Below are 57,671 nucleotides of genomic sequence, written 5' to 3' on the forward strand. Positions count from 1 at the left end.
AACGCGCAGCTAAAGCCCGAGACAGCCATCAGCTACGAGCTGGGAACGCTATACCAAAACGGCGGTTTCGAAGCGGGCGTCACACTCTTCCAGACAGAAATCGATGACATGATTGTCAGCGACCGGTGGCGTGCGGGATACCGCCCAACCCTGATGACCTACAGCAATATAAGCACGGCGCGTGTGCGCGGTTATGAGCTTTTAGGCCGGTATGCTTTCGACGAAACACTCGGCCTGCGTGCCAACTACACCTATTCAGATGCCGAGGATCGCGAGGCAGATGCCCCGCTAAACAATACCCCGCAGCACATAGCTAACGTCGGGCTCGATTGGCGAGCTGTACCGGCGCTCGCGCTAAACCTGGATTACCAGTATGTCGGGAGCCAATGGCTGTCTACGCCAGCCGGCGGAGCCCAGGAAAGCGGGGCATTCCATGTGTTGAATCTTGGTAGTCGCTACCAGGCTACTCCTCAACTCGCACTCAACGCCGGAATGAACAACCTGACCAACGAGAAGCGCGACGATGTCGCCCAGTCAGTCGATAACATCCTCATGGGCCGTACTGTTTTCGTTGGCTTCAGCTACGACATCTGATACCCGCCATTACCCGGCAGCCTAGCTGCCGGGTTTCAGGAGCTTGCTCGAGACCAATGACACGAATTGATTCGACCTTCCCCGGCTACCAGCAAGCGGTCCTCATCACTGGCGGCGCGCTTCTGCTGGGCTTGCTGGCGCTCTCGATGAGCACCGGCGCCGGTGTCTACGGCGCGGTCGAAGTGCTGCACTATCTTCTCGGAAACCAACTCGCCGTGGCGGATGAAAAACTGGTCATGGTGGTAGAGACACTGCGTTTGCCTCGTACGCTGGCAGCGCTCGTTGTTGGCGGAAGTCTTGCCATCGCCGCCTCGCTGCTGCAAAGCGCAACACGTAATCCGCTGGCCGAACCCGGCTTGCTCGGCGTCAATGCCGGCGCAGTGCTGGGGCTGGTCATCGGTCTCATTTTCTACGGCGTCGAATCGACACGGGGCTATCTGCTCTGGTCCGGTGCCGGCGCCCTGCTGGGCAACCTCGTGGTGCTCGGCATCGGCTTGATGCTGGGCCAGGCCAGCCCGCTGAAACTCATCCTCGCCGGCGTCGCGCTGGCTGCAATATTCGGCGGTCTGTCGAATTTCATGTTGCTGTCGACACGTGTGGCCTTGGAGCAATTTCGGTTCTGGAACCTGGGCTCCCTCTCGGCCACCCGGCTCGACGCGGTGGGCACCGTCACGCCCGTCGCGCTGCTGGGCCTGGCGCTCGCCGGGCTGCTGTGTCGGCAACTGACCCTGATGCAAATGGGTGACAGCCAGGCGCGGGCGCTGGGCATCCATACCACCTGGGTGCGACTGGGCGTCCTGGTCGCCTCGACATTGCTGACGGCCTGCGCCATCTCCCTGGCCGGGCCCGTCGGTTTCGTGGGCTTTCTGGCAGCCTACTGTGCTCGATTGATCGAACCGGTGGCACTGCTCCGACAGCTGCTGTTCTCGACGCTGTTCGGCATGTTGTTCCTGCTGGCGGCTGACGTGCTGGCGCGCTGGCTGTTGCAACCCTTCGAGCTGCCGGTCGGCACCTTGCTGGCCGCACTCGGCGCGCCGGCGCTGATCGCTATCGTCTTGCGCGGTGGCTTTCGATCTCTGCTGGCGGTGAGGTAAGCATGGCATCCACCACTCCCAGCGGCCTGTGGACGCTGCGCATGGGCAGCCTGAGCCTGCTGCTGCATCGGCGCAACTGGCTGATGTGCGGCCTGCTCACGCTGCTGCTTGCCGTATTGGCCACACTGGCAATCAGCTTGGGGTCCGGCCAGATGGGCATGCGAGACGTGCTCGCCGCCCTGCTCGGCAATGGCAGCAAGCTGCATGAAATCATGGTCTTTAAAATCCGCATGCCGCGGGTCGCTGCGGCCATTGTTGCCGGCTTCGCCATGGGCATGGCCGGCTGCCTGATCCAGACGCTGGTGCGCAACCGCCTGGCGACGCCAGACATGATCGGCGTGAACGAAGGCGCCTCGCTGGCGGTTGTCGGTTTTTCCCTTTACCTGACGTTGGGTAGCTGGCCCTGGTGGGCCTCTCCCCTGGGCGCGATATTGGCCGCGGTAGCGCTGTTCACCCTGTGCCGCCGCCCCGGAGAGCAAGGCTATCTGTTCATCGTCATCGGTATTGCGCTGTCGGAGCTGCTCGGCGCGATCGGCGACTTCGCCATGTCGACGCAGCCGCTGGTGCACCTGGGCAGTCTCTATCTCTGGACCATGGGTCACTTCGCTGGGGTCAGCTACCAGACTGTCAATCCGATCGCCCTGGTCCTGCTGGCGCTGTGTCCGCTGATGGCCTTGGTCAACCGCCCCCTGGCCTTGTTGCGCTTTGGCGATGCCACTGCGCAGAACCTGGGCATCCGCGTACCGCTGGTACAGCTCGGCGTGCTGGGCCTGGCCATTCTGGTGGCCTCGTTGGGCACGGCGATTGGCGGGCCGGTCGTATTCATCGCCATGGCCGCACCGATCCTGGCGTCCTGGCTGGCGCGCGATAACCTTGCCCCGATTTGGCTATCGGCTCTTTGCGGAGCGGTCCTGCTGTTGGGCAGCGACACGCTGGTGCGGGTGCTGGCGCAGCCGGAAGAGATCCCCACCGGCATCATGACACGGCTACTCGGCGGCATTCTGCTGCTGGCATTGCTACTCAAGGACAGACGAGGGGCTGACTGATGACGGTACTGAGCGTCGAACACCTTCATTTCGCCTATCAGGACAAGGTGGTCCTGGACGACCTCACTTTCTCGCTGCCCAAAGGCCGGCTGATTGGCATCGTCGGCCCCAACGGCAGCGGTAAATCGACCTTGCTCAAGCTATTGGCGCGTCAGCTGCCCTTGCAACGTGGCGAAATTCACGTCCACGGGCAGTCGCTGCCTCGTTACTCGATGAAAAGTCTGGCCCGTCAGCTGGCGTTTCTCCCCCAGCGCCCGGTGATGGCCGAAGGAATACTCGTCGAACAGCTGGTGCAATACGGTCGGCATCCGCATCAGGGGTGGTTCAATCAGTGGAGCGACGAGGATGCGCGCCAGGTCTCCCGCGCTCGCGCGGCCATGCAGCTTGACGCTATCTGGCATCGCCAGGCCTCTTCGCTCTCTGGCGGGCAGGCGCAGCGAGCGTGGCTGGCCATGATCCTGGCGCAGAACACCGATCTGATCCTGCTCGACGAGCCCACCAGCGCGCTGGATATCGGCCATCAGGCCGAAGTCATGGAAGCGGTGCACCGGATCGCAGCCGAAGGCCGCACGGTGCTGATCGTCATCCATGACCTGGGCATCGCCGCGCGCTATTGCGACGAACTGATCGCCCTCGCCGATGGGCAGATTCAAGCCATGGGGCCTGCGCGCGAAGTAATGACCAAAGCGCTGGTTGACCGCCTTTACCAGACCGAGGTGGACATCCTGCCGGCGCCCGGTGACGGCGCTCCGGTAATCGTGCCGCGTCGCCGTTCGCTCGTAGCGTCTGTGCTTCCCGCCTCTGCGCCATCAGCCACCCGCACCCCAGCGGTGCCCGAACCCGCTCAAAAGGACACGACCCAATGATCAAACGAACTCCCTGGCACCTCACCATCGCACTTATAGCGGGGCTGATGACACTCAGTGCGCACGCCGCCACCCGTCAGGTGGAAGATGCGTTCGGCAACACCGTCACCGTTCCGGCCACGCCTGAGCGCGTTGTCACGCTAAACGAGATCGATCTGGATACGGCGCTGACACTGGGCGTAACACCGATCGGCACCGTCAACGGTCGCGGCCAAGCTGCACCGCCGCGTTACCTGGAAGGCAAGGTGCCGTCAGGCATCAAGGTCGTTGGCGATCTGGACAACCCCAACCTGGAAACACTGCTTGAGCTGGAACCGGATCTGATCCTCACCGGCCCGGTAAAGCCAGAGCAGTTGGCGATACTCAACGAGATCGCGCCTACGGTCGTGACCTTCAAGTGGGCCGAACCTTGGCAGTCCAGCATGCAGCGAACGGCGCATGTCCTGAACAAGGATGCTGAAGCCAAGGCTTTTATGGACCGCTACGAAGCGCGTGCAGCCGAGGCGCGTGAGCGTCTGAAAGACCATCAAGGCGAGACGTTCAGTATCGTTCGCTGGAACCCGAAGGGCCCGTCCTACATGTTCAAGGACGCGTTCTCCAGCACTGTGGTGGAAGACGTCGGCCTGGTCCGCCCGGCTCACCAGCAGGACCCAGGCCACACTCATTCCATGGCGCTGAGCCTTGAATCCCTTGAACTGCTGGATGCGGACTGGCTGGTGATCGGGACTCTGGCCACCAGCGGCGAAGCCGTCGAGGCGCTTAGCCAGGCTGAAGAAACACCGGCGTTCCGCCAGCTCTCGGCTATCCAGGCCAAGCGTTTCGCCGCCGTCGATGGATCGCTGTGGACCTCGCTGGGTGGGCCGATGGCTGCCCTGCAAGTGATCGAAGATGTGGAATCCATCGTCAGCAAAACAGACGCTGAGCCGGTCGCGAAAAACTAGCTTAGATATGTCCCGTGGCCGCCCTGGCCACGGGCTAGCGCACTCGATCAGACCGGCTCTGGCAGCCGCTTGCGGTCGATCTTGCCACTCGGTGTCTTCGGCAGCGAGTCCAGCAGCACGATACGACTCGGAACCATATAGTGCGGCAGGCTCAGATGCAGTGCTCGGCGGATCTGAACCCGACCGGGCGCAGCTTCTCCTCCTGTCTCCACATAACCGACCAGGCAGGCCTCGTCGCCTTCACCCAGCAACCGCACCGCAGCATCCTGCACCCCTTCGATGCGCCGCAGGTTGGCTTCGATTTCGCCCAGTTCGATTCGAAAACCGCGCAACTTGATCTGATCGTCACGGCGTCCAAGGTATTGGAATTCGTCGTCGCCGATGCGGCGAACCCGATCCCCGGTGCGGTACAGACGCCGCCCTTGCCAGCTGATGAAGGCTTGCTCGCTCAGATCGCTGCGTTGCCAGTAACCCTGTGCCAGCGATACCCCTTCGATGCACAGTTCGCCCTCGCCGCCCGGCCCGATGTCATTACCGTTATCGTCGAGAACCCAATGTTGGTAGCCGTCGAGTGACTGCTTGAGCCGCACACCTTGGTCCGCCAACGGCTGCCCGACCTGCGCCATCATCGACCAGACGGTTGCCTCAGTGGGGCCATAGCAGTTCCAAAGTTGCCCTACCGACTCGCTGAGCCGTGCCGCCAGCGTAGCGTCCAGAGCTTCACCACCACAGAGCGCGGTCAGACCTTCACGCCCTTGCCATCCCGCTTTGAGCAGCATTCGCCAGAATGCAGGCGTGGCCTGCAGGGTGTTCAGGTCCGGCCGGCTGTCGAGCAACTGCAGCAGCGCCACCGGGTCTTTGTGAGCCGGCGCGCAGACCACTTCGACATAGCCGCCTACCCACAGTGGCCCGAGCATCTCCAGCAGGGAGATGTCGAAGGCCGGCGTTGTGGTGAACAGCCAACGTGTGTCCGACCCGATCCCGACACGCCGGGCCGCGGCGTCGAGGAAGTTGCTTAAGGCAGCCCGGCCAATCACGACGCCCTTGGGTTTTCCGGTAGAGCCGGACGTAAACATCATGTACGCAGGCAGCTGGTCATCGAGCACCAGCGGCTTGGGCATCGCTGCAAGACCGGGTCTCAAGCGCAGCGAAGGTGCCAGCGAGCGCGACGGCTGCTCATCCTGAATGATGCGGTGCAGGCATGCGTCGTCGGCGATGCCCTGCAGCCGGTCAAGCGGAAACTCCGGCTCCAGTGGTACGAAACAAAGCCCTTCATGCAGGCAAGCGAGCAGCGCCGCGATCAGGTCCGGTCCACGGGAGAGATGCAGCCCGACGCGATCACCTGCAGTCAATCCGTCTGCGCGCAGTTGCAACACGATGGCCGCGACGCGTGCTTGCAACTCGGCGTAGCTGAAACTGGCGCCGAGGCACCCTAGCGCTGAGCGCTCGGCGTGACGGGCGAAAACCTGGGCGAGCTGTAGGTTCAGTGACGTCATTGCAGCTCTCCGCCAAGTGCAGCCAGGGTTTGCAAATTAGTTCGCAACGACTGCAAAAAGCGGGCACCGAAGTCCGAGCGCAGGCTGCCGATCTGCCGCAAGGTCAGCAGGCCGCCAAACACGCCTCCATGCAGGCTGATCAGTTCTGCAGACAGGTTTCCAGCACCGCTCGGGTTGCCCGGCGGCAACGGCAATGGCTGCCAGTCCCCTGCTCCGCTCTGGTAATTGCCGAGGTAATTCAGCGCGACGGCGGGCAGCGGAAGACTGTCACGATGCGCCGGATTGCTGCGCAGCGGCAGATAGCCAATGCCCTTGTCCGGCACCTGGCGCAACTGCTCGGCAGCGTGCTGAACCAGCGTCGGCCAGTCCGCCTGGTTATGCACCCTGACCGGGAACATGCTGGTGAACCAGCCAACCGTGCGGCTGACATCCAACCCGGCATCAATCGGTTCGCGGCCGTGACCTTCCAGCATGATCAACTGCTGCTCGCCGAGCCCCAGCTCCACCAGCGACCGGGTCAGCGCAGCCAACAGCAATTCGCGGACGTCGACCTGCAATCGTCTGGTCGTCATCTGAATCAGTTGCCGAGTGGTGACTTCATCCAGCTGCAACAGTTGCGGCTCGGATCGCTCGCTGGATGACCATTCTTGGGGAACGGTTTGATTGGTAAATGCCTGGCCCATCGCACCGACCTGCTCACGCCAGTACGGCAGCTGCGCTTCAGCACGCTGCGCATAGGCAGCGAGACCCTCGCCCCAATGGCGATAGCTGCTGGTCTTGTCCAGCAACCCATCGCCGCGGGCCAGTCGCTGCAGGTCTTCAACCAGAATGCGCCACGACACCGCGTCGATGACCAGATGGTGAAACGCAATAAACAGCCCTCGCCGGCCGTTCGGCAAGTTCTCGATGACGGCCCAGGCGAGCGTTCGAGCGCTGGCCGGATCGAGGTGGGATTGCAGCTCGGTTAGCGCATGCTGTAACCCCGACTCGCCCAGCTCCGCGGCATCCAGTTGGGCGGGCTCGGGTAACGGCAGGAAATCCCTATAACACTGGCCAGAGGGAATGACGATCAGCCGCAGCGCATCGTGCTGCGCCAACAATTGGCGCATGTAATCCATCAGTTGGAGCTGACTCACCTCGGCGGGCAACCCCAGCACAACACCCTGGTTCCAATGCTGGGGTTGAGCGAACGGCTGCTCAAAGAACCATTGCTGGATGGGCTGCAGAGGGAAATCGCCAGCCAGCAGACCTTGCTCGGCGCGGATCGCCTGGTTCTCGCGTGGTCCTTCGAGCACGCGGCACAGTCGGCGCACGGTCTTTGCCTCGAACACCTCCTTGACGCTACAGGGGTAGCCGGCATCGCGCAGACGTGTCGCCAGCTGGATGCTCAGAATCGAATCGCCGCCCAACCGGAAGAAATCGCTTTCTACGCCCAGCGGCTGCTCCAGCACAGCCTGCCAGATCTCCAGCACGTGTCGCTCCAGATCGCCAGCGGGCGACACTAGCTGTTCAGCTTCGGCCAGCTCAACCTTGGGCAACTGCCGCTGATCCAGCTTGCCGTTGGCCGTAAGCGGCATCTTGTCGAGGATGATCAGACGCTGGGGCACCATGTATTCAGGCAGTCGATGGGCTGCGGCCTGCAATACTGCGTCTGGCTCGGGTGTCGCTTCGCCAGCGGTTTCCGTGGCGTAGGCCACCAGCGCCTGACGTGTGCCCTGAGTGACGACCAAGACCTTTATTTCCTGCAGGCTTGCGCAGCTGGCGTGCAGTTGAGCTTCGATCTCCCCCGGTTCGATGCGGTAGCCGCGCAGTTTTATCTGCGCATCCAGACGGCCCAGGTACTCGTATTCACCGTTGGCCAGCAGCCGTGCGCGGTCCCCGGTGTGATACATCCGTACCTTCACCCCGGCGAAATCATGCTTACGAAAGGCCTCAGCGGTGCGCTCCGGCTGGTTGAGATAACCGCGGGCCAATCCTAGCCCCGCCAGACAGAGCTCACCCGGAACACCGACTGGGCACACCGCGCCGTGCCGATCCAGGATCACCGCCTGCATGCCCTCGATAGGTTGGCCGATGGTCAGGCGGGTGCCTGCCGCGAGCGTCTTGGTCAGCGCCGTAACGGTGGCTTCGGTCGGACCATACATATCAATCAGACGGAACTGGGATGCCCAACGCTGTGGGATCGTAGGCGGGCAGGCTTCGCCGCCGAAGCCCACCGCTTTCATCGCGGGCAACGGTCGCTCCGGCAGTGTCGCCAGCAGCGCTGTGGCAAAAATCATGTGCGTGGTTTCGGTGCGCTCGATCTCATCCAGCAAACCCTCACCGGGATCGGCCCAAAGCAGACAAGCACCGTGAACCAATGGCACCAGCGCACACATGTTGCCGGCATCGAACGACAAGGACATGCAGTCCAACATTCGATCACCCGGCGCGACATCGAGCCGGCGACCGTGATCAAGTAGCAGGTTGACCAGTGATCCCTGTTCGATCATCACGCCCTTCGGCAATCCGGTCGATCCGGAGGTGTAGATCACCTGAGCGAGTCGTTGCGGGTCATGCTTGAGTGGCGGCGCGCATGGCGACTGGGCATCCAGCTGCGCCTGGATTTCATGGTTAACTAGATCGACCCAACGCTGGGCCGGCTCCAGCTCGAATGGCGCTGCGCCCTGCCCGATGACCAGCTGCAAATTGGCGTCCTGCATGATGTGGCTGAGGCGCTGCTGGGGATAGTTCGGGTCCAGCGGGACATAGGCCGCGCCGACTTTCCAGCAGGCGAGCAACGCGACCGCAAAGGCGTTTTCCCGCCGCGCAAGAACACCGATCAGCTCGCCTGGCGCGCAGCCCTGAGCCTGCAACCAATTGGCAAGCCGGCTGGCACGGGCGTCTAGCTCCGCATAGCTGACGTAGCCTCCCCCCTGCCGCAGAGCGGGTCGATTCGGATGTAACCGAACCATGTCGCTGAACAGCGAAAGCGCGGTCAGTCCGTCGGGATAGATCGCGGGCAACACTGACAAGCGCTCAGCGGTCTGGTCCAGCAACGAAGGATCGTGCATGGGCAACTGCCAGATGTCCTGCTCTGGCGCATCGACCACGGCCGTCAACATGTTCAGCAGTCGGCTCGCATAGCCTTCGATACTGCTGCGTTCGAACAGCGCCGTGGCGTAAAGCCAATCGACCCGTACCGAATCCATCAGCTCGGTGACCTTGACCGAAATGTCGGTCTTGGCAGGCAATACCGGAGAGGTCTCCTCCACCGCGTCACAGCCGGGGATCAGGTCGTTGAAATCGACCCGCGCCTGGTAGACCAGCATGATCTGAAAGATCGGATTGATCGCGGTATGGCGGTCCATGCCCAGCGCTTCGCTCAGGGCCTCGAACCGATAGAGCTGGTGATCGAACGCCTGAAGATCGTCAGCACGGCACTGTCGCAAATACTCGACAAATCTCTGCTGTTCGGGAAGCTGCGTGCGCAACACCAGCGTGTTGACGAAAAAACCTACCAAAGGCTCGACATCCGCCCGCTCGCGGTAGGCCAAGGGGGTGCCAACGACAATGTCGCGCTCACCGGAATGGCGTGCCAGCAGCAGCGCGAACAGCGCATGCAGACCGATGAAGGGGGAAGTGTTGTGTTGCTGGCACAGCCCTTTGAAGCGATCCCAGAGCACATTGTCGATAGTCGAGAACACCACTTCGCCGCCGCTGGCCGGTTGGGCAGGCCGTGGCTTGTCCAGCGGCAGGCTGTGCACCTCAGGAATACCCGCCAGGCGTTCGACCCAGAAGGGTTTGAACTGCTCGTGATAGTCCCGGAATAAGCGCGAGTTGAACCAGCATGCGTAGTCGATGTAGGTCAGGGTGGGCTCGTCCCAAATCAGGGACTCACGATTCTGGTAAGCGAGAAACGCAGTCTTCAGGTCGGCGAACATGTTCTTCACCGACCAGCCATCCGAGATGATGTGGTGCTGGTTGATCATCAGCACGTGCTCGCGCTCGCCCAGCTTTAGCAAGGTGACGCGCGTCAGCTGCCCGCTGGTGATATCGAATGGACGTTCGATCTCTTCGCGCACCCGCTGCGCAACCAGATTCTCACGTGCCTGCTGTTCGAGATGGCTGAGATTTTCCCGCGCCAGATGAAACCCGGTGTGCGGCAATATCTCCTGCTCGCCCCGGCCCTCGGCGCTACGCTGGAAGCGCGTGCGCAAACTGGCGTGACGGGCGACCAGCGCATCGAAGGCGAACTCCAGCGCAGCCACATCTAGCTCCCCAGTCAGGCGGAAGAAGACGGGCATGTTGTACAGGTGCGATTCCTGTTCGTACTGCTCGATGAACCAAAGCCCGCTCTGCGATGACGACAGCGGACCGACGCTGAGCTGTTGTGGCGCGATCGGCGCATCGAATGCGCGTTGAGCCCTCAGGCATTCGATGATGGCGTCGCGATTGTCGCGTATCTGCTGCCCGAGCGCGGGGGTTACAGCCTCTTTGCTCGACAGCGAAACCAGCTGCTGCTGATCGTTGAGAGCAAGCTGCACGCCCTGCTGAGTCAAGTGCTTCAGCAGGCCGATTATATTTTTTTGCATCTGCTACCTCTCGGAGTCTCAGGCCGCCAGGGTGGCGCCGCCGTCGACGACGATGTCCTGCAGGGTGATGTGGCTCGCCAGGTCCGATGCGAGGAACAGCACGGTACGGGCGACCTCTTCTGGCGTGGCGATCTTGCGCAGCGGAATGCCCAGCTTGTACTGCTCAGGGAAGCCAGCGATGGTCCGTTCCCGCGCGTCCTCGCCGTGCCACATGCCACGCTGCATGGCGGTATCGGTTGAGCCCGGCGATACCAGATTGCAGCGCACGCCGTGCTCAGCCAGCTCCAAACCCGCTGTTTGGATCAGGCTGGTAAGCGCAGCTTTGGATGCGCTATACGCGGCCATTTGCATGCGTGGAACGTGGGTCGCATTGCTGCTCACCGCCACTACCGCTCCGCTGCCCTGCGCTTTGAAACGCGGGATCAGTTCGCGCAGCAGATAAAAGGCACCGGACACGTTGACCCGTATCGAATCATCCCAGTCAGCCGAACTCAGATCCTCAATAGCTCCGAGCCGCAAGATGCCGGCAACATTGGCGAAGACATCAACCCGCTGTTGTCCACTCAGCAGCTCACTGCACGCATGGCGCACCGCGGCCGCGTCACCGACATCAAGCAGGTAGGTCGTGAAGCCGTAGTTACCTTCGGAAAAGGCGCGGTCGAAACCGATGACCTGCGCGCCCAGCCGTGCGAAGCCTTCGGCCACGGCGCGGCCGATTCCCTGCCCGGCGCCGGTCACCCAAACGCTCTGCCCGCTGAAACTCATCTGATCGTTCATTCGCCTGCCCCTTCACCAAACCATTTCTACGAGTTCTTCTCGCTGTTGCAGTCGGCTGTCCAAAAAACTGCAGAAGTCCGCCAGTTGCGTGTGATCGAAGACATCCGAAACCTTCACGGCGGTGCCGAACTCGGCGCCAAGGCGATTGACGATCTGGATGGTCTGCAGCGACTGCCCACCGAGCTCGAAGAAGTTGTCCTCCGGCTGAATGCCACTGACACCGAGGATCTGCTGCCAGATAGCGCTGACGCGTCGCTGCGTCTCGTCGTTTAGCACGCGTTCGGTCGAGCCTTGCAGATAGGCCTGCTGCAGGCGCTTACGGTCGATTTTGTTGCTACCGGTACGGGGCAAGACGGCGAAATGACGGCAATCGGTAGGCACCATCGCTGCTGGCAGCACGGCGCTCAGCTCGCGTTTGATCGCTCGGACGTCGTCCCGCGGGCCTGCGAAAAACGCCACCAGCCGGCGCACTCCGGCATTGAGCTCCAGGCCTAGCACGCAGGCCTCGTCGATACCCGGCAGTGCCAGCATCCGTGCTTCGACCTCTCCCGGCTGGATGCGATAGCCGCTGATCTTGAACTCGTTGTCCAGACGACCGAGGTACACCAGCTGACCATCGACCAGCCGCACCCGGTCACCGGTGCGATAGATCCGAATCGTCTCCTCGCCAATGCGTAGATGGGCAAAGGCCGGCGAGTCGCTGTTGAGGTAACCGTTGGCGAGCTGTGGACCAAACAGCACCAGCTCACCTTCCGATCCGGGCCGATTTCCTCGCTCCAGTACCAGCGCTTCGACACCTGCCAGTGGTTGACCGATAGGCAGCCGTTCGCGATTGAGTTCGAGGCTTTGCAGATCGCAGCTCGTCGCTACAACCGTGGTCTCGGTCGGGCCGTAGGTGTTGATCAAACGAACATCGTGCCGCCCGACGCCTTGCCAGGCCTGCAGCTGCTCGGGGTACACCGCTTCGCCACCGATGATCACCGTCTTCAAGGATGGCGGGATCTGCACCTGACCGCTGCGTAGCGCAACGACCCACTCGTTCCAGAATGCGGTGGGCAGGTCGACCACGCTGATTGCCAGTTGCTCCAAGCCTTCCACAAACGCGGCCATCGACTGCAACATCGCGTCGGTCCGCAGCACCAATGTCGCCCCCACCGACAAGCTGACAAAGACCTCCTCGATGCTCGCATCGAAGTTGAACGGCGCAAATTGCAGGACGCGATCGGCTGAACCAATGTCGTAGCGCTGCCGAGCCGCGTGAGCGAAATGCGCCAATGCACGATGGCTGACTTCGACGCCCTTCGGCGCACCTGTCGAACCGGAGGTGAACATCAGATAACAGCCTGCATCGTTACTGCGCGGGCTATACGTCCGGTTAGCCGAGGTCAGCAACCCGATTAACTGGATCGCGCCTGAATGGATGTCCGCCAACCGATGCCGGTAGGCCGCCTCCGTGATGACCAGCGCCAGCTCGGCCGTCTCGCAGATCAGCCGTTGCCTGTCGGCGGGCTGCTCTGGGTCCAGCGGTACGTAGACCGCACCAGCGAGCAGCACCCCCAACTGGGCAAGGATTGCTTGTGGCGAACGGCTCAGCATCACACCGACGCGCTGGCCCGGCTCAATCCCCTGTTCGACAAGCGCGGCAGCAACCATCTCGGCACGCGCCTGCAGCTCGCCGCAACTTATCGCCTGCTCATGCTGAACCAGCGCGATGTGCTCAGGCCTGTTCTGTGCCTGTAGGCGTATCGCCTCCAGCACATTGCTCGGTTGCACGTGGGAGGCGCGACCAGGGGTCTTGAGGACTTGCCAGGCTCGGCGAACTGCAAACAGCTCTTCGAGCAGCACGGCACGCGGCTGCTGCGGCTCGGCCAGCCAGCATTCGAGCAGATCGAACAGTTCTTCTTGGAGGCTGCGCACCTGGTCGAGGCTGTAGCAGGCCGGGTTGGCGTCGTAGTCGAGTACCGGCATGCCATCGGCGCCAATCTGCACTTCCAGCGTCAGATCCTCCACCGGCCCGGCGCTCAGGTTCAGCGTTCTCGCCGGGCAGTTGCCGTAAGTCAGCGGACGGTCGAACGGCATGATATTGATCAGCGGGCCGAACAGACGCTGTTCTCCGCCAACACGCCCCAGGTCCCGGCGCAGGGATTCGTAGCGGTAGTGCTGATGCTTGCGGCTGCTACGACGCAGCTTGCCGATGGCCTTGGCGCAGGCGATCAGATCGGCATCGTCCGGCAGATCCAGGCACAAAGGCGCGATGTTCATCTGCATGCACGGCACGTTGAACGAGGCCGAGCCGATGCGATTCATCACCATCAAACCCAGCACCTGGGAGCGGACACCGCTTACCTGCCGGAGATGAGCCGAGACACCAGCCAGCAGCAGGTCCGGCCAGCCGAGGCCATGCGCTTCGGCAACCTGATTCAGTGCCTGCCACAGGGGCTCTGTGAACGGAGCGCCGTGACGGATGAACGTGGCCGATATCGGCGCACTGCGTTCACTGAAGCTGGCAGGCTCCGGCATGCGTGACAATGTTTCCAGCCAGTAACCGCGCGCAGCGGCGGTACGGCCCTGAGCGTCCCGCTCGGCGTCTTCCTTGAGCACATCCTCATATCGGCCAAACTCACTGGCTGGCACCGAGTCACCGCTCATCGCAGCGCCGTAGAGCTCGGCGATTCGCTGGTACAGCAGGTTGGTGCCATAGCCATCGAGGGCGATGTGATGCACACAGCTATAGAGAAAGTCGCGCCCCTCGGCCTGCAGCAACACGAAACGGCACGGCAACTCGCGTTGGAGTTCAATCGCGATGCGAATGTCGTGCATGGCCCAGTCACGGACCCAACCTTCTGCATCCGCCCCTGCCGGAACCTGCACCTGTTGAACGACCACTGGCAGTTCGCAGGGTGTGAAGAACACCGCGTCTTCATCGGCCACGAACACTCCGGATAGCGCCTCGCACTCCCGCACCGCCTGTTGCACCGAGGCGATCATCGTCGCCGCGTGAATCTTGCCGGCGAAGGCGATGCATTCTGCGGTATTGAACATGGCGCGGTCTTCGTTGAGCAGGTAGCCGGACCAGAGCCCTTGCTGGGCAGTCCCGAGGGGCCTCATCGGACACCTCCGTGCTCGTTGAGCAGAGCCCACCAACCGTTCAACGTCGGGGTCTTGGCCAGATCGGTGAAGCTCAGTTCCAGCCCCTGCTCCCGCCATTCGCTCAGCAGGGTCATGATCTGAATCGAATCCAGGCCGTAGTCGAGGAGGTTCTCGTCGGGGTCGAAGGGCTCATCCATCTCGTCGAGCATCGACAGCAACCGCGCTTCAAGCTCTTCCCGACTCGGCAATGACCGGTTGGCGGCGCCCAGTTCGAGCACTTCGCGGCATGTCACGACCTTGCCGCACCGCGTCGCCACGTAGTTCAACGCCATCTCGTGCTCGGTCACGCCGAAATCTGCGATGCCGTCGGCCAGCACGAAGGGCTGGATGTCCCGCATGAAGGCATCGCACGCCGTCATCAGGCAGCCGATATGACCGTAGATGCCACCAATGATCAGCTGGTCGCGACCGAGCTCGTTCATCATGTGTTCCAGCGGTGAACGCTGGAAAGCGCTGTAGCGCCATTTCACCAGAACCGTGTCGTTGTCAGCAGGCGCCAGGCCCGGGACGATCCCTTGGCGCTCGGGATATCGCGTGATTCCCGGTCCCCACATGTCGGTCAGCAGCGCCCTGTCCGCATCCGCTTGCTCACCCGGCTGGGCTGTGTAGATGACAGGAATCCCCAGTGCTTTGCAGCGCTGACGAACCTGTGCCAGACGCGAGACCAGTTCATCGATAAAGGCGCTGTCCTTGCCCCAGAAATCACAAAAGTACGCTTGCATGTCGTGAATCAGCAGGACCGCTCGATCCGGTTCGAGCGACCACTGCACTTTGTTCGCGCTCCATTCGCTGGGCAGGCGGTATGGCGTCAGGGTGGGAATTGCCATGAAACGAATCCTTATTCGGTAACGGTCAGTTGTTCAGCGACGCGACGGCGCAGGCGGTTCTTGTCCACCTTGCCGACCGCGGTCACCGGCAGCGCGTCGATGTGTACGAATCGGTCGGGAAGCTTGTAGTCGGCCAAGCCGAGCCCGCGCAGAAACTTGCGCAGCACGATCCCCTTGAGCGAGGGGTCGGCGCTGACGATGTAGGCGCAACTCTTCTCGCCCATGGCTTCATCGGGCACTGAAACCAGCGCCGCCTGCGCTACGGCGGGATGCGCCATCAGCAGGTTTTCCACCTCTTCGGCGGCGATCTTCTCGCCGCCACGATTGATCTGATCCTTTATCCGGCCGACGACGACGAGGTAGCCATCGTCTCGCTGGCGGACCAGGTCACCGGAGCGGTAAAAACCCTCGGCATCGAATGCGGCGGCGTTGTGCTCGGGGCTCTGGAAGTAGCCGCGGATCGTGTACGGCCCGCGCGTCATCAGTGCCCCGATTTCGCCAGCGGCCACTGGATGACCCTCGCGGTCGACGACCTTGATCTCGTCATCGGGGCTCATCGGCTGGCCCTGGGTCAGGTAGACATGCTCGTCGCTATCATCCAGCCGGGTGTAGTTGACCAATCCTTCAGCCATGCCGAAGACCTGTTGCAACCTGCATCCCAACACCTGAGGGACACGCCTGGCCTGGGCCTCAGGCAGCTTGGCGCCACCAACCTGAATCAACTGCAGCGAATCGAGCTCACCATGGCAGCTAGGTGCGGCCTGCAGCCACATGGCCAAGGCCGACGGCACCAGCGCGGTAACGTTGACCTGCTGCTGTGCAATCAAAGGGAAGCAACTGGCGGGACCGGGGTCCGGACTCAGAACGACACGACCGCCAGCGAGAAACACACCCAGCGCGCCGGGTGAGCTCAGCGGAAAGTTGTGCGCTGCAGGCAATGCACAGAGATAACGGGTGTCGCGATCGAACTGACAGATCTCGACGCTGCGGCGAACGCTGTAGAGATAGTCGTCATGGGTACGCGGGATCAGCTTTGGCGTCCCGGTACTGCCACCGGAGAGCTGGAAGAAAGCCACTTCGCCGGGCGGCGTCGGGCTGAATGATCGCAGTGCCTTCGCTTGCACGAACCAGCTCTGCAGACGCAGCTCAGGGTGGGGATCGTCGTGCAGCAAGACGGTATCCAGCTCGGGAATAAGTTCGGTCAGTTCCTCGACAAACGCATCGCCTATGAACAGCGAATGGACCCGGCTAGCTATCAGCAACCGGGGGCGGACCTGCGCGGCATAGGCCACCAGTTCCAGACGGTTGTGACTGAACAGTGCATTGACCGGCGCTATGCCGACTTTCATCAATGCAAAGAACACAACGTATAGCTCAGCCTGATTGCCCAGCTGGACAAGCGCACGGTCGCCCTGCCCCAGGCCGCGGTTCGCCAGCCGTTGCGCCAGGTTGGTCGAGGCCCGGTCCAGGTCGGCATAGCTCAGCGATCTGCTGCCGTCGACTACCGCAACGGCGTCCGGCTGGGTGCTGGCCTGCTCGGCGAGCATCTGGCTCAGCGGTTCGCCACGCCAGTGGCCGGCCCGGCGATAGCGCTCTGCGAATGCGTTGGGCCAGCGCGTAAACGGAACCAGGCTCATACCGCCTCCCGATCGAGACCGAACGCTGCGAGCATGGTGCTGAGCTTGGTGCCGGTCTCGCGCCACTCCGATTCCGGGCAGGATTCCGATACCAGCCCAGCCCCGGCGAACAACCGAACACTGCGGTTATCGATCACGCCGCAGCGGATCACTACGGCCCACTCACCGTTCCCTGCCGCGTCGCACCAGCCGACAATGCCGCCAAAGACGCCTCGATCGAAGGGTTCGAGTTCTGCAATCAGTTGCTTGGCTGCGGCGGTAGGGAAACCGCAAAGCGCGGGAGTCGGGTGCAGCTGGCACGCCAGCTTGAGCGCCGATACGGGCTCGGCGAGCTCGCCTTCGATCCGCGTCGACAGGTGCCACAGCTTTGCCGTGCTCATCAGAGAGGGTGCGCCTGGGATGTGCAGCTCTCGGCACAAGGGGCGAAGCTGGCGTTCCATGTCACGAATCACCAAGCGGTGCTCGTGCTGGTCCTTGGCGGAATCGAGCAGGCACTGCGCCGCGTGCTCGTCTTCCGCGGGATCGACATGACGCCGGGCTGAGCCCGCCAGTGGGTTGGTTTCCAGATGCTGGCCGGTCTTGCGAAGTAGAAGCTCGGGGCTGGCGCCGATCAGTACGCCGCCGCCAGGCAGGTCGGTGAAGAAGTGGTAGGCCTCAGGATTCTGCTGACGCAGCCCCTGGAAGATCGTCGCGGCACATGGCGGCTCGTCGAATTCGAGCTGCAACAGACGGGACAGCACGGCTTTGTCGAGACGTCCATTACGTAGCGCGCCAAGCGCTCGGTTCACCGCCTGCTGGAAGCCAGCCTGGTTGGGCTGCTCGATGCACTGGCGTGCGTTACCACAAACAAATCCACAAATTGAGGTAGGCGGTGCCGTCGGAGGGAGATGACTGACGTGTCGCGGAATGAATAGATTTGAAGGTTGCTGCTTATCGAAAGGAATCACGCCAACCAGCACTGGATTGCGCAGCCCGGCTGCCTGGGCTTCGGCGAAACCGCGCTGGACGTCCCTCTCAAGGCCCGGCCCGGCACCCTCCGCCGGCGTGTCTATCACTTTGAAACAACCGCTGGCTTCAATACCCCCAGCCGGTGAATAGAATCGGTACGACGGCGGGAATTTGTACCCTGCCTCAGGCCCGTCGTAGGCGACGCGAGTCAATGCGTTCACCACCACCTCCGCAAATACTAATGAGATTGCTTATCATCTGCATGCGGCACGATAGTCAGCTCAACTGGATGCGTCAAATTGTTTCTAGACGGATTGAGGGGGTGGCATTTTGCCGGCACCAAGCGACGCTGCGACGCCAGCAGCAAGGTAGAAACGGTGCGGTAGGACGGTTGAGTGCGAGAGCTAAAGGTAGCGGCTGAGAACGAGCACCCTCTAACCTTTTATCGTTTAAAATCAAAAGGATATAGACGTTTATTGATATCACTTATCCGATGGCTTTGCGCCCCAGATCCACCGCTGTAAACCAGCATCGCAAACCGTACAATCAACATCAGTTACGGTTCATAACTTATTGATATAGAAGCAACTTTTAATTATTAGAAATTCGCTGAGGTGCCCTTTCTGTTCCGCGTGATGAAAGCAGATCAACTGACGCTGATTACGCTGTAGCGGATGGATTGTCCTTCGACACGAATCTCGGCCTCATCACCTTCCTCGCAGCCCAGCAGCGCTCTGCCTAGCGGTGAACGCGGAGAGATCACCAGCACCTCTTCTCCTTCAATCGTCACATTCAGCCCAGCGGCATCCGGCCCGAGGAACACCCAGCGGCAATTGTCAGCGGACTCCAACGAAACCAAAGCGCCCAGGGTAATCGCTGCATTGCGATGGGATCGCACCGGCAGGTTTCGATAGCTTGAGAGCGCTGTTTCTATTTCATGAACGCGTCGCCGTTGACCATCAGCCAGGTAAGCCGCTTCCAGGCCACGGGTGTCGTACTTGTTCTCCGCTTTGCTTTCGGCGTGCGTCGCTGCCTCGTGAGAGGCCTTCAGTGCATCCTTTGCAACAGCCAGGTCGGCCTGCAGCTTGTCGATGATCAGCGTCTGAAGATGGGTCTTATTCATGCGGGCTCGGTCAGTAAGGCGGTTGGCCCCTAGCATCGCATTGCCGTGCTCCTGGAGCCACGGCGTCCTTCTCAATCGATATGGGCACCTGCGTGTGCTGAGGCGAGGCTGACTTATCAACCGTATAGGCTGGTCGATCCGTTAGAAGCGCGGCACTATCGCCATACTGTTCCGGGCACGCTTGATATGCCCACGCCATCCAATCCAAACGAGATGCACGCCAACCAGGAGCGAATCGATGACACTGCGCGTAGCGCTAACTTTGGTAGCAATGGCGGTAGGCCAAGCGGCTTTCGCCGAGGGCCAGCCGCTGACGGTCAAACTGAACAACATCGAACACGACCGGGGCACAGTTCGCGTGGCTCTGTTCTCGGACCCAAAGACGTTCCGTAAAGCGGACCAGGCATTTGCCTCGAGCGAATCGCCAGCCAAGACCGGAACGGTCACCCTGGTGTTCGATGACGTACCAGCCGGTCAATACGCGATGATGGCCTACCACGACGAAAACGCTAACGGCGAGCTGGACCTCCGATTTGGCATGTTTCCTACCGAAGGTTATGGACTGTCCAATAACCCCAAGGTAATGGGTCCGCCAGCATTCGAGGAGAGCCGGTTCGAAGTGCCAGGCGACAAGCCCAGTGAGATCGACGTCGACATCCACTACTAAAGTCGAATGCGAGCCGATCAGCCTGGTGATCGGCCGGCTCATGGGCGTTTGCGCTTGGCGCGACCTGGTTAGCCGCGTACGGATCGCTTTTGATGCATCCTGCCGACGGCAACCCTACCAATGGTCGGGAGGGCAATGAACCGGAGCCAAAATCCCGCTGTCCAGACAAAAGCGTCTGGATTAGGCAAACAAACGATTTGTCGCCCCGCACCGGATATTTTTGAAAAAGAGGAAATTTGCCGCAGGCGGCAGAGCGAGACGCTGCTTATACTGACCACCCATTCCAATCTGGAGCCACACCCGTGAATAAAGCCGAGTTGATTGAAGCGATCGCCGCCTCCGCCGATGTACCGAAGAGCACCGCCACCCGCGTGTTGGATGCCTTCACCGAAAGCGTGACCAACACCCTGCAGAACGGCGACAGCGTGACGCTGGTCGGCTTCGGCACCTTTGCCGTCAAAGAGCGTGCAGCCCGTGATGGCCGCAATCCGCAGACTGGCGCAACGATCAAGATCTCCGCAGCAAAGCTGCCAGGCTTCAAGCCAGGCAAATCGCTGAAGGACGCAGTGAACTAAGTCACTGCATCCCAGGAAACCGGGCCGCTGACGTCCTCACGGACGCAGCGCCTGCTCGGACCTTCGCTCTCCTGCTTATCCCCGCCTGATTCCACCTGCCATAGCCGTAAGGCGAAAGCTTGCATACCGCGCGTTCGTGACATCCACACGGGCCGCTAGGCTTTCAACCTCACCTGCGCTCGCGCAACAGAAACTCTGATCAAGACAAGCAGACTGGCACGACAGCACCAGGTGGCTGCCGGCTATTGCCTGTGTGTTCTCGGGCGAATCAATCGTCTGGCGTCCTCGCGCCGGTTGATTTTGGTGAGCGGCGGCACCGTAGAAGATCTCGGGCAGCTTCGCTGCCAGACAGGTTTCGATGCACCCCTCGCCTACGCAGATCTGGATCTGCTAGCTGGCGTCCCGAAAGGGGGCATGAAACGCTCGCCTTGCACTATTAAAGCGCGCCAGCGCTGCTTAGCCCCGCCGCAAGCGCCGAAACACGCAGGTCTTGTGGTTGGCACTGCTCTTGCAAAATCCCTATTGCCAGGAAGCTGCGGCTCAGGGACGAGAAAATTCAGAAATAGCTGACTAGGGTTCCGGCTCGCGGTTGCGAGTGGCTGGTCCGAGAGTTGGCGACCTCCAGTGAGGTTACACGGCGGGATAAAAGCCCGGGAGACGGCGTTCGACACGCAGCTCCTATTGCCATGTCCACTCACTGGAGGCCTTTTATGCCCCTGCTCGGATTCGACAACACGACCGACCCGCGGCAACACCCCCCGATCGAAAGGGGGACCTCCCCATGCGCCTGATCAATCGTGTTCCGGGCCGCACCGGCTGGACGCTACTGGTGATGCTGCCCTTCGCAATTCTGCTGTTCGCCTATCTGGTCAGCTCTGCGCAACGGCTCGAAACCAACCCCAACGACAAGCTCCTGCCTAGCTTCACGCAGATGTCCAGCGCTGTGGAGCGCCTTGCCTTCACACCGGACAAACGCAGTGGCGACTACCTGTTCTGGCAGGACACCGCGTCCAGCCTCAAGCGCCTTGGCGTCGGCCTCGGCATCGCCGCGGTTGTCGGGCTGTGCCTCGGTGTTGCAGCTGGGACGCTGCCGCTATTCAGCGCGCCCCTGTCGCCCTTGCTGACGGTGCTGTCGATGGTCCCGCCGCTGGCGATCCTGCCGATTCTGTTCATCGTCTTCGGTCTCGGCGAGCTGTCCAAGGTGATGTTGATCGTCATTGGCGTGACCCCGGTGCTGGCACGCGATCTGGAACAGCGCGCCCGAGAGCTGCCGCCGGAATTGCTGATCAAAGCGCAGACGCTGGGCGCCAACACCTGGACGCTGATCCTGCGGGTGGTGCTACCGCAATTACTGCCGCGCCTGTTGATCGCACTGCGCCTGGTCCTCGGTTCAGCTTGGCTGTTTCTCATCGCCGCCGAGGCAATCGCCTCCACCGACGGGCTGGGTTACCGCATCTTTCTGGTCCGCCGCTATCTGGCGATGGACGTGATCCTGCCGTACGTGGCCTGGATCACCCTGCTCGCCTGGAGCATGGATTTCGGTCTACGCAAGCTCACCCAGCTGGCCTTCCCCTGGTACGAAGGAGCCAAGGCATGAGTCATGTCATCCGCCCGGCTGGCGAACGGCCAACCAACCCTTTCATTCAGGTCAACAACGTCTGGCAGGAATATGGCGATCAGGTGGTGCTGGAACGGCTGAACCTGAGCGTCAATGAAGGTGAATTTTGCACCCTGGTCGGCGCGTCCGGCTGCGGAAAATCCACCTTTCTGCGCCTATTGCTCGGCCAGGAACGGCCTAGCCGCGGTGACATCCTGCTCGATGGCGCACCCATCGCCGGCGAGCCCGACGCCAGCCGTGGCGTGGTGTTCCAGCGTTATTCGGTCTTTCCACACCTGTCGGTACTGGACAACGTCGCCCTCGGCCTGGAGTTGCCCAGGTCCCCCCTGCTGGGCCGCCTGTTCGGCCGCAGCAAGCGCGAAGCACGCGAGCAGGCCGAAGTGATCCTGCGCAAAGTGGGCCTTGGTCACTCGCTGGATAAGTACCCGGCACAGCTCTCCGGCGGCATGCAGCAGCGTCTGGCCATCGCCCAAGCACTCGTCATGGAGCCCCGCGTGCTGTTGCTCGACGAGCCCTTCGGCGCACTTGATCCCGGCATTCGCAAGGACATGCATGAGCTGCTTCTGCAACTCTGGCGGGAGACCCAACTGACGGTGTTCATGGTCACCCACGACCTGTCCGAAGGCTTCACCCTCGGAACGCGCATCCTGGTGTTCGACAAGACCCGCCTCGACCCTCACGCCCCTGGCGCCTACGGCGCACGCGTCACCTATGACATCCCGCTGAACAGCGATCGCCTGGTCGCGCGCGCCGCCGCTGGCGACCTGCCATCGCAGCTAGGCCACCTGCAAACCGTCAATCAAGGAGTCTGACATGAGCGCTTCACTCGCTATCCGCCCCATGCTTTATGAAGAAACCCTACCCGGCGGCGGCCACACTTCCTTCGTGCTCAAGCGTGGTCAGCTGTTGCGCCTGACCGACCTCGAAGGCGGCGCCAACGTCAGTCTGCTGATGTTCAACGCGCATGAAAAAAGCGAGCGTCTCAACCTGCCGGACACGCTCAAGTGCCAGCACACCGCCAAGCTCACCACTGGCCATTGCCTGTATTCGGATATGGGTCGGGTGCTGGCCTGCATCACAGCCGATACCTGCGGCTGGCATGACAGTTTCGGTGGCGTACTGAACGCTGACGAAGTCGCCGAGAAATACGGCCAGGGTCGCTATCAGGAACTGCGCAACGGCTTCTTCCGCAACGGCACGGACAACCTGCTGGTGGAAATGGGCAAGTGGAACCTGAATCTGCAGGACCTGCTGATGACACTCAATTTGTTCAGCAAGGTCACCGTGGACGCCGACGGCGGCTTCGCCTTCGAGGCTGGCAACAGCAAGGCCGGCGACGCCGTGGAGCTGTACGCGCCAATGGACACACTGGTTGTGCTGACCGCATTGCCACACCCAATGGACCCGAGCCCCGAGTACGCACCGAAACCCGTCCAGCTTAGCTGGCACCGCGTCGACAGCGATGGCATCAGCGTGCTTTGCCGTACCTCGCGCCCGGAAAATACCCGCGGCTTTCACAACACCGAACGACTCTACATCTGAGGAAGGGGTGCCCAAATGACCATCCACGAAAGCAACCTGCACCCCGAAGCCGCCACTTTCCGGCATGTGATTCCGGCTGGCGAGCCCTACCTGTTCGAGATAAAGGCCGGCCAGACCCTGCGCCTGCTCGATCTGGAAGGCAACCAGGCGGTCGACACCCTGTTTTTCAGCGCCATGAACCCGCGTGAGCGTTTCGATCCGCAGCGCACGCTGCGCCGGCAGAACAAGGTCTATCTCACCACCGGCACGGTGCTCTACTCGAACCTTGGCAACCCGCTGCTGACCATCGTCGCTGACACCTGTGGCCGTCACGACACGCTCGGCGGGGCCTGCGCGCAGGAAAGCAATGTGGTGCGTTACGCCCTGGACAAGCGCTACATGCACAGCTGTCGCGATAACTTCCTGCGCGCCAGCCTGCACGACGGTCGCCTGGAGAAGCGCGACATCGGAGCCAACATCAACTTCTTCATGAACGTCCCGGTCACGCCCGAGGGCGGCCTGACCTTCGCGGATGGCATCTCCGCCCCTGGCAAATATGTCGAGCTGAAGGCCGAGCAGGACGTGATCGTACTGATCTCCAATTGCCCGCAACTCAACAACCCGTGCAACGGCTGGAACCCCACGCCAGCCGAGGTGCTGGTATGGGACTGATGCGCTGGTTGCGCCGCTACCTGCTGCCGTTGATGCAAGCACGTGCCGGGCAGCGGCCCACCAAACCCAAGCCGGATGCGCGGGGGAAGGATGATCATCGCGCGGCCCAGTAGCACAGAGGGATGGGCCGCGCGGCGCCCTGCTTGAGCGTCGTAGGGTGGGCTTCAGCCCACCGTTAGCAGTACGTCCACATGGTGGGCTGAAGCCCACCCTACCAATGGATGAACCCCCGGACGGCCGGGGGCGATGAATGAATATAAGCGGGACGGCCCGCCTCCCCCAGAGGGACTGAAGATGTTCGAAACACTCCTGATCGCCAACCGCGGCGCTATTGCCTGCCGCATCCTGCGTACGCTGCGTGCCTTGGACGTGAAAGGCGTTGCCGTCTACTCGGAGGCCGATGCCGCCAGCTTGCATATCCAACAGGCCAGTGAAGCCCATAGCCTCGGCGAAGGCGCTGCCTCGAACACCTATCTGGCGGTCGACAAGATTCTCGCCATTGCGCATCGAACCGGTGCGAAAGCGATCCATCCGGGCTATGGCTTCCTCTCCGAAAACGCCGCGTTCGCCGAAGCCTGTGAGGCGGCCGGTATCGCCTTCGTCGGGCCGACGCCAGAGCAGCTCCGGGTATTCGGCCTCAAGCACACCGCCCGCGCGCTGGCCAAGCAGTACGGCGTGCCGATGCTGGAAGGCACCGAGCTACTCGACAACCTCACTGTTGCGCTAGGCGCAGCCGACCAGGTCGGCTATCCGGTCATGCTCAAGAGCACCGCTGGCGGCGGCGGCATCGGCATGCGGGTTTGCCGTGACGCGGCTGAACTGGCGGATGCCTTCGACGCAGTGAAACGGTTGGGGCAAAACAATTTCAGCGATGCCGGCGTATTCATCGAAAAATACATCCAGCGCGCCCGTCATCTGGAAGTGCAGGTATTCGGTGATGGTGAGGGCGATGTGATCGCCCTCGGCGTGCGCGACTGCTCTGTGCAGCGGCGCAACCAGAAGGTGTTGGAGGAAACCCCGGCGCCGAACTTACCCGCCGGCATGGCCGACGCGCTGTGCGAGGCGGCGATCAAGCTGGCCAAGGCGGTCAGCTATCGCAGCGCTGGCACGGTCGAGTTCGTTTATGACAGCGAGGCCGAGCAGTTCTACTTCCTCGAAGTGAACACCCGGCTGCAGGTCGAGCACGGCGTGACCGAGCAGGTCTGGGGCGTCGATCTGGTGCGCTGGATGATCGAACTGGCGGCCGGTGATCTGCCTCCGCTGACCGAGCTGGCCAAGAGCCTGAAGCCCGAGGGCCACGCCATCCAGGCGCGGCTCTATGCAGAGGACCCGGGGCGCGATTTTCAGCCGAGCCCTGGGCTGCTGACCGCGGTCCAGTTTCCAGCTGCCGACGACAAAGCACTGCGCATCGATACCTGGGTCGAAGCAGGTTGCGAAATTCCGCCCTACTTCGACCCGATGATCGCCAAGCTCATCACCTACGCGCCGACCCGTGAGGCAGCCAAGGCTGCGCTCGATCAGGCCTTAGCCGACAGCCTGCTATATGGCGTCGAGACCAACCGCGACTACCTGCGCCAGATTCTCGCGTATGCCCCGTTTGCCAAGGGCAACCCCTGGACCCGTTGCCTGGACGGCCTGACTTACCAGGCGACCACTTTCGAGGTGCTCACCGCTGGCACCCAAACCACCGTTCAGGACTTTCCCGGCCGGCTCGGTTACTGGGCTGTCGGCGTGCCTCCGTCCGGGCCGATGGACAGCCGTGCGCTGCGCCTGGGCAATGCGCTGCTGGGTAATCCGACCGATGCAGCGGGCCTGGAAATCACCATGAACGGGCCGATCCTGCGCTTCAACACCGATGCGGTGGTCGCGGTAACTGGCGCCGACATTCCGGTGAAGCTCGACGACGTCGAGCAACCGATGTGCACTACGTTTCTGGTCAAGGCTGGCAGCACGCTTGCGCTCGGCACCATCGCCGGGGCCGGTGCGCGCAGCTACCTATGCGTACGCGGCGGGCTGCAGGTGCCCGATTACCTGGGCAGCAAGAGCACCTTCACCCTTGGCCAGTTCGGCGGTCATGCCGGACGCGCATTGCGCGCCGGTGATGTACTGCATATTCCTGAACTCGCCGACCGCAGCGCCGGTGCCAGCCTGCCTGTCCAGCTCTGCTCGCCGCTGCCATCGGTACGCGAGATCCGAGTGATCTACGGCCCGCACGGCGCCCCGGAATACTTCACTGAAGGCTATATCGAGCGCTTCTTCGCCACCGACTGGGAAGTGCATTTCAACTCCAGCCGCACCGGCGTTCGCCTCATAGGACCGAAGCCCGAGTGGGTGCGTGACAGCGGCGGCGAGGCCGGCCTTCACCCCTCGAACATCCACGACAACCCTTACGCCATCGGCGCCGTGGACTTCACCGGCGACATGCCGGTCATCCTCGGCCCGGACGGCCCGAGCCTCGGCGGTTTTGTCTGTCCAGTGACCATTATCGAGGCAGACCTCTGGCAGCTCGGCCAGCTCAAGGCCGGTGACTGGGTGCGCTTCGTGCCGGTGGATGTGGCCATGGCGCGTGAGTTGGCTAAGACCCAAAATCTTGAGTGCGCCAACCTTTGTAGGAGTGAGCTTGCTCGCGATCAGCCATGCGAAAGGATCGCCAGCAAGCTGGCTCCTACAACAGCCCATGCCCTCACCTCGCCCATCGTTCTCGATCTGGGTAACGACGACACCCGCCTGGTCGCCCGGCTCTCCGGCGACATCCATTTGCTGCTGGAAATCGGCGCACCCGAACTGGACCTTGTCCTGCGCTTCCGTGGCCACGCATTGATGCAGGCGCTGGAGGCGAAGAACCTCAACGGCGTGATCGACCTCACCCCCGGCATCCGCTCCCTGCAGGTCCATTACCAGCCGGAGACCCTGTCGCTTCAAAGCCTGCTCGACACCGTCGCCGGCCTCTGGGACGCGGTGTGCTCGGCGCAAGATCTCCGCGTCCCGTCGCGCATCGTGCATCTGCCACTTTCCTGGGACGACCCGGCCTGTCAGTTGGCGATCGATAAGTACATGACCACGGTGCGCAAGGACGCACCCTGGTGCCCGAGCAATCTGGAATTCATCCGTCGCATCAACGATCTGCCGAACCTCGACGAGGTGCATCGCACAGTGTTCGAAGCCAGCTATCTGGTGATGGGCCTGGGCGACGTCTACCTCGGCGCGCCAGTCGCAACCCCCCTGGACCCGCGGCATCGCCTGGTCACCACCAAATACAACCCGGCGCGCACCTGGACCGCGGAAAACTCGGTCGGCATCGGTGGCGCCTACATGTGCGTCTATGGCATGGAGGGCCCGGGCGGCTACCAGTTCGTTGGACGCACACTCCAGATGTGGAACCGCTACCGCGCGGTCGAGGCGTTCGGCGGCCAGCCCTGGCTGCTGCGCTTCTTCGACCAGATCCGCTTCTACCCGGTTTCCGCCGAGGAGCTTTTGAAGATCCGCCGCGATTTTCCGCTGGGCCGCTACCCACTGACGATCGAAGAGACCGAGCTGCGCCTGTCCGACTATCAGGAATTCCTGGCTAAGGAAGCCGCGGGTATCGAGGCCTTCCGCAGCCAGCAGCGCGCTGCTTTCGACGCCGAACGCCAACGCTGGATCGCGTCCGGCCAGGCGCACTTCGAGAGCGAGGAAGTCGCCGCTGAGCTCGGTGAAGACGCCCCGCTGGGCGCCGGCGAGCATGGCATCGAAAGCCACATTGCCGGGAATCTCTGGCAGGTATCCGTGACCGAGGGCGCTCGGGTAGAAGCCGGCGACGTGCTGGTGATCCTCGAGAGCATGAAGATGGAAATCCCGCTCACCGCACCTGTTTCCGGCGTGGTGAAGGACATCCGTGTTCAGCCAGGCTCGCCCGTGCGTGCCGGCCAGCGGGTGGTGGTGATCGAGGGCGCGTAAGGCTCCCTGCCCAACAGATGACCGTAGGGTGGATCACGCCTCACCGATCCACCAACCCGCCCACCGGGCCGTCCCGAATATCATGCGTGGAAAAGGCGTTGCCGTTTTCCACCCTACGAGGAATACGACATGACAACCGACTTTGACCTACGCCTCGACACACTGCGCGCGGCTTACTCCAGCGCCAAGCTGTCACCGCGCGCACTCATCGCTGCAGTGCACGACCAAGCCACTGCGCTCCAGGCCGAATTCAACCTCTTCATCCATCTGCTAACAGAGGATGAACTCGAGCCCTACCTCGCAGCGCTGGACAGCAAATCCCCGGCTGAGCTGCCGCTCTACGGCATCCCCTTCGCCATCAAGGACAATATCGACCTGGCCGGCATCCCGACCACGGCAGCCTGCCCCGCCTTTGCCTATACGCCGGACACCAGCGCGACCATCGTCGAACAACTGATCACCCTCGGTGCCATCCCGCTGGGCAAGACCAACCTCGACCAGTTCGCTACCGGCCTCAACGGCACCCGTTCGCCCTACGGCGAGTGCCGCAACAGCGTGCATCCGGAGTATCCGTCGGGCGGCTCCAGCGCCGGTTCGTCCCTGGCCGTAGCACTCGGCCTGGCGAGCTTCGCATTAGGCACGGACACCGCCGGTTCCGGTCGGGTGCCGGCCGCGTTGAACAACCTGGTCGGCCTCAAGGCCAGCAAGGGTTTGATCTCCACCGCGGGGGTAGTCCCGGCGTGCCGTACGCTGGATTGCGTCACCTTCTTCACCGCCACCGCGGCCGAAGCCAGCCAGCTGCTGGCCCTGACCGCCGAACTCGACCCGTGCGACGAATACAGCCGCGCCAATCCGCTGTGGAACGACGGTTCGGCGTTTGGCCAGGTCAAATCTTTCCGTTTCGGCGTGCCCAAACAACCGGAATTTCTCGGCTGCCCGGAAAGCCCGGCGCTGTTCGCCACCACCATTGAGCACCTGAAAGCGATGGGCGGCGAGCCGGTGGAGATCGACTTTTCGCCATTCCTTGAAGCCGCGCGGCTGCTCTATGAAGGCCCCTGGGTTGCCGAACGCTACAGCGTTGCCGGCGCGTTGATCGAGCAACAGCCCGACGCCGTGCTGCCAGTGATCAAGGCGGTACTGGAAAAGGCACCGGGCACCACTGCCGTGCAACTGTTCCAGGCCGAGTACCGGCTGCAACAGCTCAAGGCCGTCTGTGACCGGATCATGGCCACGGTGGATTGTGTACTGACCCCGGCCTACCCGCGCCCGGTCACGCTGGACGAGCTGCACGCCGAGCCGGTCAAGCGCAATTCGGACCTGGGCTACTACACCAATTTCATGAACATGCTGGACTACGCCGCCGTGGCGGTGCCGGCGGGTGTGATGCAGAACGGCCTGCCCTGGGGCGTGACCTTGTTCGGGCGAGTATTCACCGATCAGTACCTGCTGAGCCTGGCCGACATGCTGCAACGGCAACATGGCATCGCATTGATCGGTGGGCAGTCGATCACCTCGCCTGCCCCACAGAACACCGCACGCAGCGACCGCGCCCGTGTCGTGGTCTGTGGCGCGCATCTGGATGGCTTGCCGCTGAACTGGCAGCTCAAACAGCGCGGCGGCCGATTGCTCGAAGCGACTTGCAGCGCAGCGCACTACAAACTGTACGCGTTGGCCGGCGGCCCACCGTTCCGCCCGGGCATGGTGCGAGTTGCCGATGAAGGCGTCGCCATTGAGGTGGAGATCTGGGAAATTCCGAGCAGTGAACTGGGCTCCTTCCTCACCGGCATCCCTGCTCCCCTCGGGCTGGGCAAGGTACAACTGGTCGATGGCAGTTGGGAGACCGGCTTCATCTGTGAGCCGTACGGTTTGGAAGGCGCCGCGGATATCAGCGAGTTTGGCGGCTGGCGCGCGTACATCAAAAGCCGCTCCTAACGCTTTTCGTAGGGGGAGCTGGCTCGCGAACAGCCAGGTAAAGCAGCCGGTTTGGGGGCATGGCCTGCTTCTATATCCCCCCGGCGACGCTCTGGCTCGGCACTCTCAAATACTGCGGTGCCGTCCGGAACATCCCCTCTCAGACGTCCTCCGATGCAAAGCGACGCCGAATAGTCGGCTCTATTTGCATCAGAGGAGGTTCCATGCGCATCACCCTTCCACGTCTCGGTTTTGGCGGCGCGCCGTTGGGCAACATGTTCGCCCCGCTCGACGAAACCACCGCCGACGCTACGCTCAAGGCCGCTTGGGATGCCGGCATCCGCTACTACGATACCTCTCCGCACTATGGCGCGGGCCTGGCCGAACAGCGCTTCGGACGTCTGCTGAGCAAAAAGCCCCGCGATGAATTCGTCCTGAGCACCAAGGTTGGCCGCTTGCTGCAGCCGACCAGCAGGCCGGAGAACGCCCAGCCCTTTGTCGATGAGCTGCCGAACAAGCGCGTGGTCGACTACTCCGCTGACGGCGCACGACGCTCCATCGAAGACAGCCTGGAGCGTATGGGCGTGAATCGTATCGATGTCGCCTTCATCCATGACGTGTCCGAAGACCAGTGGGGCCCACAGTGGACCGAGTATTTCCAACAGGCCATGCAGGGCGCGGCGAAAGCGCTGACGCAGATGCGTGAAGAAGGCCTGATCCGCGGTTGGGGGCTTGGCGTGAACCTGGTCGAACCCTGCCGCATGGCCCTTGAGCAATCCGACCCGGACGTGTTTCTGCTGGCCGGCCGCTATTCTCTACTCGACCACCGCGAAGCGCTGGATACGCTATTTCCCACATGCGTGGAGCGTGGCGTCGGGATCGTTGTCGGCGGGCCGTTCAACTCCGGTGTACTGGCCGGTGGCGAGCACTACGACTATGCGGCCGCGCCCGATGATATTCGCCAGAAGACCTGGCAGATCGAAGCGGTATGTCAGGAGTTCGATGTAGATATCCGGGCTGCGGCGCTGCAGTTCTGCCTCGCGCATCCCGCCGTCCTGTCAGCCATTCCGGGCACCAGCAACCCGAAGCGTCCTGCACAGTACGTGCAACAGTTCGAGGCCGAGATCCCGAGTGACTTCTGGCGGGCGCTGAAGGCTAAACAGTTGCTGCCTGAAGATGCCCCGGTGCCGAGCTGACGCTCCGACTGGTGGTGGCGATACTGCCAAGGCATGGCCTGCGCGTCCCGCCACCACCCTCTTCAAACCGCCCCGCCGGGCCTTTTCGCACCCAATCCGAGCGCGAGTGTCGCGCTTAGCGTGATAGCGAACACTGCGAGAATCGCGATACCCGTTTTCGAGATGATCAAGGCACCGTATCGAATCCCCTGCATGCGCACCGCGTAATCAGAGCAGGACGTGCCGGCTTGGGCCTCAAGGCAGTCTCGCGCAACGGAGGCCAAGCTCGATCGGACAAATTGGTCTGCCAACTCGGCAAAGTGCAGATGAGCGAACTGAATCGCGAGGGCAAATGCCAACAACAGAACGAGCAGCAGGAGGAATGATCGAGTCGAGGTCCTTGCAAGGTGGCTGACAAGGAGCGCCACGGCGAGGACCAGCACTGCAACAGCGCCCTGTCCGATCGAAACAAACTCCACCTGTAGAAGCGCTTCGACTGGCTCCGAATATGCACATCGGGACGCGAGACTGCGACTGCAGGCCACCACGCGCTGCCAGTCGCGCTCTGACAGGTGTTCCAACGCGCTGCCTATAAACCAGCTGATGATCTTTACCGCGCCGGCACCAATCGAAAGGAAGGCAAGCAGCAACAGTCCGAAAAGCGGAAACCTCTGCATTCGTGGACATCCATTTCCGAAGGTCCTCGATCATAGCCGGCCAAACGTTCCGGTTGCCTAACCCAGGCTGCAAGCCGTGAGGCCGGTCGCAGGGCGTGACAGCGAAGGCCCTGAAATCGCAAAGCAACTTCGCTGACCGGCAGCACCATCGCGGCGCACTGCTCACCATTTGAGCGCAAATTGCCTGCCGCCCTGACGCGATAAGCTGTCGAGATAAACCTCTCATCCCATTGATATTTAACGTGAACAGCTTCTACAAATTGAACTGGCACGCAACCTGCTCTACCCAGCACAGAACGGGATGAGTCGCGACAGCGCTCACATCGCTCGGCACACAGGAGCTACACAACAGGCGAACTAGGGTTCCGGCTCATGCAGATGAGCGCTGGTCCGAGAGTTCTCCGGTCCCACGGATTGGGACTACACGGCGGGATAAAAGCCCGGGAGGACGCGATGTCATCCCGTGCCGGTTCTTCCACTGTGTAGGAGTTTCACCATGACAGGTCCGCTGTTTCCTTCGCTGCACAAGACCCTGCTCGGCGCCACCCTGGCCGTCGCGACCGTATTCGCGCCGCTGGTGGTTCAGGCGGCGGAAAAACTGAAGATCGGCACCGTCGTCTGGGCTGGTTACGGGCCGTTCTACGTGGCCGACAAGAAAGACCTGTTCAAACCTCACGGCCTGGATGTGGAGTTGCAGTTCTTCAACGACCCGGCCCTGATTCCCACCGCCATGCTCAGCCGCGCACTCGATGGCGGCATGCTGACCTATGACCAGGTCGTTGCCTCCGTCGCCAAAGGCCTCAAGCACCGCGTGGTGATGCCCATCGATTTCTCCAATGGTGGTGACGCCATCGTCGCGGATGCGTCGATCAACTCTGTGGCCGATTTCAAAGGCAAGAAAATTGGCTACAACCCGCTCTCGCCCTCCGATTTCCTGCTCGCCTACGCCCTGCAACAGAACGGTATGACCGAGAAGGATATCCAGCCGGTCAACATGACGCCCGAAGGCATTCCCGGTGCCATGGCCTCAGGCAACCTGCCGGTTGGCGTGACCTACGAGCCCAACGTGTCGCAGATCCTCTCCATGGGCAGCGGCGACAAGTTCAAGGTCGTTTATTCCTCCAAGGATGCGCCCGGCCTGATCACCGATGTGCTGGTCTTCGACGAAGCGGTGATCTCCAAGAAGCCTGCCGCCATCAAGGCGATGATCCAGGGTTACCTCGACGGGCTCGCCTACATGCAGGCGCATCCCGAGGAGTCGGCAGACATCATTGGCGAGGTGCTGGGCGTCAGCGCCGAAGAAGCCTCCGAACAGATGTCCGGTGCCTACAACATCCCGCTCGCGGAAATGAGCAAGAGCTTCGCGCCCAGCGACGACACCCATTCCTTCCATGGCAGCGGCGCGATCATTGCCAAGTTGCTGGTGGATAACGGCCAGATCCCCTCCGTCCCGGATTTCAGCGACACCTACGACGCGCAGTTCACCGAAGCACTCGCCAAGTAACGCGCGCCGGGGCGAGTAGCGCTCGCCCCGACAGGAGACCCGTATGAAAACCCGCAAGCCACTTTTCCGTTATGCCGATGGTCGACTGCCGAACACACTGGTCATGACCTACGCCCTGCTCGGCTACATCGCAGGGCTGATGATGCTGTTCCCGGCCAATGGCTGGTTGAATGCGTTGGGTACGCTACTGCTTGGTCACGCAATGATCATTGCCGCCTACCTGATTCATGAGTTCGCTCACGGCACCATTTTCAGCGTGCCCAAACACAATCAGTGGGCGGGCAATGCCTGCAGCTGGCTGGCTGGCAGCTGCTATGCCGACTTTCAGGACCTGCGTAAGAAACACATGCGTCACCACGTCGACCGTGCCGACGTGATCACCTTCGACAGCAAGGCTTTTCTCAAGGCCCGCCCCCTGTGGTTCCAGAAGCTGGTTGTAGCGCTGGAGTGGGCCTACGTGCCGGCAGTCGAATTGATCATGCACGGCTACGTGATCGTGCTGCCCTTCGTCACCCGCAACGAAAAGCACCGTGCGCGCCGCGGCAAGGTCGCCCAGATCATGCTTATCCGCGCGCTGCTGTTCGGGCTGCTTGGCTGGTTCTCGCTGAAAGCTCTGGTGCTGTATGCCGTGGCCTGGATGCTGATGGTCACTGTGCTGCGCTTCGCCGACGCCTACCAGCACACCTATGACGCCTTCGCTGTGCTCGAGGACGGCCAGGTGCCGGAAAACAAGCAACGCGACCGCGCCTACGAGCAACTCAATACCTTCAGCAATGTGGTGTCCGCACGCTGGCCATCGCTGAATCTGCTGCTGCTCAACTTTCCCTACCACAACGCCCATCACGAGAAACCGGTCGCGCCCTGGTATCGCCTGCCCGCGCTGCATGCCGAGCTGTACGGCAGCGCCTACAACCAGGTCATTCCGATGCGCGACCTGCTCGGCAGCTTCCACCGCTATCGCCTGCGTCGTGTGCTGGATGACGACTATGGCTCGGTCGGTGAAGGTCCGCAGAAGGCCGACGGCTTCTACGGTGCAGTTGGCGTGTCTTTCCTCACGGCGGTGTGAAATGCATAAAGCGCTCGATTATCGCGGACGTTGCGTCGTCCTCACCGGTGCTGCTGGCGGTATAGGCCGCCAGCTGGCAAAAACCTACGCCGACGCCGGCGCCACGCTGGAGCTGGTCGATCGCGACCCCGACGCACTGGCCGAACTGGCCGAAAGCCTGCAACCGGAGGGGCCGCTGCACGCCACCACGTTGGAACTCGGAGACTGGCACGCCGTGCAGCACTTCGCTGACGACTTGGCCTGCCGTAACCGCTCGGTCGAAGTGCTGGTCAACAATGCCGGTCTCGAATACCAGACGCCGATTACCGACCCTGGCGCCAAGGCTGATGCCTGCTGGACGCATTTGCTCGACAACAATGTGTCGTCCATGCAGCGACTGACCCGCGCGCTGCTGCCTCGTCTTCGTGCCGGTGCCAGTGTGATCAACCAGGCCTCGATCTGGGGGCTGAAAGGCGTACCGGGCTTTTCCGCCTATGCGGCCAGCAAGCATGCGGTGATCGGCCTGACCCGTTCACTGGCCTGGGAATTGGGACCGCGGCGCATCCGCGTCAATGCCGTCTGCCCAGGCTGGATCGGCACCGATGCAGCGATGCGTTCGCTGCGCATCATGGCCGCGAAAAACGGGCGCAGTGAAGCCGAAGAACTGGTCGCGGTGCTGGCGGCCCAGGCGATTCCGGAGCTGCTGACCCCGGCGGACCTATCCGGCACCTTCTTGTTTCTCGGTTCGCCGCTGGCGGCGGCGCTCACCGGGCAGGCGTTATCGGTCAGCCATGGCGAGGTGATGCATTGATGAATCGCCAGCCACTGGAAGGCAAAGTGGCGCTGGTCACCGGCGCGGCAACCGGGATTGGTCGGGCCACCGTGCTGAGCCTGGCGCAAGTGGGCGCGAGCGTCTGGATCAACCACCTCGGCCAACTGGAACTGGCAGAGCAACTGTGCGCGGCGGTCGATGCGCTTGGCGGCCGAGCACGTTGCGTCGAAGCGGACGTCGCTTCAGCGGCGGGCGTGGCCGGGATGTTCGAGCAAATCCTCGCCCAAGGGCCGCTGGACCTGCTGGTGAACAACGCCGGCATCATTCTGGAACAACCCTTTCTCGACACCACAGAGCAGGACTGGGCACGGGTACTGGATGTCGATCTTCACGGTGTCTATCGATGCACACAGCAGGCGCTGCGGCATATGCAGCCGCGTGGTTGCGGCGCCATCGTCAATGTAGCTTCAGACCTCGGCTTTCTCGGCCGCAGCGACTACGCCGCCTACTGCACCGCCAAGGCCGGCGTGATTGGCCTGACCCGCTCGCTGGCGCGTGAATTCGCCGCCAGCGGCATACGGATAAATGCCGTCGCGCCAGGCCCCATCGCCACGGCGATGGTCTCAGCAGAAAACATGAGCGCCGAATGGATGGCCAAGGAGCTGGACATTCCCATGGCCCGACTCGGCACACCTGATGAAGTTGCGGCAGCCATCGTTTTTCTGCTCTCGCCACAGGCCAGCTATTTCACCGGGCAAATACTTGGGCCCAACGGCGGTTCCTGGATGGGCGCATGACGACCCTGTTGCCACAGGTCCTGCTGGTCACGGGTGCCGTCGCCTGGGGCCTCGGCTGGTTGCCCTTGCACCATTTCGCCAGCGTTGGCCTGGTCGGCATGCCGTTGGTGTTGCTGGTCTACGGACTGCTCAGCCTGATCGCCTTGCCGGTGCTCTGGCGCGAGCGTCATGCCTGGGCAGCGCAGCGCAACGGTCTACTGGCCATCGCCATCTGCGGTGGCGGTGCGACCGCTGCGCTGGTCACGGCCCTGGCCACCGGCGATGTGGTGCGGGTGATGCTGTTGTTCTACCTGGCGCCGGTCTGGGGCGTGCTGGGTGGCTGGCTGTTGTTGGGCGAACGCCTGACAGCGCTACGAATCGGCGCGCTGTTGGTGGCCATGCTCGGCATCGCCCTGACCCTTGGCGTCAGCCGCGAGCTGATCCGTCCGCTGAGTGGCAACGACTGGCTCGCATTGGCGGCCGGCCTCGGTTTCAGTCTGAACAATCTCGCTACCCGCGCCGCCGACCGGGTGCCGCTGGCCAGCAAGACCTTGGCGCCTTTCGTCGGTAGCGCTCTGATTGCCGCCGTGCTCTGTCCATTGCTGAGCGATTACCCGCCACCGCTGAGCCTCACGCTGAGCTGGCAGATCGGGTTGATGGCCCTCGGCTGGCTGTTGAGCATGGCCGCGGTGCAGTACGGCGTCAGTCATATCGAAGCCGGCCGTGCGGCAGTGCTGGTCGTCTTCGAGCTGGTGGCAGCGGTGCTCTCTTCCGCCTGGTTCGGTAGCCAGGCCATTACCCCACATGAATGGCTAGGCGCGGCGCTTGTGACCTTTGCCGCACTGATCGCCAGCTGGCCGGAACGTCCGGCCCTGACCGTAATTCGGAGCCCTTCGCTATGAACAGCGTGCACATGGATCAACTCAGTTGGGTCGAATACGAACGCCGCGTGCGTGATGGCGCTGTGCTCTTTCTGCCCTGCGGTGCCACCGAACAGCACGGGCCGCATCTGCCGCTGGGCACCGACGCGCTGCTCGCCAGCGCCATCTGCGCCGATGTGGCGCAACGCATCGGCGGGCTGGTCGCACCCGCCCTGTCTTACGGCTACAAATCACAGCCCAAGTGTGGCGGCGGCCAGCACTTTTGCGGCACCACCAGCCTGGATGGCGCCACGCTGAGCGCGCTGGTCCGCGACGCGGTGCGTGAATTCCACCGACACGGCGTCAGGCGACTGGTGTTGGTGGTCGGGCATTACGAGAACCAGTGGTTCGTCGGCGAAGGCATCCAATTGGCGCTGCGCGAACTGGGCCCGGATGCCGGTCTCGAGGTCATGCGCCTGGAGCATTGGGACTTCTGCCGTGAGCAGACCCTGGCTGACGTGTTTCCAAACGGCTTTCCAGGCTTTGCCCTTGAGCACGCGGCCGTCATCGAAACCTCACTGATGCTGCATTACTACCCCAGCCTGGTAGCGCTGGAGCGCATCCCGGAGGATGCCTGCGCAGATTTTCCACCGTACGACATGTATCCGCCCCGCACTGAATGGGTGCCACCTTCAGGCGTGCTGTCTTCGGCCAAGGGCTCGACAGCGGGCAAGGGACAGCGCATGGCCGACGACATTGTCAGCGGCATCGCTGCGGCGGTCTGCCATGAGTTCGACCTGGGGAACCTGCAGTGAACCTCGCACTGGCGCATACCGCGCTGCTGGTGATCGACATGCAGCGCGACTTCTGCGCGCCGGGCGGCTATGCCGATCAGGCTGGGCTGGACATCGAGCGCCTGCGCGCACCCATCGAACCTATCCGCCAGCTGCTGGTGGCGGCGCGACGATGCGGGTTGTTGGTCGTGCACACCCGAGAAGGCCATCGCGCCGACCTCAGCGACCTCCCCGACACCAAGCGCCGACGTGCCGAGGCCAGCGGCGCGCCAATTGGCAGCCCCGGTCCGTTGGGCCGTCTTCTGGTGCGGGGCGAACCTGGCAATGCGCTGATCGAGGAGCTCACGCCCGAACCGGGCGAGCCGGTGATCGACAAGCCCGGCTACAGCGCCTTCGCTCATACCGACCTGCAACTGCTGCTGCAAAACCGCGGGATCGGTCAGTTGATCCTGACTGGTGTAACCACCGAGGTCTGCGTTTCCTCAACGCTGCGCCAGGCGGTGGATCTCGGCTACGCCTGCCTCACGGTCGCTGACGCTTGCGGCTCTGCCTACCCGGCACTGCATGCCGCGGCACTGTCGATGATCGGCGTCGAAGGCGGACTGTTCGGCGAAGTCATCACCAGCGATGCGCTGATCGCCTTGCTGGAGATGCCCGCATGACCGATGTGCTCAAGCTCTGGCCCCTGCTGACCGCCACCCATCGCTACGACAAATCGATTTCCACCCGCAACCGTGGCCACGGCACCCTGATCGAGGCGCCAATCCTGGCGTTCCTGATCGAGACCCGGCAGGGCCGCATCCTCTTCGATGTCGGCTGCGACTACGCCAAGATCAACGACCCGGCACTCAAAGCGCGCTGGTTCGATCCGCTGGAGTTCCCGATGGGGCCACCGGACATGCGTGACGACCAGCGTTTGCCGGCCCACCTGGCCCGGAACGGCCTGACGCCGGCCGACATCGACCTGGTGTTTCTCAGTCACCTGCATTTCGACCACGCCGGCGGGCTGTGCGAACTGTGCGGCTGCGACGTGCATGTGCACGAGGCCGAGCTGGCGGCCGCTCTCGACGAAGCCGACGATGCCTACTTCGCCGACGATTTCACTGGCCCGTTCGTTGACCAGAACCGCTGGAGTCTCCAGCGCGAGGAATACCAACTGGTGCCCGGCGTGCAGGCGATCAACACACCCGGCCACACCGCTGGGCACATGTCTCTGCTGATCGAACTGCCGCACGGCAAGCCCGTCATCCTGACGGGAGACGCGGCGGATCTGGAAGAAAACCTCACCGATGAAATAGCGCCCGGTCTCTGCTGGCAGGACCGCGAAGACATGGCGCTGGACAGCATCCGCAAGCTCAAGGGATTGGCCGCCGATAGCGGGGCTGAGTTGTGGCCGAACCACGACATGGCCTTCTGGCGAACCCTCAAACGATTCCCGGAGTACCACGCATGAACAGCATTCCCGAGACCTACATGGGCGTATGGCGCCGTCGCCTGTTGACCACCAGCGACGGATGCCGCGACGAAACCAGCGATGTTTACTGGCTGCAGACGGCCCATCTGCACGCCGACGTGCGCATTCCCCATCCCCCCACCACCGCTGCCTCGCTTGCCACGTGCACGCATGCACAACAGCTGGCTCTGTGCGAACAGGCCGGTTTTGCCGGCTTGACCATGGTGGAAGCTGACATTTGCCAATGGCATCGGCTGATCGACTACCAGCCGCCCAGCGGCTCACCCGACATTGGCCGCATGCGCTTCGAGGGGCCCGATCGGTTGCTCGAAGATGGCCTGGACGGCCGCTATCACGAAGTCTGGCAGCGTGTACCCGAATCCAGCGGCACCAACTGGGGACTGTGGCTGCGGTCAGCCGATGAACCTGAGCGCCAGGCCTGCCTGCTGGTTGCCGGGGATTACTTCATGTTCGTTGCCGACAGGCCTGCGCCCTTGGACCCCGAAGGTGGGCAGCTACGCGACCAACTCGCCCGCGCCACTCCGGCAAAACGCCTCGAACTGCTGGCCTGTGAAATCTCTTTCGGCCGACAACGCAACGGCGCGACGCCCTGGATGATCAGCCATTCGACCTTGCCGGGGCGTGTCGGCGACAACCTGCTGCCGAGCTACTGGAATTTCAGCCAACCCGCCGGTATTCCCGAAGGGGACCTGGCCCGCATCGGTCAATTCCCGCCGGCCCTCGGCTGGGTAAGCGTGGCGAATCCGATTTCAGCTCTCGTTCAGGAGGTAGTCGCATGACGGCGCATTTGTCCCTTAGCGCGAACACTAACCTGGAGCCGCGCGCGGCGGTCGCAGCGCAACCGATCAGCGCAGAACCCGCGCCCGTTGCCAAGCCGCGCAGCGCCCGCTGGTGGCGCATTCGTGGCGATCTGCCGAAAACCACGGTTTGGACACTGGCCGCAGCGGGCCTGATTTCACCGTTCATTCTCTGGTGGGCCTATACCGCGCTAGGGCTGGCAGACCCGATGTTCATGCCCAGCCCCGGCGCCGTGCTGGAGCGACTAGGCCGCTGGTGGTCGAGCGAAGGCCTGCTCACCGACATAGGCATCAGCGTCTGGCGGGTCATGGCCGGGTTCGGCGCTTCGGCTTTACTGGCGCTGCCGCTAGGGCTGTATATCGGCACCTACCGCCCGGTGCAGGCGTTTCTCGAACCCCTGACCGACTTCATCCGCTACATGCCGGCGGTGGCCTTCATACCGTTGGTGATGCTGTGGGTGGGCATCGACGAAGGCTCGAAGGTGCTGATCATCTTTATCGGTACCTTCTTCCAGATGGTGTTGATGGTCGCCGAAGACGTCCGCCGCGTGCCGATGACCCAGATCGAGGCCGCCCAGACCATGGGCGCCAACCGCAGCGAGATCGTCAAGCTAGTGATCTTGCCATCCGCGCGCCCGGCAATCCTCGACACCCTGCGCATCACCTGCGGCTGGGCCTGGACCTACCTGGTGGTTGCCGAGCTGGTTGCCGCCAATTCGGGCCTCGGCTACGCCATTCTCAAGGCTCAGCGCTACATGCACACCGACAAGATCTTCGCCGGCATCCTGCTGATCGGGCTGATCGGCTTGCTCACCGACCAGGCCTTCCGCTGGCTTTCCCGCCGCGCCTTCCCGTGGAGGACACAAGCATGACCGACGCCAAGATCCGTATTCAGCAGGTAGGCAAAACCTTTATCAGCGACACGCGCGAGGTCGAGGCGCTGCAATCGGTCAGCCTGGATGTGCGCCCAAACGAATTCATCACCTTCGTCGGCGCGTCGGGCTGTGGCAAATCCACGCTGCTGCGCATCATTGCCGGCCTGGAAACCCTGAGCCGCGGCGAAATCCTGCTAGACGGCAACCCTGTGGATGGCCCCGGCGTCGACCGCGCCATGGTCTTTCAGCACTACAGCCTCTACCCATGGCTTACGGTCATGAAAAACATCAAGTTCTGCCGCCAACTCAAAGTGATTTCGGACACCGTGCGTGGCGATGGCGACGTTGAAACCGCTAGCGGGCGAGCCGACGCCCTGCTCAGCCTCATGGGCCTGACGAACTTTGCCGAGGCCTTTCCAAGCCAGCTGTCCGGCGGTATGCAGCAGCGCGTGGCCATCGCCCGCGCGTTGATGCCCAAGCCAGCGACATTGCTGATGGACGAACCCTTCGGCGCGCTGGACGCCCAGACGCGTGAGGTGATGCACGACCTGATCCGCCACGTGCACAAGCTCGAGAAAACCACGATTCTGTTCGTCACCCACGACGTCGAAGAAGCCATCTACCTCGGCGGCCGCGTGGTGCTGATGGCGCCACGGCCAGGGCGAATCGATTCCATCTATGAGGTGCCGCTGCCAGCGCAGCGCGACCAAGACATGAAACTGTCGCCCGAATTCACCGCGTTGAAACGCGAGATCCTGACGCGCATCAGGGAAACGTCAGGCATGCAGACCGATCTCGATCAACTGGCCAAACTCACGGCCATTGCCGGGTAATCCATCGACTGGCCGCGCGGACTCCCCCACCTGCGCGGCCGGTTTGACCTGATGCTTAACGCGGCATCCGAAAATGGCCACCACCGGCCACTTTCGGCCAATAGCTGCCGCTCAATGGTGTCTGCCAAACCAGAGGCGATTCACTTGACCTGAATGGCGGATCTATCCCATTCGGGGATGACTGCGATCGCGAGGCGATCATCATCAAGACGTCGAACATCCGAATGCCTACAGGGTGCATCCGTGATATGCGTGATGTGGACAAGATAGTGGCAGAACGATACCGTCAACGGGGAAGCCTTTAATTTGGAGCAATGGATATGGATGCCTTAAATATTAAATTGGAAAATTGCTACGGTATTCAAAAGCTTGATGCGACGCTCGCATTCAAAGGGTCGCAAAAAACCCCAGCTGGCTCGGCCTTCTCAATCTATGCCCCGAACGGTTTCATGAAGACGTCACTTGCGAGGACATTTCTAGACTTCCAAGAAGGACGTGAAAGCCAAGACTTGATTTTCCCGACACGCACAACCATCCGCGCAATCACAGCCGAACCCACTACGTCGATCACCCCGGACTCCGTTTTTGTTATCAAGCCCTATGTGGAGCGTTATTCCGGGTCTGGAACCTCGACGTTACTAGTAAACCCCCAATTGAGAGGGGAATACGAAGAAGCTGTGAGAAATATTGAGTCTACTCAAGAAGACTTGCTAAAAGCGTTGAAGGAAGCGTCAGCTTGGCCTGGTAAATCCTCTCCTGCCTCAGAAATAAAAGAAGTATTCAAATTTACGAATCCGTACGACTTTTTCGCGAAGCTGGCAGGTGAGCTCGACGGCGATGCGAAATTTGCTGATTTATCCTATATAGAAATCTTCAACGACAAAACGATAGCTGCGTTTAAGGCTGGAACGCTACATCAACAGCTTCAAGAGTATATATCTAAATATCAAGAACTGGTTGAATGCTCCCCTCTGCTCAGCAAGAAGTTTAATCATGCCGGGGCCAGTGATGTCTCTAAAAATCTTCAAACCAACGGGTTTTTTGAAGCCAACCACACCCTTAATATTTTTAATGGAGGGGAAAGGACTGAAGTTTCATCTGCCAAGGAGTTGGAGGGTTTAGTTCAGGCAGAAAAGCAACGTATCTTGGGCGACAAAGAACTGTCAGCAAGATTCGAAGCGGTTGATAAACAGCTGCAAAAGAACGCCGAGCTAAAAAAGTTCAGGGGGTACTTGACACTCCACCCGGAAATTCTTCCTGAGCTTGGTGATTTTGAAGGTTTCAGAAAGAGACTATGGTTCAGCTATTTCAACGTAGTGCAACCAGCCATAAACTCTTTCGCCATGGCATATGCTTCCGCAAGGGACATAATTGCGCAGACGGCAAAACAGGCTCAGGAAGAAAAAACCAAATGGGCTGCCGTGGTTAATCAGTTCAACGAACGCTTTTATGTTCCCTTCAAGCTGATTGTTCAAAATCAGCAAGACGTTATTCTAAAAGGCGAAAGCCCTAAAGTCGCTTTTGAATTTCATGATGGGCAAGAAACCTGTGGTGTCGAGGAAGAAAAGCTGCTTCAGGTTCTCAGTCAGGGAGAGAAGCGGGCGCTTTATATTCTGAATGTGCTTTTCGAGGTACAGGCACGCCTAGAGTCGAATCAGACCACCCTATTTGTGGTTGACGATATCGCTGACTCCTTCGACTATAAAAACAAGTATGCGATCATCGAGTACTTTAACGAAATTTCCAAGGTCACATTTTTTAGGTTGCTATTCCTAACTCATAATTTTGATTTCCACCGAACAATAAGCAGTCGCCTCCAAATTGCTAGAGAGCGAAGACTTTTCGCCAGAAAAGATCAGCACGCTCTAAGCTTTGTGCAAGAAAAATATCAAAATAATCCATTTGTGATTTGGAAGAAGGGATTAGCCAAAAGCTCATCTTTTCTAGTAGCAAGCATTCCTTTTGTGCGAAATCTATCAGAGTACTGCCACGGGAAGACCAGCCAACACTACCTGATGCTTACCTCACTTTTACATATAAAATCAGATAGCCAGGCTCTTACAGTTGCGGATCTTGAGTTTACCATTAAAGCCACGCTCTCAGACCAAGCAGCGTTGTCTCTTCCAAACTCCACATATAGCGCTCTTCAACTGATCTACGATGAGGCTGAAGCGCTTGCCGCCAATGCCGCTGACGATGTTGAACTAGAATCGAAGGTGATTTTATCTATCGCCATCAGGCTTAAAGCTGAAGAGTACATGATTGCCAAAATAAATGACGCTACCTTCGTGTCTACTATTAGCAGCAACCAGACATTCGAATTGTTTAGCAAGTTCTCATCGAGCTTTTCATCTAGCAATGACGTGATTATGGTGCTCTCGCAAGTAAACTTAATGACTCCTGAAAATATCCATCTCAACTCTTTTATGTATGAGCCTATATTGGATATGTCGGCACTTCATCTTTATGACCTATACGGTAAGGTCAAGGCGCTGTCTTTTCCGATAACGGATGCTTCTAGTCGGATTAACTAAATCCAGCAGGGCAAGCCGCGCGGCCAATAAGAGGAAGAAACTTTGATTTTCGAACTAAAGGGGACAGATTTATTTATTGGCCTTACTGTCCGCTGTTGGCCGAATGCAGTCCTTCGCGACCGGCAGCAATCGGCTAGAAGCGGCCAGTGTCCGATAAACAAATACGTTCCCTTTTCCACTGGACGCCCAGACGCGTGAGGTGATGCACGACCTGATTCGTCACGTGCTCAAGCTCGAGAAAACCACGATTCTGTTCGTCACCCACGATGTTGAAGAAGCCATCTGCCTCGGCAGCCGTGTGGTGCTGATGGCGCCACGGCCAGGGCGAATCGATTCTATCTATAAGGTGCCGATGCCAGCGCAGCGCAACCAAGACATGAAGCTGTCGCCCGAATTCACCGCGTTGAAACGCGAGATCCTCGGGCGCATTCGCGAAACCTCAGGCATGCAGACCGATCTCGACCAGCTCCAGAAACTGACAGCGATCGCGGGTTAGCATCCACGGTGGGCTGAAGCCCACCCTACTGTCGACCGGGTTGTGCAGCTATCCCCTTCAGTACCCGCTGAGCAGCCTGCGGTGGGCTAAAGCGGAACGTTGCCCGGCCCACCCCACCGGTCCAGATCGCATCGTCGTTCAGCGCGGCATCATCCGCACGCCGGAGAGCTCGGCGAGCGGTCCCGGCCGGCCCAGGTGGTAACCCTGCACGTAGTCAACGCCGATGTCCTGCAGGCACTCGAGGATGGCCGCTGACTCAACGAACTCCGCCACGGTACTCAGCCCCATTTCATGGCCGATGTTGTTGATCGACGCCACCATTGCCCGCGCGATGGGGTCGCGATCAATGTCCCGAACGAAACTGCCGTCGATCTTCAGATAATCCACCGGCAGGGTTTTGAGGTACCCGAACGACGACAGGCCCGAGCCGAAGTCGTCCAGTGCGAAGCTGCAACCCACAGCCTTGAGGCTGTTCATGAAGGTCATGGCACGGCTGAGGTTGGCGATCGCCGCAGTTTCGGTGATTTCAAAACACAGGCAATTGGCGGGAATTTGGTGACGCTCGATGGCCGACAGGACGAATTCGAGAAAGCTTTCCTCACCCAGCGAGGTTGCCGACAGGTTGATCGAATAATGCCCCAGCGACGCACCGGGACGACGACGTAGATCGCCGACCCATGCCAGGAAATTGCCGACCACCCAGCGATCCACCGCCGGTGCCAGATCGTAACGTTCAGCCGCGGGCATGAACGCGCCGGGGGGAATGATGCTGCCATCCTCGCCCTGCATGCGTACCAGCACTTCATAGCGCTGCGAACCGTCGTCGCCTGCGGCACGCACGATCGGCTGCACGAACAAACGCAGCAGGTCGCCATCCAGTGCTTGCCGTAGCCGGTGCGTCCATTGCATCTCGCCGCGGCGTTCCATCAGCTGTTGGTCGTCCGCCTGATACACATGCACGCGGTTGCGACCGCCGTCCTTGGCCGCATAACAGGCACTATCGGCAGCACCAAGCAAGGGGCCGAGCGTTTTCGCGTGCTCGTCGATGGCCACCAGACCGATGCTGGCGCCAACCGCGAAACTCTTGCCCTCCCAACTGAAGCGAAACTCGTCAACCGCGTGGCGTATGTCTTCGGCAATCCGCACCGCCTGATTCAACGAACACTCATTGAACAGGATGCCGAACTCATCGCCGCCCAGGCGCGCCAGCAGATCACTGCCCCGCACACGGCCTCTCAGTAGTTGGCCCAGTTGGCGCAGCAATTCGTCACCGGCGGCATGGCCGCAGGTGTCGTTCACCACCTTGAACTGGTCCAGGTCCATGTAGCAGAGAACATGCTCGCCACCTGTGTATTCGCGCAGCAGCGACTCGATCTGGCGCTCGAACGCAGAGCGATTGACCAGCCCGGTGAGGTTGTCGTGATTGGCCTGGAACGTCAGCTTGTGAGCCAGCTGGCGGGTGACCGTGACATCACGAAAGGTCAGCACAGTACCGATGACGGCACCCTCGGCGTCGCGGATGGGCGCAACCGCATCCTGTACGGCCAATTGCGTGCCATCAGGTCGATGAAGGATGCCCGGCGCCCGCTCTGTACGATCCTGACGGTCACTTCTGCGCCGAAGGCCTAGGCTGGCGGCATTGAGCAGCCGCGCACCGGTTGCCTCATCGAAGAGCTGGTAGACCTCGTCAAGCACCAGCCCCTGCGCGGCGGCCTGGCTCCAGCCGATCAGCCGCTCGGCGCTGGGGTTGAGATAGCGCACGCGCCCTGCTCTATCGGTGGTGATCACGCCATCGCCGATGGAAGCGAGCGTGACCTGGGCGAGCATTTTCTCCGCGAACAGCTGCTCCTCGATCTGTCGGCGTTCGGTGATGTCTCGCACCATGCAAACGAAGGCGTCCTGCGGGCGGTTTCCCTGGCTGGCGGTCAGCTCTGCGGCGAACAGTTCGCCGTCTTTGCCGTGGAGCATCAGTTCGGTTTTCAACTCGCCGCCGGCTTCCGGCAACAGCGACGCACTGTTGCCCACGACAAAACGTTGCAGGGGTTGCCCGACGATCTGCTCGGCCGGCAAACCAAACAGTCTTTCGGCGCCGGGGTTGCAGCTGGTCAGAATGCCGTCATGGCCATAGGTGACGATGCCGTCGCGGATGTCCCGCACAATGCTCTGCGTCTTCGCCACTGCGTGTTGCAGGGCACGGATCACCTTGTTGTATTGCTCGGCGATCTGCCCGACCTCGGTGAACGGCTCAACGTCCACTTCGCGCTGGAACTGCCCCAGACGCTGGTGTTCAGCCATGGCGTCGAGCAGCTCGATCAGTTCGGTGCGTGCGCCATGCTCACTGACGTTCAATCCCACGCGCTCATCATCGGGATTCACCCGCATCGGGTAGTACCGATTGATCAGCCGCAACAGCAGATAGGTCAAGCCGAACGCCCAGACCGCGCAAACCAGCACGCCCTGCAACTGAACCATCAGTTGATCGAAGCGACTCAGGCCGGTGCCGAGCAGCAGCGGGTCACCACACAGCGCTACCGCCACAGTGCCCCACAAGCCGGCCGCCAGGTGAACCGGAACCGCGCCGACGGCATCATCGATGGCGCAGCGCACCAATAGCCGATCTGCCAGCCACATCGCCAGGCCACCGCCTGCCCCGATCAGCAGGGAGTCGGCAATGCTGACCGCATGAGCACTCGCGGTGATCGCCACCAACCCGGCCAGCATGCCGTTGAGCAACGCAACGGGCTCGACGTAGCCGTGCCTCCATTGCGATAACAGCATCGCCAACGCCATGCCAGCCATGCCTGCCACAACGGTATTGACGACGATTCCCGGCACACGCCCATCGAAACTCAAGGTGCTGCCGCCGTTGAAGCCGAACCAGCCGAACAGCAGCAGCAAGCCGCCGAGCATCGCCAGTGGCAGGTTTGAGCCCGGCATGTTCTGCCGCAGCCATTTGCTATCGAAGCGGCCCGCGCGCGGGCCGATGACCATCACCGTTGCCAGCGCGATCCAGCCGCCTACGCCGTGCACCACGGTCGAACCCGCAAAGTCGACAAATCCTTGCTGTGCGAGCCAACCCTGACCTTCACGCAAGGCGCCGCCCCATGCCCAATGGCCGAACAAGGGATAGATCAGACCAGCCGACAGCGCGGCGACGATCAGGTAGGCGTTGAAGCGCATACGCTCGGCGGCCGCGCCCGAAACGATGGTGGCGGCAGTCGTACAGAACATTGCCTGGAACAGGAAAAAAGCCAGCGGCCAGCTATCGTCGGCCGCAAGTTCAAGCATGAACAGACTCGTGCCCATCACCCCGTCCTGACTGGTGCCAAACATCAGCGCGAAACCGAATGACCAGTAGAGCAGCAAGGCAATGCACAGGTCGGCCAGGTTCTTGGTCGCGACGTTGATGGCGTTCTTGCTTCGCGTCAGGCCAGCTTCCAGGCACAAAAACCCAATCTGCATGTTGAAGACCAGACCGGCGCACAGCACTACCCAGAGAATATCGATCGAGTCTTTCGGCATACGCATCCCATGGCAGGTGCCCGCAGAAGCGGTGGAGAGCACAGCACCTGGCGGCGCTGGCCTTTAGCTATTAGCCAGAACCGTGCCAGCCGTCCTAGGACTTACCGTCAGGACGCCAGCAAGTCATGCATGGCGGCGAAGACCTGCGCCATGGCCTGCGGGTTGCGCCCCGGTCCGCCGGCGCAATGTCCCCAGTCCGACTGCAGCTCCCGCAGCTCGGCGTTGGGCATAAGCGAGGCTTCGTGTCGCGCGTCTTCAACGGTGAAATAGAGGTCGCTACTGCTGGGCATGATGATCGCCCGAGCAGAAACGTGAGACAGCGCCTCTTCCAGGCTGCCAAAACCGGGTAGCGCGGACGGATCAGCTGATTGCCAGGTGTTCAGCACGCAAAGCAGATCGTTGGCGTCCTGCTCCAGGTGGTCCTGTTCCCAATAGCCGAGCAAGGCGTCGAGACTGGTGAAACCCAGCTCACGCCACTGTTCATTGCGAAAGAACGCCTGCGAGTAGGCCCAACCGGCATAGGCGCGGCCGAAGGCTCGCAAGCCGCGCTCGGGCGCCTCGATATAACGCCCACCCTGCCAGGCCGAATCGGCCTGCAGAGCCGCCTTTACGCCCTCGAGGAAGACGAAATTGTGCGGCCAGCAGCGCGCCGTACAGCAAAACGGCAGGATATGCTGCACCTGTTCAGGGAACAGCAACGCCCAATAAAGCGCCTGCATCCCGCCCATGGACCAGCCAGTGACCAAGTGCAATTGCCATGTTGGGCCAAACAGCTGGTCGAGCAACATGCGTTGCGCTCGCACGTTGTCCGCCAGCGTGATGTGCGGAAAATCCGCGCCACCCTGCCCTGCGGTGGCATTGCTCGGCGAGCTGGACCAGCCGGCACCGAACAGATTGGTCAACACCACACAGTAGTCACCCCTGGTTAGGGGGCTGCCTGCACCAAGCAGGGGCAGACTGCCCCAATGCGATCCACCGTAGTAGCTGGGAATCAGCACGATGTTGTCTCGCTGTGCATTCGGCAGGCCGACGACCTGATAGCAGAGCCGCGCTTTCTGCAACGTCTGGCCGCTTTCAAGCGCTAGATCGCCCAGTTCGATGAATCTTTTTTCCCTTTCTATCTCAATCACTTGCAGTTCCTCTGAGCAGCATTGGCGGGTGTCCCGGCAGGCCTTGCAGCATCTTTTCTATACACGCTGGCATGTATATTGGATGAAGGATTCGTGCCACAGCGCGTAACGCTGGCCCGAATTCAGCAAGGGATTTCCCACCATGACGACCTTTCCGCTTTCCCAGATCGACGAACTCAAACAGAGCCTGCAGGACAAAGGCGTCAAGTACGCCATGGCCAGCTACGTGGACATGCACGGCGTAATCAAAGGCAAATTCGTGCCACTGGCGCATCTTGGCCAGATGCTGCGTGGTTCGGAGCTGTATACCGGGGCGGCGCTGGAGGGCGTCCCGCAGCAGATCAGCGACAACGAAGTCGCCGCCATGCCGGACCCGGCCAGCGCCACCCAGTGCAGCTGGAACCGTAGCCTGGCCTGGTTCGCCAGTGATCTGTACCTGGACGGCAAGCCGTTCGACGCCTGCTCGCGCGGCATTCTCAAGCGCCAGACTGAGGCTGCAGCCGAGATGGGCTACAGCTTCAATCTGGGCATCGAGACCGAATTCTTCCTCTACAAGGACACACCGGACGGCGGCTTCGCCCCGCTCAGTGATCGCGATACCGCAGCCAAACCCTGCTACGACCCGCGCCTGCTGATGGACAACCTGCCGGTGATCGACGAACTGGTGGAGGCCATGAACGAGATGGGCTGGGGCGTCTACTCCTTCGACCACGAGGACGCCAACGGCCAGTTCGAAACCGACTTCAAGTATTCGGACGCACTCACGATGGCCGACCGCTTCGTGTTCTTCCGCATGATGGCCAATGAGATCGCCCGCAAGCACGGTGCCTTCGCCACCTTCATGCCCAAGCCGTCCGCGCAGCGTACCGGCAGTGGCGCGCACTACAACATGTCGCTGGCGGATCTGGCGTCTGGCAAGAATCTCTTTGAGGTGGACGGTGAGGACCCGCACGGCTGCGGTGTCACCCCGCTCGCTTACCACTTCATCGCTGGCGTACTGAAACACGCCAAGGCGATCTGCGCAGTGATCGCGCCCACCGTGAACAGCTACAAGCGGCTGATTCGCAAGGGCGCCATGTCCGGCTCGACCTGGGCACCGGTGTTCGTCTGCTACGGCAACAACAACCGCACCAATATGCTGCGCATTCCGTCCCAGGGCGCGCGCGTGGAATGTCGCGCCGCAGACATCGGCTGCAACCCTTATCTCGGCGCCGCGATGATCCTTGCCGCTGGTCTCGAAGGGGTACGTGAAAAGCTTGAGCCGGGCCAGCCGCACCGCGAGAACATGTACGACTACAGCGAAAAGGACGTCGCGGACATGGGCATCGAGACCCTGCCGCGCACGCTGTCCGAAGCCATCGACGCCTTCGAGGCCGACCCGCTGTCACGCCAGGTCTTCGGCGACGCCATGTACCAGGCCTTCGTCGACTACAAGCGCGACGAATGGAATGCCTACCACACCCATGTTTCCGACTGGGAAATCCAGCGCTACCTGAAATTCTTCTGACTCGATGAAAAGGAGATTCACCATGCAAGCCAATACGTTCAAGCGGGCATTCTGTGCCGGCGCCGTGATCTTTGCAGCCCTTTCGCCTTTTGCCGTGCAGGCCGAAGAAAAGAAAACCTTCGACATCGCCTGGACGATCTACGCCGGCTGGATGCCGTGGCAGTACGCCGACGAGTCGGGAATCATGAAGAAATGGGCGGACAAGTACGGGATCGAGGTGAACATCACCCAGATCAACGACTACGTCGAATCGATCAACCAGTACACCGCGGGCCAGTTCGACGGCGTCGTCGCCACCAGCATGGATGCGCTCTCGATCCCGGCTGCCGGCGGCGTAGACACCACGGCCCTGATCGTCGGTGATTACTCCAACGGCAACGACGGCCTGGTGATGAAGGACAGTGCCGATCTGACATCGCTCAAAGGCCAGCAGATTCATCTGGTCGAGCTGTCGGTCTCGCATTACCTGCTGGCCCAGGCACTGGACAGCGTCGGCATGAGCGAGCGCGACGTGCAGGTGGTGAACACCTCGGATGCCGATCTGGTCGCGGCGTTCAGCACCGACGACGTGCGCAACGTCGTCACCTGGAACCCGCTGCTGGATGAAGTCGCTGCCATGCGCGGCGCGCACAAGGCCTTCGATTCTAGCCAGGTCCCGGGCCATATCAAGGACCTGACCATCGTCAACAGCGAAACCCTGGCGGACAACCCGAACTTCGGCAAAGCGCTGGTAGGCGCCTGGTACGAGGTGATGGGCATCCTCGAAAGCGACACCGAGGAAGGTGCCAAGGCACGTGCGGCCCTGGGCCAGGCATCGGGCACCGATCAAGCCGGTTACGAAAGCCAGCTCAAGGGCATGAAGATGTTCTGGAAGCCGGCCGATTCGCTGGCCTTCATCGAAAGCGACGAGGCCTACCACGCCATGGACAGCGTTCGCCAGTTCTCCTTCGATCACGGCCTGCTCGGCGACGGCGCCGACTCAGTAGATTTCGTCGGCATCGCTATGCCGGGCGACAAGTTGCTCGGCTCCGATGCCAACGTCAAACTGCGCTTCGATACCACCTACATGCAGATGGCGGCGGACGGAAAGTTGTAAAAGGTGCTGGCTGCCAGCTTCTACCTGAAGCTGGCAGCTCGCGTTCTCATGCCCCTCTCTCAACGATCAAGCTCATGCGCCGTACCAAAGAAGACGCCGAACAAACCCGCCTGAAGATCATCGCCGCCGCGCTGGAGCTATTCAGCAAGAACGGTTATTCCAACACGACCCTGGCGATGATCGCCGATGAAGCAGGCTTCAGCCGCGGACCGATTTACTGGCACTTCAAGAACAAGGATGAGTTGTACCAGGCGGTTCTGGGATATTCCCAGCAGCCCCTGGAAAAACTGATTATCCAAAGCCAGGGCATGGCCGAGCGACCGCTGGAGGCTCTCGAGCATTTCGTCAGCGAATGGTTTCGCCTGTTGCTGGAGGATCGCTGGCACCGGCAGTCATTCGAGATCTTGTTGAACAAGACCGAATTCACCGAGCAGATGGCCGATACCCTCGCGCGTGAGCGCAAACTGACACGTGACATCGTTACGCTGCTGGAAACGCTCATCGAAGCCGCAAGCCCAAGCAGCGACCCTGGCACAGCCAAGCCACACAGCCGGGCGCTGTTTGTCTATGCAAGCCTTATGGGCATTACCCACAGCTGGCTGTTCTCGCCTGAACTGTTCAACCTCAAGTCGCAACAGGCGTTCTTCACCAAGCAGCTGCTCGCCGACTGCGGCCCGCCAGAACCGGCTTAGTCCCGTTCGCACCGGCTCGCCATCTCGTTATTTCCAAACAATACAAAGCAGAATGCTGGCCAATCGAGCCCGGACATCAACGCCTTCGTTTAATGCCGGGTTGTGCTGGAGGTATTAATTCTCCGCCCATGCCAGATCGTCTTTCCGGTGGATACACAACTGCAAACCTGACGAATAGAAGTCAGGCTCCTGCAGCGGAGGGATACTGACATGCAAACAAAAAGAACAATCCTGGCAGCCGCCATTTCACTGCTGATCGGCAACCACGCCATTGCCGCAAGCGAGTCGGTTCAGGACCAGACGGGTACTGATAACGTCGCCGATGTGGTTCAGCAAGGCGATACCAGCAGCGTCACCCAGCGTCAGAACGGCACGGCGAACGTTGTCTTCACCGAGCAACGCGGTGTCGGACTGACAGCCGAGAGCGATCAGGTCGGCAGCGGCAATATCTCTGTTACCGATCAGAGTGGTTCCAACGGCAGCGTGGCGATCAGTCAAGACGGTCAATACAACCTGGCGACCATCCTTCAATCTTCGGTGGGCGTAGGCCAGTCGGCCGCTATCTCGCAGGCAGGAATCAGCAACCTGGCATATATCGAACAGCTGGACGGCGCCGGGAACGCCGCGACGATTAGTCAGAACGGACAGCGCAACGCCACCGAGGTTTTCCAGGTCGGGCGCCTGGGCAAACGCTACACCGGCGTCCAGAGCGGTGACGGCAATACCGCGTTCATCGAACAGTCCGGCAGCGCCTCTGCCGATACCGAGCAGACCGGCACAGCCAACGTCATCAGACTCACTCAGGACGGCTTCCCTTATGGCGCCTATGCCTCCATTAGCCAGAACGGCACCGGGAACGAGGCGACGCTCGACCAGCGCTCAGGCGGTCGCTATTCCTCAGGGGATGTGGCGTTGGTTCAAATCGGTACGGACAACGTCGCGGATGTGGTGGAGTCCGGCGGCTTCTCTTCGTTCTCCTTTACACAGGACGGCATCGGCAACGTGCTGACTGCGGAGCAAGGCGGACGCTCGACGTCAGTCGTTGGGCGCTCCACAGGTAACTCCAACCGGGTCGATATCGAGCAGGATTTCGACGGCAGCAGCCTTGTCATTGACCAGAACGGAACGGCCAACGAGATAGACGTGGTTCAGATGGGCTACTACAGCAGCGGCACCATTGAGCAGATGGGCACGGAAAATTACGCCTCGCTCGTGCAGACAGGTGCATGGGACAACGTGCAGCAGTACGACGCGACCATCATGCAGAACGGTACAGGCAATTCGGCGTTCGTTACGCAGGGGCCGTAAAACCCTACAGCCTGCTGCAGCTTAGCCCTCTCGCAGCAGCATACGTGCAGTGGCAGGCCATTCAGAACGTGGCCTGCCGTCTCAGTCAACCGCCAAGGCCTGGCGCACGACTCGCTCGAGGTCACTGAAGAAAAATGGCTTTTGCAGCGTTGGGATGTGCGCGTAGCGCGGGTCCATGCCGACCGAGCCATAACCGGTCGCGAACACCAGCGGAATGTGGCGGCTGATCAGGCGATCCGCAATTGGAAAACTATTGACCCCGTCCAGGTTGACGTCCAGCACTGCCAGATCGAAATCACCGCTCTCGGCTGCCTGCATTCCTTCCGTAAAGCGTGGCACCAGTTCCACATGTTCGCAGCCGATGTCTTGCAGCATGTCTTCCAGCAACATGCCGATCAGCGCTTCATCCTCGACGACCAGTACCTTCGAACACAAACCACTCATTGCAACGGCACCTCTATATCGCAAACAACGCCGCCGGCGAGGTAGGCCAAACGTACCTCAGCGTTCAACTCACCACCCAACCCGCGCTCAAGCAACCTCGACCCGAACCCTTTGCGTACGGGTGGGGTAACGACCGGCCCGCCGACCTCCTCCCAGTGCAACCGAAGAGTGGGTGTTTGCTCCGACAGTGACACCACCTCCCAGGCGATGCGCACCTGGCCTGAGTCGCTGGACAACGCCCCATATTTGGATGCGTTGGTGCACAGTTCATGCAGTGCCATAGCCAGCGCCAACGCTTGCTTGGGACGCAACCGCTGCGCCGGCCCCTCGCTGACAAAACGTTGCAGGCCATCGACCCGGAACGGCGCGACGGCCTGCTCGATAACATCACGCAGGTCAGCGGCTAGCCAGTTCTCCCGCGACAGCACATCGTGCGCCTTGGAGAGCGCGATCAAGCGCCCTTCAAACCACTGATAGCTTTGGTTGCTGGCATCGCGACGAAAGCTCTGCGCAGCAATCGACTGGACCGTCGCGAGGGTGTTCTTGACCCGATGGTTAAGCTCATTGAGCAACAATTGGCGATGATCTTCGGCGACCTTTCGCTCGGTAATGTCGACCAGCATGTTGACCGCGCCAATCAACTCGCCGGCGCTATTACGTAGCGGCGCGGGATACGCGAGAAATGGCACACGGGTTCCATCCGGTCGCTCAGCCAACGCCTCGGCACCCTGAATAGCGCTGTTTTCGATTAACGCCACGGCCATCGGGCAATCCTCGTGACGCATCGGTGTGCCGTCTGGCCAGTACAACCGCCAGGTTACGCACCACTCATCGCTGCCAATGATCGGCACTCGCCCGGTCAGCTCGACACAAGCCTGGTTGAAGTAGCTGACTTTGCCATTCGCATCGGTGGTGTAAACGGCCGAAGGCAAGGCTTCCAGAAGGTCGCGCAAGCGCTGTTCTGCCTCCCGGTTGGCTGCCTCCAGTTGCTTGCGTTCGGTAATGTCGCGAGTGATTGCCAGTTGTACGAAACCATCCCTGGATCCGCTGCTGTCGTTTGGCAGCGTCATGGGCACTGCATGGGTTTCCATGTGCCGCCGGTTTCCGGCGAGATTGATGATGTCGAATTCCCAACTGAGTTTTTCACCATCACAAACCCGGAGGTGCTGCTCCTGCCATGAGGCTCGATGCTCAGGCGCGATCAGCTCAAATACGCAGGCACCCTCCACGTCCTCCGGACCGTTCGCTGCCAGCATTTGCAGGCCAGCCGGGTTCATTTGTACCAGTGTCCCGTCGCGATCAACCACCTTCACGCATTCGGGCGTGTGGTTCACCATCGCGCTCAACCAGTCGACATCACGCCGCCGATCGGCGCTTGACTGCCGCGCAGGCGTAATGGCCTGAAAGCAAACGACTGCGCCTGTGATCTGTCCGGTGTCGTTGCGCAGCGCTTCGATATTGGCCAACACAGCGGCCGGAATGCCATCGGGCCGCTCGATCAGCAGCGCGACGTCCTGAGCGGAGCGACCGGTGCGGATCGTGTAAGCCAGCGGGGTATCGGCAAGCGGCATCAGCTCGCCATCGTGTCGCGCTATCCGCAAGCGTCCGTGACTGGCTAACACCCCGCCGCACAGCTGATCGGCCATCCGGTTGTAGCGCTGCACAGCGCCGTTGGCGTCGAGCACGCACACGCCCATGGGGATGACGTCGAGTACGGGATCACCGAACGGCAGCGAATCCGCAAGGGAATCGGTTGCCGGGTTCGCGCCGGGGATATTTGCAATCTGCATTAGCACCTTTCACGGCCGGTCGATGGGTGTCCCGCTAGCAAAGTTTATTGAACCAAGCGAGGCGGCGAGCTTCAGCAGCCCGCCGTATTCGCTGCAAGCATAGACTGTGCATTTATGCAGACAAGCTATGCATCGAGCCGCATTGATGTTGACAAATATGCACTCTAGGATCAGGACAGCTCCATCGACTTGCCTATCCGAATAACAACAATCGCTAGGACACGCCATGACCCAGTCAAGTGCCATCCCCACAGTCAAACTCCTGATCGGCGGTGAGCTGGTCGAGTCATCAACCAGCGAATGGCGCGACATCGTCAACCCGGCGACGCAGGAGGTTCTGGCACGCGTTCCCTTCGCAACCGAAGCGGAAATGAACGCTGCGGTTGCCAGCGCTAAGGAAGCCTTCAAGACCTGGCGCAAAACCCCAATCGGCGCGCGTTCGCGGATCTTTCTGAAGTACCAGCAACTGATTCGCGAAAACATGAAGGAGCTGGCGGCGATCCTTACTGCCGAGCAGGGCAAGACCTTGCCGGACGCCGAGGGCGATGTGTTCCGTGGCCTGGAAGTGGTCGAACATGCCTCCGGGATCGGTAATCTGCAGCTCGGCGAACTGGCCAACAACGTCGCAACGGGTGTGGACACCTACACCTTGCTGCAACCGTTGGGCGTCTGTGCGGGCATTACCCCGTTCAACTTCCCGGCGATGATCCCGCTGTGGATGTTTCCGATGGCCATCGCCACGGGCAACACCTTCGTGCTCAAGCCCTCCGAGCAGGACCCGATGGTGACCATGCGTCTGGCGGAACTGGCGATGGAAGCCGGCGTACCACCAGGAGTGCTGAACGTCATTCACGGCGGCGCTGATGCGGTGAACCTGATCTGCGACCACCCGGATATCAAGGCCGTATCGTTCGTGGGATCGACCAAGGTCGGCACGCACGTCTACAACCGCGCCAGCGGGGCCGGCAAACGCGTGCAGTGCATGATGGGTGCGAAGAACCACGGCATCATCCTGCCGGATGCCCACAAGGAGCAGACCCTCAACAACCTCACGGGCGCTGCGTTCGGCGCGGCCGGTCAGCGCTGCATGGCGTTGTCGGTGCTGATCCTGGTGGGCGAGGCGCAGAGCTGGCTGCCGGATCTGATCGCCAAAGCCAAGACATTGAAGATCAACGCAGGGGCCGAAAGCGGCACCGATGTCGGACCGGTGGTGTCCTGCGCAGCGCTGGATCGCATCAGCTCGCTGATCGAGCGCGGCGTGTCGGAAGGCGCCGAACTGGTGCTGGACGGCCGCAACCCTCAGGTGGCCGGCTACGACCAAGGCAACTTCGTCGGGCCAACCATCTTCTCCGGCGTGAAGCCTGAGATGAGCATTTATCGCGAGGAAATATTCGGGCCGGTGCTCTGCGTGATGCAGGCCGACACGCTCGATGAAGCCATCGAACTGATCAACGCCAACCCCAACGGCAACGGCACCGCCCTCTTCACCCGTTCCGGCGCGGCAGCCCGGCATTTTCAGGAAGAGATCGATGTCGGCCAGGTGGGCATCAACGTGCCGATCCCGGTGCCGGTGCCGATGTTCTCCTTCACGGGTTCG

General features: G+C 61.3%; 45 protein-coding genes and 2 riboswitches (2 of these 47 running past the window's edge). Of the genes, 32 read left to right on the top strand and 13 right to left on the bottom strand.

Annotated elements, in window-relative coordinates:
• The 5 genes in view from ACIGHL_RS08050 to ACIGHL_RS08070 are tightly spaced (at most 56 nt apart) and all read left to right on the top strand, a layout consistent with a single transcriptional unit that may run on beyond the window.
• Nucleotides 1-594: the 3' end of a TonB-dependent receptor domain-containing protein gene (locus tag ACIGHL_RS08050; RefSeq protein WP_216706826.1), read on the top strand. Its footprint begins 1,380 nt before the window's first position; only the last 594 of its 1,974 coding nucleotides appear in the window; its start codon lies off the left edge, out of view; the stop codon is at nt 592-594.
• A gap of 56 nt (nt 595-650) precedes the next feature.
• Nucleotides 651-1,688 (top strand): FecCD family ABC transporter permease, encoded by a 1,038-nt coding sequence (locus tag ACIGHL_RS08055; protein WP_128121452.1) that lies wholly within the window; start codon nt 651-653, stop codon nt 1,686-1,688.
• 2 nt (nt 1,689-1,690) lie between these two features.
• Nucleotides 1,691-2,734: a FecCD family ABC transporter permease gene (locus ACIGHL_RS08060; RefSeq protein ID WP_128121453.1), complete on the top strand. Its 1,044-nt coding sequence runs from the start codon at nt 1,691-1,693 to the stop codon at nt 2,732-2,734.
• Nucleotides 2,734-3,600, top strand: a complete 867-nt coding sequence (locus ACIGHL_RS08065; protein ID WP_128121454.1) for an ABC transporter ATP-binding protein — start codon at nt 2,734-2,736, stop codon at nt 3,598-3,600. The genes ACIGHL_RS08060 and ACIGHL_RS08065 overlap by 1 nt, the downstream gene beginning before the upstream one ends.
• Nucleotides 3,597-4,541 (top strand): ABC transporter substrate-binding protein, encoded by a 945-nt coding sequence (locus ACIGHL_RS08070; RefSeq protein ID WP_128121455.1) that lies wholly within the window; start codon nt 3,597-3,599, stop codon nt 4,539-4,541. Before ACIGHL_RS08065 ends, ACIGHL_RS08070 begins: the two co-directional genes overlap by 4 nt.
• A 47-nt stretch (nt 4,542-4,588) precedes the next feature.
• On the opposite strand, the gene ACIGHL_RS08075 is transcribed toward ACIGHL_RS08070, so the two are convergent.
• From ACIGHL_RS08075 to ACIGHL_RS08110, 8 genes are all read right to left on the bottom strand, one after another.
• Nucleotides 4,589-6,037 (bottom strand): amino acid adenylation domain-containing protein, encoded by a 1,449-nt coding sequence (locus tag ACIGHL_RS08075; protein ID WP_128121456.1) that lies wholly within the window; start codon nt 6,035-6,037, stop codon nt 4,589-4,591.
• Nucleotides 6,034-10,611: a non-ribosomal peptide synthetase gene (locus ACIGHL_RS08080; protein ID WP_128121457.1), complete on the bottom strand. Its 4,578-nt coding sequence runs from the start codon at nt 10,609-10,611 to the stop codon at nt 6,034-6,036. Before ACIGHL_RS08080 ends, ACIGHL_RS08075 begins: the two co-directional genes overlap by 4 nt.
• A gap of 18 nt (nt 10,612-10,629) precedes the next feature.
• Nucleotides 10,630-11,388, bottom strand: coding sequence for a 2,3-dihydro-2,3-dihydroxybenzoate dehydrogenase (gene dhbA, locus ACIGHL_RS08085; protein WP_128121458.1), 759 nt, complete (start codon nt 11,386-11,388; stop codon nt 10,630-10,632).
• 12 nt (nt 11,389-11,400) lie between these two features.
• Nucleotides 11,401-14,496: a non-ribosomal peptide synthetase gene (locus ACIGHL_RS08090; RefSeq protein WP_128121459.1), complete on the bottom strand. Its 3,096-nt coding sequence runs from the start codon at nt 14,494-14,496 to the stop codon at nt 11,401-11,403.
• Nucleotides 14,493-15,365: an isochorismatase family protein gene (locus tag ACIGHL_RS08095; protein ID WP_128121460.1), complete on the bottom strand. Its 873-nt coding sequence runs from the start codon at nt 15,363-15,365 to the stop codon at nt 14,493-14,495. Before ACIGHL_RS08095 ends, ACIGHL_RS08090 begins: the two co-directional genes overlap by 4 nt.
• A gap of 11 nt (nt 15,366-15,376) precedes the next feature.
• Nucleotides 15,377-17,002 carry a (2,3-dihydroxybenzoyl)adenylate synthase gene (locus ACIGHL_RS08100; RefSeq protein WP_216706825.1) on the bottom strand — a complete coding sequence of 542 codons (1,626 nt, stop codon included), beginning with the start codon at nt 17,000-17,002 and terminating at the stop codon, nt 15,377-15,379.
• On the bottom strand, nt 16,999-18,171 hold the full coding sequence (locus tag ACIGHL_RS08105) for an isochorismate synthase (protein WP_181690037.1): 1,173 nt from the start codon (nt 18,169-18,171) through the stop codon (nt 16,999-17,001). Before ACIGHL_RS08105 ends, ACIGHL_RS08100 begins: the two co-directional genes overlap by 4 nt.
• A 425-nt stretch (nt 18,172-18,596) precedes the next feature.
• On the bottom strand, nt 18,597-19,073 hold the full coding sequence (locus ACIGHL_RS08110) for a GreA/GreB family elongation factor (protein WP_045427034.1): 477 nt from the start codon (nt 19,071-19,073) through the stop codon (nt 18,597-18,599).
• Between the two features lie 238 nt (nt 19,074-19,311).
• On the opposite strand from ACIGHL_RS08110, the gene ACIGHL_RS08115 reads away from it, so the two are divergent.
• From ACIGHL_RS08115 to ACIGHL_RS08155, 9 genes are all read left to right on the top strand, one after another.
• The gene (locus tag ACIGHL_RS08115) at nt 19,312-19,740 is read left to right on the top strand and encodes a DUF2141 domain-containing protein (protein ID WP_128121461.1); all 429 of its coding nucleotides are present in this window, start codon (nt 19,312-19,314) and stop codon (nt 19,738-19,740) included.
• A 302-nt stretch (nt 19,741-20,042) separates the two neighbouring features.
• Nucleotides 20,043-20,315, top strand: coding sequence for an HU family DNA-binding protein (locus ACIGHL_RS08120; RefSeq protein WP_019339665.1), 273 nt, complete (start codon nt 20,043-20,045; stop codon nt 20,313-20,315).
• A gap of 559 nt (nt 20,316-20,874) precedes the next feature.
• A riboswitch (guanidine-I (ykkC/yxkD leader) is annotated at nt 20,875-20,974 on the top strand.
• Between the two features lie 122 nt (nt 20,975-21,096).
• Nucleotides 21,097-21,912 carry an ABC transporter permease gene (locus ACIGHL_RS08125; protein ID WP_128121462.1) on the top strand — a complete coding sequence of 272 codons (816 nt, stop codon included), beginning with the start codon at nt 21,097-21,099 and terminating at the stop codon, nt 21,910-21,912.
• Nucleotides 21,909-22,745: an ABC transporter ATP-binding protein gene (locus ACIGHL_RS08130; RefSeq protein ID WP_128121463.1), complete on the top strand. Its 837-nt coding sequence runs from the start codon at nt 21,909-21,911 to the stop codon at nt 22,743-22,745. Before ACIGHL_RS08125 ends, ACIGHL_RS08130 begins: the two co-directional genes overlap by 4 nt.
• Nucleotide 22,746: 1 nt before the next feature.
• Nucleotides 22,747-23,475 (top strand): urea amidolyase associated protein UAAP1, encoded by a 729-nt coding sequence (locus tag ACIGHL_RS08135; protein ID WP_128121464.1) that lies wholly within the window; start codon nt 22,747-22,749, stop codon nt 23,473-23,475.
• A gap of 15 nt (nt 23,476-23,490) precedes the next feature.
• Nucleotides 23,491-24,126 carry an urea amidolyase associated protein UAAP2 gene (locus tag ACIGHL_RS08140; protein WP_128121465.1) on the top strand — a complete coding sequence of 212 codons (636 nt, stop codon included), beginning with the start codon at nt 23,491-23,493 and terminating at the stop codon, nt 24,124-24,126.
• A 294-nt stretch (nt 24,127-24,420) separates the two neighbouring features.
• A complete protein-coding gene (gene uca / locus ACIGHL_RS08145; RefSeq protein WP_216706824.1) occupies nt 24,421-28,062 on the top strand; it encodes an urea carboxylase in 3,642 nt (1,213 codons plus the stop codon).
• A gap of 129 nt (nt 28,063-28,191) precedes the next feature.
• The gene (gene atzF, locus ACIGHL_RS08150; RefSeq protein WP_128121466.1) at nt 28,192-29,994 is read left to right on the top strand and encodes an allophanate hydrolase; all 1,803 of its coding nucleotides are present in this window, start codon (nt 28,192-28,194) and stop codon (nt 29,992-29,994) included.
• Between the two features lie 203 nt (nt 29,995-30,197).
• On the top strand, nt 30,198-31,169 hold the full coding sequence (locus ACIGHL_RS08155; protein ID WP_128121467.1) for an aldo/keto reductase: 972 nt from the start codon (nt 30,198-30,200) through the stop codon (nt 31,167-31,169).
• Between the two features lie 62 nt (nt 31,170-31,231).
• Here ACIGHL_RS08155 and ACIGHL_RS08160 read toward each other — a convergent pair whose 3' ends face one another.
• Complete coding sequence (locus tag ACIGHL_RS08160) at nt 31,232-31,825, bottom strand: hypothetical protein (protein ID WP_128121468.1); 594 nt, start codon at nt 31,823-31,825, stop codon at nt 31,232-31,234.
• A gap of 346 nt (nt 31,826-32,171) precedes the next feature.
• A riboswitch (guanidine-I (ykkC/yxkD leader) is annotated at nt 32,172-32,274 on the top strand.
• A gap of 47 nt (nt 32,275-32,321) precedes the next feature.
• Here ACIGHL_RS08160 and ACIGHL_RS08165 point away from each other — a divergent pair.
• The 13 genes from ACIGHL_RS08165 to ACIGHL_RS08225 all read left to right on the top strand — a co-directional run bounded on the left by ACIGHL_RS08165 (nt 32,322) and on the right by ACIGHL_RS08225 (nt 44,585).
• On the top strand, nt 32,322-33,329 hold the full coding sequence (locus ACIGHL_RS08165; RefSeq protein WP_128121469.1) for an ABC transporter substrate-binding protein: 1,008 nt from the start codon (nt 32,322-32,324) through the stop codon (nt 33,327-33,329).
• Nucleotides 33,330-33,372: 43 nt separating this feature from the next.
• Nucleotides 33,373-34,395: a fatty acid desaturase family protein gene (locus ACIGHL_RS08170; protein ID WP_128121470.1), complete on the top strand. Its 1,023-nt coding sequence runs from the start codon at nt 33,373-33,375 to the stop codon at nt 34,393-34,395.
• Nucleotide 34,396: 1 nt separating this feature from the next.
• Entirely contained in the window at nt 34,397-35,185 is a 789-nt protein-coding gene (locus tag ACIGHL_RS08175) for an SDR family NAD(P)-dependent oxidoreductase (RefSeq protein ID WP_128121471.1), read from the top strand.
• Nucleotides 35,185-35,943, top strand: a complete 759-nt coding sequence (locus tag ACIGHL_RS08180) for an SDR family NAD(P)-dependent oxidoreductase (RefSeq protein WP_128121472.1) — start codon at nt 35,185-35,187, stop codon at nt 35,941-35,943. Before ACIGHL_RS08175 ends, ACIGHL_RS08180 begins: the two co-directional genes overlap by 1 nt.
• The gene (locus ACIGHL_RS08185; protein ID WP_128121473.1) at nt 35,940-36,824 is read left to right on the top strand and encodes a DMT family transporter; all 885 of its coding nucleotides are present in this window, start codon (nt 35,940-35,942) and stop codon (nt 36,822-36,824) included. Before ACIGHL_RS08180 ends, ACIGHL_RS08185 begins: the two co-directional genes overlap by 4 nt.
• Complete coding sequence (locus ACIGHL_RS08190) at nt 36,821-37,597, top strand: creatininase (RefSeq protein WP_128121474.1); 777 nt, start codon at nt 36,821-36,823, stop codon at nt 37,595-37,597. The genes ACIGHL_RS08185 and ACIGHL_RS08190 overlap by 4 nt, the downstream gene beginning before the upstream one ends.
• Complete coding sequence (locus tag ACIGHL_RS08195) at nt 37,594-38,238, top strand: cysteine hydrolase family protein (protein WP_274540960.1); 645 nt, start codon at nt 37,594-37,596, stop codon at nt 38,236-38,238. Before ACIGHL_RS08190 ends, ACIGHL_RS08195 begins: the two co-directional genes overlap by 4 nt.
• Nucleotides 38,235-39,029: an N-acyl homoserine lactonase family protein gene (locus ACIGHL_RS08200; protein ID WP_128121475.1), complete on the top strand. Its 795-nt coding sequence runs from the start codon at nt 38,235-38,237 to the stop codon at nt 39,027-39,029. Before ACIGHL_RS08195 ends, ACIGHL_RS08200 begins: the two co-directional genes overlap by 4 nt.
• A complete protein-coding gene (locus ACIGHL_RS08205) occupies nt 39,026-39,829 on the top strand; it encodes a hypothetical protein (protein ID WP_128121476.1) in 804 nt (267 codons plus the stop codon). The genes ACIGHL_RS08200 and ACIGHL_RS08205 overlap by 4 nt, the downstream gene beginning before the upstream one ends.
• Complete coding sequence (locus ACIGHL_RS08210) at nt 39,826-40,719, top strand: ABC transporter permease (protein ID WP_128121477.1); 894 nt, start codon at nt 39,826-39,828, stop codon at nt 40,717-40,719. The genes ACIGHL_RS08205 and ACIGHL_RS08210 overlap by 4 nt, the downstream gene beginning before the upstream one ends.
• Nucleotides 40,716-41,555: an ABC transporter ATP-binding protein gene (locus tag ACIGHL_RS08215; protein ID WP_128121478.1), complete on the top strand. Its 840-nt coding sequence runs from the start codon at nt 40,716-40,718 to the stop codon at nt 41,553-41,555. The genes ACIGHL_RS08210 and ACIGHL_RS08215 overlap by 4 nt, the downstream gene beginning before the upstream one ends.
• Nucleotides 41,556-41,875: 320 nt before the next feature.
• A complete protein-coding gene (locus ACIGHL_RS08220) occupies nt 41,876-44,089 on the top strand; it encodes a hypothetical protein (protein WP_128121479.1) in 2,214 nt (737 codons plus the stop codon).
• Nucleotides 44,090-44,291: 202 nt separating this feature from the next.
• On the top strand, nt 44,292-44,585 hold the full coding sequence (locus tag ACIGHL_RS08225) for a hypothetical protein (protein ID WP_241509264.1): 294 nt from the start codon (nt 44,292-44,294) through the stop codon (nt 44,583-44,585).
• A gap of 138 nt (nt 44,586-44,723) precedes the next feature.
• Here the strand turns inward: ACIGHL_RS08225 and amt are convergent, their stop codons facing one another.
• Together amt and ACIGHL_RS08235 are read right to left on the bottom strand one after the other, a co-directional pair.
• A complete protein-coding gene (gene amt, locus ACIGHL_RS08230; protein WP_216706823.1) occupies nt 44,724-48,107 on the bottom strand; it encodes an ammonium transporter in 3,384 nt (1,127 codons plus the stop codon).
• 107 nt (nt 48,108-48,214) lie between these two features.
• Nucleotides 48,215-49,237: an alpha/beta fold hydrolase gene (locus tag ACIGHL_RS08235; protein WP_128121481.1), complete on the bottom strand. Its 1,023-nt coding sequence runs from the start codon at nt 49,235-49,237 to the stop codon at nt 48,215-48,217.
• A 142-nt stretch (nt 49,238-49,379) separates the two neighbouring features.
• Here ACIGHL_RS08235 and glnT point away from each other — a divergent pair, with 142 nt between their 5' ends.
• From glnT to ACIGHL_RS08255, 4 genes are all read left to right on the top strand, one after another.
• Nucleotides 49,380-50,744, top strand: coding sequence for a type III glutamate--ammonia ligase (gene glnT, locus ACIGHL_RS08240; RefSeq protein WP_128121482.1), 1,365 nt, complete (start codon nt 49,380-49,382; stop codon nt 50,742-50,744).
• A 22-nt stretch (nt 50,745-50,766) separates the two neighbouring features.
• A complete protein-coding gene (locus ACIGHL_RS08245; protein WP_216706822.1) occupies nt 50,767-51,840 on the top strand; it encodes a putative urea ABC transporter substrate-binding protein in 1,074 nt (357 codons plus the stop codon).
• A gap of 74 nt (nt 51,841-51,914) precedes the next feature.
• Complete coding sequence (locus ACIGHL_RS08250) at nt 51,915-52,532, top strand: TetR family transcriptional regulator (protein ID WP_128121483.1); 618 nt, start codon at nt 51,915-51,917, stop codon at nt 52,530-52,532.
• A 210-nt stretch (nt 52,533-52,742) separates the two neighbouring features.
• Nucleotides 52,743-53,840 carry a hypothetical protein gene (locus ACIGHL_RS08255; RefSeq protein ID WP_128121484.1) on the top strand — a complete coding sequence of 366 codons (1,098 nt, stop codon included), beginning with the start codon at nt 52,743-52,745 and terminating at the stop codon, nt 53,838-53,840.
• A gap of 81 nt (nt 53,841-53,921) precedes the next feature.
• Here the strand turns inward: ACIGHL_RS08255 and ACIGHL_RS08260 are convergent, their stop codons facing one another.
• Both ACIGHL_RS08260 and ACIGHL_RS08265 read right to left on the bottom strand, forming a co-directional pair.
• A complete protein-coding gene (locus ACIGHL_RS08260) occupies nt 53,922-54,284 on the bottom strand; it encodes a response regulator (protein ID WP_128121485.1) in 363 nt (120 codons plus the stop codon).
• The gene (locus tag ACIGHL_RS08265) at nt 54,281-56,074 is read right to left on the bottom strand and encodes a PAS domain-containing sensor histidine kinase (protein WP_128121486.1); all 1,794 of its coding nucleotides are present in this window, start codon (nt 56,072-56,074) and stop codon (nt 54,281-54,283) included. Before ACIGHL_RS08265 ends, ACIGHL_RS08260 begins: the two co-directional genes overlap by 4 nt.
• Before the next feature lie 226 nt (nt 56,075-56,300).
• Between ACIGHL_RS08265 and ACIGHL_RS08270 the strand changes: the two genes are divergently transcribed.
• Nucleotides 56,301-57,671: the 5' portion of a CoA-acylating methylmalonate-semialdehyde dehydrogenase gene (locus ACIGHL_RS08270; RefSeq protein WP_128121487.1), read on the top strand. It continues 141 nt past the right edge of the window; only the first 1,371 of its 1,512 coding nucleotides appear in the window; its start codon is at nt 56,301-56,303; its stop codon lies off the right edge, out of view.

Source organism: Pseudomonas sp. NPDC077451 (assembly GCF_044543345.1).
GTDB lineage: Bacteria > Pseudomonadota > Gammaproteobacteria > Pseudomonadales > Pseudomonadaceae > Stutzerimonas.

Coding starts and splice junctions, on each gene's coding strand:
- ACIGHL_RS08055 (WP_128121452.1), top strand. CDS start 651: ATGACACGAATTGATTCGACCTTCCCCGGCTACCAGCAAGCGGTCCTC.
- ACIGHL_RS08060 (WP_128121453.1), top strand. CDS start 1,691: ATGGCATCCACCACTCCCAGCGGCCTGTGGACGCTGCGCATGGGCAGC.
- ACIGHL_RS08065 (WP_128121454.1), top strand. CDS start 2,734: ATGACGGTACTGAGCGTCGAACACCTTCATTTCGCCTATCAGGACAAG.
- ACIGHL_RS08070 (WP_128121455.1), top strand. CDS start 3,597: ATGATCAAACGAACTCCCTGGCACCTCACCATCGCACTTATAGCGGGG.
- ACIGHL_RS08075 (WP_128121456.1), bottom strand. CDS start 6,037: ATGACGTCACTGAACCTACAGCTCGCCCAGGTTTTCGCCCGTCACGCC.
- ACIGHL_RS08080 (WP_128121457.1), bottom strand. CDS start 10,611: ATGCAAAAAAATATAATCGGCCTGCTGAAGCACTTGACTCAGCAGGGC.
- dhbA (WP_128121458.1), bottom strand. CDS start 11,388: ATGAACGATCAGATGAGTTTCAGCGGGCAGAGCGTTTGGGTGACCGGC.
- ACIGHL_RS08090 (WP_128121459.1), bottom strand. CDS start 14,496: ATGAGGCCCCTCGGGACTGCCCAGCAAGGGCTCTGGTCCGGCTACCTG.
- ACIGHL_RS08095 (WP_128121460.1), bottom strand. CDS start 15,365: ATGGCAATTCCCACCCTGACGCCATACCGCCTGCCCAGCGAATGGAGC.
- ACIGHL_RS08100 (WP_216706825.1), bottom strand. CDS start 17,002: ATGAGCCTGGTTCCGTTTACGCGCTGGCCCAACGCATTCGCAGAGCGC.
- ACIGHL_RS08110 (WP_045427034.1), bottom strand. CDS start 19,073: ATGAATAAGACCCATCTTCAGACGCTGATCATCGACAAGCTGCAGGCC.
- ACIGHL_RS08115 (WP_128121461.1), top strand. CDS start 19,312: ATGACACTGCGCGTAGCGCTAACTTTGGTAGCAATGGCGGTAGGCCAA.
- ACIGHL_RS08125 (WP_128121462.1), top strand. CDS start 21,097: ATGCGCCTGATCAATCGTGTTCCGGGCCGCACCGGCTGGACGCTACTG.
- ACIGHL_RS08130 (WP_128121463.1), top strand. CDS start 21,909: ATGAGTCATGTCATCCGCCCGGCTGGCGAACGGCCAACCAACCCTTTC.
- ACIGHL_RS08135 (WP_128121464.1), top strand. CDS start 22,747: ATGAGCGCTTCACTCGCTATCCGCCCCATGCTTTATGAAGAAACCCTA.
- ACIGHL_RS08140 (WP_128121465.1), top strand. CDS start 23,491: ATGACCATCCACGAAAGCAACCTGCACCCCGAAGCCGCCACTTTCCGG.
- uca (WP_216706824.1), top strand. CDS start 24,421: ATGTTCGAAACACTCCTGATCGCCAACCGCGGCGCTATTGCCTGCCGC.
- atzF (WP_128121466.1), top strand. CDS start 28,192: ATGACAACCGACTTTGACCTACGCCTCGACACACTGCGCGCGGCTTAC.
- ACIGHL_RS08155 (WP_128121467.1), top strand. CDS start 30,198: ATGCGCATCACCCTTCCACGTCTCGGTTTTGGCGGCGCGCCGTTGGGC.
- ACIGHL_RS08160 (WP_128121468.1), bottom strand. CDS start 31,825: ATGCAGAGGTTTCCGCTTTTCGGACTGTTGCTGCTTGCCTTCCTTTCG.
- ACIGHL_RS08165 (WP_128121469.1), top strand. CDS start 32,322: ATGACAGGTCCGCTGTTTCCTTCGCTGCACAAGACCCTGCTCGGCGCC.
- ACIGHL_RS08170 (WP_128121470.1), top strand. CDS start 33,373: ATGAAAACCCGCAAGCCACTTTTCCGTTATGCCGATGGTCGACTGCCG.
- ACIGHL_RS08175 (WP_128121471.1), top strand. CDS start 34,397: ATGCATAAAGCGCTCGATTATCGCGGACGTTGCGTCGTCCTCACCGGT.
- ACIGHL_RS08180 (WP_128121472.1), top strand. CDS start 35,185: ATGAATCGCCAGCCACTGGAAGGCAAAGTGGCGCTGGTCACCGGCGCG.
- ACIGHL_RS08185 (WP_128121473.1), top strand. CDS start 35,940: ATGACGACCCTGTTGCCACAGGTCCTGCTGGTCACGGGTGCCGTCGCC.
- ACIGHL_RS08190 (WP_128121474.1), top strand. CDS start 36,821: ATGAACAGCGTGCACATGGATCAACTCAGTTGGGTCGAATACGAACGC.
- ACIGHL_RS08200 (WP_128121475.1), top strand. CDS start 38,235: ATGACCGATGTGCTCAAGCTCTGGCCCCTGCTGACCGCCACCCATCGC.
- ACIGHL_RS08205 (WP_128121476.1), top strand. CDS start 39,026: ATGAACAGCATTCCCGAGACCTACATGGGCGTATGGCGCCGTCGCCTG.
- ACIGHL_RS08210 (WP_128121477.1), top strand. CDS start 39,826: ATGACGGCGCATTTGTCCCTTAGCGCGAACACTAACCTGGAGCCGCGC.
- ACIGHL_RS08215 (WP_128121478.1), top strand. CDS start 40,716: ATGACCGACGCCAAGATCCGTATTCAGCAGGTAGGCAAAACCTTTATC.
- ACIGHL_RS08220 (WP_128121479.1), top strand. CDS start 41,876: ATGGATGCCTTAAATATTAAATTGGAAAATTGCTACGGTATTCAAAAG.
- ACIGHL_RS08225 (WP_241509264.1), top strand. CDS start 44,292: ATGCACGACCTGATTCGTCACGTGCTCAAGCTCGAGAAAACCACGATT.
- amt (WP_216706823.1), bottom strand. CDS start 48,107: ATGCCGAAAGACTCGATCGATATTCTCTGGGTAGTGCTGTGCGCCGGT.
- glnT (WP_128121482.1), top strand. CDS start 49,380: ATGACGACCTTTCCGCTTTCCCAGATCGACGAACTCAAACAGAGCCTG.
- ACIGHL_RS08245 (WP_216706822.1), top strand. CDS start 50,767: ATGCAAGCCAATACGTTCAAGCGGGCATTCTGTGCCGGCGCCGTGATC.
- ACIGHL_RS08250 (WP_128121483.1), top strand. CDS start 51,915: ATGCGCCGTACCAAAGAAGACGCCGAACAAACCCGCCTGAAGATCATC.
- ACIGHL_RS08255 (WP_128121484.1), top strand. CDS start 52,743: ATGCAAACAAAAAGAACAATCCTGGCAGCCGCCATTTCACTGCTGATC.
- ACIGHL_RS08260 (WP_128121485.1), bottom strand. CDS start 54,284: ATGAGTGGTTTGTGTTCGAAGGTACTGGTCGTCGAGGATGAAGCGCTG.
- ACIGHL_RS08265 (WP_128121486.1), bottom strand. CDS start 56,074: ATGCAGATTGCAAATATCCCCGGCGCGAACCCGGCAACCGATTCCCTT.